This window comes from Salinispora pacifica CNR114 (assembly GCF_000514775.1).
Classification (GTDB): domain Bacteria; phylum Actinomycetota; class Actinomycetes; order Mycobacteriales; family Micromonosporaceae; genus Micromonospora; species Micromonospora pacifica.
In genome coordinates, this window is sequence record NZ_AZWO01000040.1 from 1 (window position 1) to 45712 (window position 45712).

The window sequence follows — 45712 nt, forward strand, 5'->3', positions numbered from 1 at the left end:
GCAGGGCCTGTTCCAGCAGCGTCCGTCGTCTGGTTGGGGCACGGTGGAGCAGATCACCGACCCCGCCTACTCCACCACCGCCTTCCTCAACGGCCTCAAGCAGGTCGAGGGCTGGCAGGACATGCCCCTGACCGAAGCCGCCCAGAAGGTGCAGGTGTCGGCGTACCCGTTCCACTACGCCCAGTGGGAGACCCAGGCCGCCGACCTGGTGGCCGAGCACTGGGCCAGCTGACCCCACCCGCACCACCCACAAACAAACCCCCGCAGACCTGACCCACACAAGGGGGAAAGAAACTGTTGGCCGGCACCCGAACCGGGTGCCGGCCAACAGCGCCTTCGGCGGTTTCTGACCTGATTCTGCCTCTGCGGCGCCGGTCGGCATCGGTTAGCGTTCCGGCATGCCCGTCGCGGTCGTCACCGACTCCACCGCCTACCTTCCCCCTGGGCTGCTGGCCAGTCACCAGCTAACGGTGGTGCCTCTGACCGTCGTGCTCAACGGCATGGAAGGGCGCGAGGGGGTGGAGACCTCTCCCGCTGACGCTTCCCGGGCCCTGAGCGGGCGGCGGGTGTCAGTCAGTACCTCCCGGCCGGCCCCAGCGCAGTTTGTGCGCACGTACCGCCGGATCCTCGATGGCGGCGCCGACGGCATCGTCTCGGTGCACCTGTCCGCAGGGCTCTCCGGCACGGTCGAGTCCGCGCGACTGGCCGCCGCGGAGTTCGGTGACCGGGTGGCGGTGGTGGACAGCCGCTCCTGCGGCATGGGCATCGGATTCCCCGCGGTTGCCGCAGCCGAAGCTGCGGCAACCGGTGCCGACCTGGTCGCGGCTCACGCTGCCGCCCAGCGGGCCACAGCGCGGAGCACCATCTACTTCTACGTCGACACGCTGGAGTTCCTCCGTCGGGGCGGGCGGATCAACGCCGCCTCGGCGCTGCTCGGGACTGCTCTCTCGGTGAAGCCGATCATGCACATGCGGGATGGCGTGATCGTCCTCCGAGACCGGGTGCGTACCGCCAGCCGGGGCATCGCCCGGCTGGTGGACCTCGCTGTCGAGGCCGCCGGGGATGCCGACGTTGACCTGGCTCTGCATCACCTCGCCGCGCCGCAGCGCGTCGAGGCACTCCAGATGGCGCTGGCGGCGCGGTTCGGGGATCGCCTGCGGAGCACGTACGTCTCTGAGGCCGGTGCGGTGGTCGCCGCGCATGCGGGGCCCGGTCTGATCGGCGTGGTCGTGCACCGCCGTCCGCCTGCCGAGGGCTGAGCCAGCACGCTGCCCGTTCCGGCGGAACGGCTGTCGGAGGCGCGATCGATAGCACACCGGGACCATGGTCAGGGGGCTGTCCACAGGCGCGCTCTCATCCACAGCGGAGCCTCGCGCGGAGGGCGTTCGTTCCACCCGTCGGCCTAGCGTCGCGCCGTGTCATACGACGAGGAGAGGGCGGTCCGGGAGCGCCTGCATCGAGTGCTGCCGGCAGGCGAGCTGTCCGGCGCCGGCCCGCCGATGGCCATGGCCCCGGCGGTGGTGCCGCGGCCGGCGGTGCCGGACGGTCCGTGGCGCACCCCGCAGGACGGGTCGGAGGGGGAGGCGGTGTCGTCCGCCGAACCGGATGGAGACCCATCGAGCCGAGTCCTGTCGGGGCCGGGCGCTTTCGATCCGGGGCGGCGTGGGGTGCGGGCATTGGCTCTCGTCGCTGTGCTGGTGGTGCTCGGGGCGGGCTTCTGGGCGTGGCAGTCCCGGCCTCAGGTCGAGCCGGTCGCAGCGGTGACGCCGGTCGTTCCGTCCGCGTCCATTGACCCGACGGAGGCGGTCGGTGAGCTGGTCGTGGCGGTCGCCGGCAAGGTCCGCCGACCGGGACTTGTCCGGGTGCCGGCCGGTGCCCGGGTCGCGGACGCGGTGCAGGCGGCCGGTGGGGCGCTGCCCGGCGTCGATGTCGCCCTGTTCAATCCGGCCCGGAAGTTAGTCGATGGGGAACTCATCCTGATCGGTGTCACCGCGCCACCGGGGGTGGCCTCCGCCGGTGGGGCGGCGGGAGCGGCGCCCGGCGGCAAGGTCAACCTCAACACCGCCACCCTGGCGCAGCTCGACACCTTGCCCGGAGTCGGCCCGGTGCTCGCGCAGCGCATCCTTGACCACCGTGAAAAGCATGGCGGCTTCCGGTCGGTCAGCGACCTACGCCAGGTTGGCGGCATCGGCGACACCCGGTACGAACAGCTCAAGGACCTGGTGACGGTGTGAGAAGCCACCGGGACGGGCAGCGCCCTGGGCCCGCTCGGCGGGCAGCTGCACCGACCGCATCCGGCGCCGTCCCTGCCCACCCGGGACGTTCCGCCCCTGGTACGCCCGCCGACCCGCCGGACCTGCGGCTGGCTGGGCTGGCCGTCGCCGCGTGGCTGGCCGCGTTGGCCGGCCTGTACCTGCCCGCCAGGGCGTCGCTGCTGGTCGCCACGATCGCCGCGGTGATGGCTGCCGCCGGCGGGGTTTACCGGTCTGGACTTCTCGGCCGGCCGCCGGCATCCGTCCGCCGGTACGGCTGGACGGCCATCGCCGTCCTACTCGGCGTGGTGTGCGGAGCGAGCGTCACCGCCGCGCGGGTAGCCGCGCGGGACGCCACCCCGGTGCGTGCCCTCGTCGAGGAGCGGGCCGTCGTTACCGTCGACCTGGTCGTCCGGGATGACCCCCGGCTGGTCCGCTCCGGGTCTGGGCGGCCGGCCACGTTCTTGGTGGCAGCGGAGTCGAGCCGCATCACCACTCTCGGCGGGCACCGGGTCGAGGCGCGGGTCCGGATGCTGGTCCTCGCTGCCGACCCGGCCTGGCGAGCGCTGCTGCCGGGGCAGCGGCTGACCGCCGAAGGTCGACTCGCTGCTCCACGAGGCGGCGATCTGACCGCTGCGGTCCTGGAGTCAAGCCGGGCCCCGGTCCCACACGGGTCGCCACCGGGCTTGCAGCGTGCCGCCGGAGTGCTCCGCGCCGGCCTCCAGAAAGCCTGCGAGCCGCTACCGGACGAGCGGGGTGGCCTGCTGCCCGGCCTGGTGGTGGGCGACACGAGCCGGCTGCCCGACTCAGTGCGGGAGGACTTTCTCGACACCGGGATGACCCACCTGACAGCGGTATCTGGTTCCAACGTCGCGATCGTCGTTGGTGCGGTGTTGCTGCTCGCTCGTTGGGGGCGGGCTGGTCCCTGGCTCGCCGCCGGACTCTGTGTGGTTGCGTTGGTGGGTTTCGTGATCTTGGTCCGTCCGTCGCCGAGTGTGGTGCGGGCGGCGGCGATGGGCGCGATCGGGTTGGCCGCGCTCGCCGTGGGTCGGCCGCGCGCAGCGTTGCCGGCATTGGCTGCGGCGGTCACCGTGCTGGTGCTTGTCGATCCTGAGCTGGCGGGGGACTTCGGTTTCGCGCTCTCGGTGCTCGCCACGGGTGGGTTGTTGCTGTTGGCGCCGCGGTGGCGGGATGCGTTACGTCGTCGTCGGGTGCCGCCGGGGGTTGCTGAGGCGCTGGCGGTGCCGGCTGCTGCGCAGGTGGCCTGCGCGCCGGTGGTCGCGGGGATTTCGGGCACGGTCAGCCTGGTCGCGGTGCCGGCGAATCTGCTGGTGGCGCCCGCGATCGCGCCGGCCACGGTGCTCGGTGTTGTGGCGGCGGCGCTGTCGCCGCTGTGGTCGGCGGGTGCCGAGTTTCTGGCCTGGCTGGCCAGTTGGCCGGCGTGGTGGCTGGTCACTGTGGCGCACTACGGGGCGCGGGCGCCGGCGGGGGCGCTTCCCTGGCCGGCGGGGGTCGGGGGTGCGTTGCTACTGGCGGGGTTGACGCTGGCGTTGCTGGTGGCGGTCCGTCGCCGGGTGGTGCGGCGGCTGGTGGCGGTGACCGCGGTTGCGGCCGTGCTCGGTGCCTTGCCGGTGCGGCTGGTGGCTGCTGGTTGGCCGCCGGCCGGTTGGGTGGTTGTGGCGTGTGCGGTCGGCCAGGGTGATGCGCTGGTCCTGTCGGTTGGTCCGGGGCGGGGGGTGGTGGTGGACGCGGGGGCGGAGCCGGGGTTGGTGGATCGCTGCCTACGGCGGATCGGTGTGCGGGAGGTGCCACTGCTGGTGATCAGTCACTTCCACCACGACCATGTGGGTGGGGTGGCCGGTGTCTTCCGGGGGCGGCGGGTCGCGGCCGTGCTCGCTCCGTCGTGGTCGGAGCCGGCGTTCGGCCGGGACCTGGTTCAGGTCGCGGCGGCGGCGGGCTCCGTCGAGATGATCTCCGCGCCGGCCGGTTGGGGCTATCGGGCTGGCACGGTGGAGATGACCGTGATCGGTCCACCGGTTCCACTGCGGGGCACCCGTTCAGATCCGAACAACAACTCGCTGGTCTTACTGGCCACCGTCAACGGGGTGCGGATCCTGCTGACCGGAGATGCCGAGATCGAGGAACAGCAGGCCCTCCTCGATCATGCGCCGCCTGGTGGGCTCCGCGCGCACGTGTTGAAGGTCGCCCATCACGGTTCGGCGTATCAGGACCCGGCCTTTCTCGACGCGGTCCGTCCGCTGGTCGCGGTGGTCCCGGTCGGCCGGGAGAACACCTATGGGCATCCGGACGCGTCGGTGCTGGGCCGTCTTGCCCGCGGCGGAGCCCGGATCCTGCGTACCGACCTTGACGGCGACGTTGCCGTGGTGACCCGACCGTCCGGGTTGGCCGTCGTCACCCGGGGCGCCGAGGACCCGATCAGACGCTAGTTACGCCAGTTCTCACGGTGCTCATGTTTGTGGCGGCGTTGGCGGGTTGTGGCTGGTCATGGGCAGTGTGGTGTTGGCGCCGCTGTGTTGGATGGTCTGGGCGGCGATGTGGGTGGCGGTGGTGATGGCGTCGGGTAGTGGGGTCTGTCGGGTGAGGTCGAGGGCGAGGGCGCCGAGGAAGGCGTCGCCAGCGCCGGTGGTGTCGATGACGGGCACGGCGGGGGCGGGGATGGTTCCGGATCCGCGGGGGTAGATGTAGGCGGCGCCGTCGGGGCCGGCGGTGACGACGACGGCGCGGGGGCCGAGTTGCTGTAGGGCGGTGGCCGCGTGGAGGGGGTTGGTGGTGTTGGTGCGCAGGATGGTGGTGGCTTCGTGGTGGTTGACCACGAGGAGATCGAGGTGGCGTAGCAGATTGGGGTGGAGGTTGGTGTGGGGGACGAGGTTGCCGATGACGATTGGCGCGGGACGCTGATGTAGCAGGGTGGTGACGGGTTCGGCGGGTAGGTCGAGTTGGACGACTATGGCCCGTGTGTCGAGGATGGTGGTGGCCTGGCGGATGTCGTGCGTGGTGAGTTCGGTGGCGGGGGAGAGGGCCAGGGTGATGTAGCTTTCGCCGTCGGGGGTGACTTCGATGACGGCAGCGCTGGTGGCGGTATTGGGGATGTGTGTGAGGTAGCGGGTGTCAACGCTTGCCTGGGTGAGGGCGGTGTGGATTTGGTGGCCCCAGGAGTCGGACCCGATGTTGGCGATGAGGCAGGCGCGTCCGCCCCGTTGGGCGGTGGTGATGGCCTGGTTGAGGCTCTTCCCGCCGGGACGGGTGGTCAGTGGTGATCCAAAGGTGGTGCGTCCTGGACTGGCACGGTGGGGGACGTGAGTGGTGAGGTCGATGTTGGCCCGACCGACGAAGGTGACGTCGAAGGGGCAAGCGGTAGGGGTCATGCCGGTGTTGCTGCGGCGGTGAGGGCGGCATGGAGTTGCGCTACTGCGGGTGCGGTGGTGTGTGCCGTGAGTTGACTGCTGATGGTGGTGACGTGGTGGTGTACGCGGGTGGAGCGGGTTAGGCGGGCAAGTTCGAGGGCGGCGAGGGCGGTGTTGGCGGCCTGTTCGGGCTCGTCGGCAGCGAGGTGGGCGGCGGCGGTTCGTGCGAGGTAGAGGCCCCGGTCGCGTTGGTAGGACTCTGGCCATGTACCGAGGGCTTGGTGGAAGCATTCGATGGCGGCGTGGGGACGGCCCAGCCGTAACCAGCAGTCCCCTTCGTGCGCCCGTACGTAGCTGGTGGTGCAGAAGGCGCCGAGGCCCTGGTCGGGTGCGATGTCGGCGATGAGGTGGTGGGCGTCGTTGATCGCGGCCTGGAATCGGGAGGTGTTTCCGTCGATGGCGTGCGCGTGAGCGGTGTGGACTGTTGCGAAAGCCTGCACCTGGGCACGCTTGCTGCCGCTGCGTGCGGCTGCTCGGGCGAGTCCGTGTACTCGGTCCTGGTCGAGAGCTTCGGCTGCGCGTTGGGCCATACGGGCGAACACGTAGCCGGTGAACTCGGTGTCACCGGCTTCCTGGGCCATGGTCAATGCCTGCGCGATCCACCAGTCACCGGCGGCGCGTTCGCCCAGATCGTCGCTGAGCCAGCCGGTGAACTCAGCCCATCGCGCTTCGGTAGCCAGCAGCGCGTCGTGTAGGGGACCCTGGGTGGCTCTGCGGTACTCGGCGATGAGCCCGAGTTGCCCTCGCACGGTCGGCAGGATCGTGGCGGCACCGATTCGGTTGTCGGATTCCACGAGCACGCAGCGCATTCGCGTGAAGTGGTCCACGATAGCCGGATCGACCCGGACGGTCTTTGTCTTGTGGGTCGGGCTGGTCTCAGGCAGTGCTGCCATCAGGCTTCCAGGCACCGCTTGCAGGAGCGCACGGCGACTAAGGTGGGCTTGGTGTATCCGCTCCTGCGCGGCCATTGCCGTCACGATATCCGGGTTGTCTGCTGAGTTGCGGGCGCTGGCCTCGTGTTGAACAGGGGCACGGTATGGGGGCTGGTTCTGATTGGTGGGTGGTGGGCAGGCAGCCTCTGCCCGCGCGATCATCGTGTGCAGCGCCGCGGTACTGCTGTCGCGCCGATACTGCTGTTGGAGGACCAGGACCCGGTCGTAGGCGGCGGTGAGGACTCCGCCGGTGTCCAGGAGCGCATCGCAGCGTCCCCAGAACGCGCAATCTGGGCGCTGCCGTCCGACTTCAGTGTTGGCGATGGTGCTGCGGGCAGACAGTGCCTTGGGCGCCAGCGAGTGTTGGGTATAGCCGGCAGCTTTACGGAACTGGGCCAACTGCTGCCCGAGCGCCCGCCACGCCTCGCTCACATGGTGAGGATCCACGCCCGTTACCTCCCTCGGAATGCGTGACTTATCGACGGAGCTAGACGACTGCACGTTAACCCGAACGGTCGGCCCGCCAACAGCCCCCGCGCTGGGGCCTCGGTAGGTGGATGCTTTCGATGGGCGAAGGGATGGTGCGGCCCTTCGTGGTGTGGCGGTGCCCTGCGCGTGCTGGTGGTTTTATAGGCTCTCTCAGTGCAAGAGGTTGAGGTCAAATACCTGGTATCAGATGAAACGGCGCTGCTGGTGGCTCTCGATGGCCGCGGTGTTCGGTTGTCGGGGCCAGTGCGTCAGGATGACCAGGCATATGCCCCCGTTACCTGGCAGTACGGGATGCCTAAGAAAGATGTTCCTTTCGCCCGACTTCGCACGCAGTCGGGCCGGCACCTTTTTACGGTCAAGCGGCCGATCAACAACGAGCTTGCCTGCCTGGAACACGAGACCACGGTCGCTGACCGAGGGCAGATGCATGCGGCGTTGCTGAGCATGGGTTTCACCCCCACCGTGCAGATCGTCAAGACCCGCAGAATCGGGCGTTGGGGCGAGGTCACCGTCTGTGTGGATGCCGTTGATGGGCTCGGCACGTTCCTGGAGTTGGAGACCATGGCCGATGATCAGGAATCCGGAGCAGACGCCCAGGAGCGGTTGCACGTCCAGGCTACGTCCCTGGGGATAGCGATGGAAAGGGTGGGGCAGACTTACGACTCGCTGCTGCGGGCCGCCGCGCGACCGCAACCCGTTGCCTGATCGGGGCGCGGGCCTGGCACGCCGTTGAAGTCCTGGTGAAGCGCGGTTGAGCTATCGGCAGGGGGCGGTGCCGCGTAGCCGGAGTTGCGACTCCCGGCGAGCTGGAGGTCGATGGTGAGGCTGTGCGCGGCGTGGTCGGTGAGGCGCTCTAGTCGAGGTTGATGGAGGTATGCGGTGGCGGTCAGATGAGGTAGTAGGGCCGCGCCAGAATGCAGGTAGTCGAATCGGTATCCGTTGCCTGCTCGACCGATCCAGCTGTGGGCTTGGACGCCGGGGTGTAACCTCTCATGGACATCGGTTAACCCAAGGGTGTTGAGGGCATCGAGGAATTTGTACTCGAATGCGAGGAATCCCGGATAGCGGGGTTGGTGGCTGCGGCTAATGACGTTGTAGTCTCCGCCGATTATCAGATGGGCCCGCTCGGCGTCGGGTAGTCGGGCCAGGGCGTTGTGCACGGTGGTGAGGAAGGCCCGTTTCTTGGCGACCTTGTCGGGTGCGCGGTCGCTGGATGGCACGTAAAGGCCGAGCGCGGTGATGGCCGGGTTGGTGTCGATGGTGATGGCGGGGGCCCGGCCAGGCCGGCTAACAGCGTTGGTGAGGTGGGGTGTGGCTCGGCTGGGGACGCGGGTGGCGATAGCGCAGCCCCGATCGCCATCGGGTGAGCGCTGGTGGGTAATGGTCAGGCCGGCTGTGGCCAGTTCAGTGAGTAGGTGTTGGGTGCCGGGCCCGTTGCTGGTTTCGGTCAGGATGATGATGTCGTCGTTGCGATCCAGCAGCCAGGTGAGTAGGTGACGCGCGCGGGGGAGCGCGGCGGCCTGCACGTTGATCGTCAGGATTGACAGCACGGGTGGTGGGCCTCGCTGCTCATGGCGCGTCGGTGTGGAGGAGACCGAGGATAGCGGTGACGACCTGGTCGGGGGTGAGCCGGTTGCAGGCGACGGTGTGTTGGCGCCATTGCTGTCGGTGTAGGTGTTGGGCCGCGTCACGGTAGAGGGCGAGTTCCGCCTCGGGTGATCCGGTGTGCTCCAGGCGGCTCAAGTGTTCGCGGGCGGAAAGCCGGCAGCGGATGAGGTCGGGGTCGTCTTCGAGGTAGATGACGGTGGCGGGCAGGACGTACTGGTTGTAGGACCAGATCTCGGCGAGGTCAAGGCCGTCGATGCGTTGCAGGACCAATGAGGAAGCAACGTATCGGTCCGTGACGACGTGGAAGCCGTCATCGAGTCGGGGGATGATCTCGTTGTCGATATGCGCGGCGCGGTCGGCGGCGAGCGCGAGGGCGAGTGCCCTGCTGTGGAGGAAATCCTCCGAGCGTCGAAGAAGCCGGCCTAGGGGTGTGCGGGTGGGCTCGGCGGTCAGGTGCACGCCGGTGGGGCCGTCGTCAGCGAGACGGTCAGCCAGCCGGCCGGCGATGGTGCTCTTCCCGACGCCGTTGGGACCTTCGATCGCGATGAACAGCTCGATCACTCCCCGGCCGCGAGGGGTAGTAGCCGCCGGTCATCCGGGCCGGTGATCGGGCATTGCTCGGTGTCCAGATCACCGATGTGACCTCCAGCCGCGACGACTGCGGCAGGACAGCCCTTGCCGCATTGTTCGTTGAGGGTGCAGCTGCTGCAGGTGGTGTTCGCACCCGCCGCATAGCGGGTGTGGAAGGGGTGCTCATCTAGGTGGGCTGTGATGGCCGAGCGCAGGACGTTGCCCGCGAGGAACTCCGTGTCGCGGTGCCGGGATGCGGGGGTGCGGGCGGCGAAGACGAGGTACGGGCAGATCGCAACCTGCCCGTCAACGAACACGTAGATCAGCTTGCCGGCGTCGCAGTCCCCCAAGGGCAACTCGTCGTTGGGGAATCGGATGCGTACGAGGTCGAGTTGGTCGGCGAATCGGTCAGTCACCGCGCGGAGGGCGTTCATGGCTGCTGTGGTGGCCGCGAGCCGACCGCGACTCTTCACCCCTCGCCCGAACGACGACAGCGGGTTCATCAGGACGTACTCGGCACCGACCTCGACACCGAAGGCGCAGAGGTCCGCGAATTCCTCGGGAACGGTCAACGCGTTCGGCGTCGACAGGAGCCCTTTGAGCAGGCCAGCGTCAGCGAACTTGCGGGTGGTGGCAAGGGCCGCAGCAAACGATGATCGGTCGCCGCGGAACTTGCCGTGACTGTCGGGCCGGAAACCGTCGAACGACACATTGATGTGGACGCTACCCAGTTCAGCCAAGGCAGCGACATCTGCGTCGCTGGTCTGGGTGGCGTTGGTGCAGATCCCAACCGGCATCCCTCGATCGGCTACCGCCTGGCATATCGCCAGCAGGTCCGGATGGACGAAGGGCTCACCGCCGGTGAGCGTGATGCGTTCGACCCGAGCATCAAGTAGCCGGGGTAGGACGTAGGCGGTGAAGTCCTTCAGCGGCAGGTCAGCGCCGACCGCGGTGGAAGAGACGAAGCAGTGGGCGCAGTGTAGGTTGCAGCGTTCGGTGATCTGTATTAGCGCCTTGCGGCCATCTCCGCCTACTGATGTGCGGAAAAAGCAAGACGAGGCGTGCGTATCGACGATAAGACGCTTCAAGGTGATCATCCCACTTTCGGCGGTGGACCGGACTGCCTTACAGGCCGTGCCGGAGGTTGACACGAACATCAAAAGAGGTCGCTGCCGCTACCGTCTAGGGTTGTCATCGGTTTTCGACAATGCTGCGACATCATTCCTGACCGGTTCGCCATCACCGCCGTCTGCCTGAGGACTGTCGGCAGATTGTCAAAAGCAAGGCTCGGAGCTAGCCGACATTTCCTGACGTTGCCTTGAGTGGTGCATATGCATGCCAGGTGCCTCACGACACGCCTGTAAAGGAGCAGGGCATACGTGCTGAGGCAGGTAGGCGCAACCAGAGAGGCGAGCGGCATGACTGAGATAGGCGGTGGACCAGTCCCCGGCACGGGATTCCCCGTATCGGATGCCCGGCGAGACGCGAACCCATCGAGGGCGTGCCCTCAATATTTGGCCCGGTCGCTGCATCCTGGCCCTCGGCCCACCGCCGCTGCCAACTGGCCGGCTGTGGGTCGGGCGCGGGTGTACTACACCTCCCATCCTGACCTGGACGTTCTTCAGTCCGTGCTGGACGGGCTGAGGAGGCTGTGATGGCCGACGACAACAGGCCCCCGCTACATGGCAACCGTGATCCACACGGATCGCCTCCGCTGCCGGATGGTGATGGGGTTCCAGTGGTGCCGAGGGAGCCGGATCCGCCGACAACCAGGCAGAAGCTGGTCGCGGCGCTCGTTGTGATGATCGTTGTTGTTGGGGTTGTGATCGGGACGTTGCGATGACGGGCCAGGCTGCCGGGGGCCGTGGAATGAGGGCCGGAGAGTCCGTCCGCCTGGATCGAAGTTCTTCCCCGCAGTTCGTCTGCCCCGTCGTGGTTCGGGTGATTCGGGTTCTTGATCGGCCTACCTATCCCGGGTGGGTGTGGGTGGAGGGCTACGAGCTTGACGCAACGGGTGATGCGTTGCGGCGGCGACAACTGTTCATCCGGCACGACGGTGCTCGGCCGCTATCGGAGAGTCGCCGCCGAGGACCGCGAGCGAGCCCCACTGACGAGAGATCGACGCCGCGTTCCATCGCGGCTAACACGACCATGTCGAGGGCCGCGGGACATTGAGCCCATTGGGTCCGCGCGCCCGGACGGCGGGGCCGGCCGGGACGTGGTGTTCAAGGCGCTGTCGTCGTCATCCGGATGCCGGGAGCCCCACCCGGCGCTCGGTATGTCAGTTTTCAAGGTGAAACAGACGTAAAAGTCGGGATTTGCGCTGAGTGCGGGCTCTGACATCGGAGGGCGGACGACCGGGCTGGCGTGCTCGGCCGACCATGCGAATATGGGCGGCGTGACCGCCGCCAGCCTCGCTCCGATTCTGCTCGTCCTCGGTGACGAGGAACTCCTCGCTACTCGTGCGGTCACCGAGGCGGTCGCCCAGAGTCGGAGTGTGGATCCGGAGGTGGACGTCCGCGAGTATCAAGCCGGCTCCCTCACCGTCGGTGAGATCGCGGAGATGCTCAGTCCGTCGCTCTTCGGCGGACGGCGGTTGTTGATTCTGCGGTCTGGCCAGGACGCGCGTAAGGATCTGGCGACGGCCCTCCTCGCTTACGCGAAGCACCCCGACCCCGAGGTGCAGCTGGTCGTGCTCCACCTCGGTGCGGCCAAGGGCAAGGCGTTCGCGGACGGGCTGAAGGCGGCCGGCGCGACCGTGGTGCCGGCTGCCCGGCTGCGGGGGCACCGGGAGCGGGTGGCGTTCGTCCGGGACGAGTTTCGGCGGGCCGGTGGCCGGTGTACCGACTCCGCTGCCGAGGCGCTCATCGCGGCGGTCGGTAATGACCTGCGCGAACTCGCCGCCGCCTGCTCGCAGTTGTTGGCCGACACCGAGGGGAAGATCAGCCCGGAGACGGTGGCCCGGTACTACCGGGGGCGGGTCGAGGTGTCCGGCTTCACCGTCGCCGACGCGACGATGGTGGGCGACGTGCCGGCTGCGTTGGAGGCGCTGCGTTGGGCGCTGCACGTCGGCGTTGACCCGGTGCCGATTGCTGATGCGCTCGCCGACGGCGTGCGTACCGTGGCCCGGGTCGCCTCCGCCGGGCGGGGAAGCCCCTACCAACTGGCCAGCACCCTCGGCATGCCGGCCTGGAAGATTGAGCGGGCGCAGCGGCAGAGCCGCGGTTGGACGCCGGAGGGGCTGGTCCAGGCCATGCGGGCTGCGGCCGAGTGCAATGCGGCCGTGAAGGGGGGCTCGGACGACCGGGCGTACGCGCTGGAGCGGGCCGTCTTTTCGGTGGCGGCGGCGCGGCAGGGTGGCGGCCGGTGACCGGACCGAGGTCGTGGGCCATCCTGACGGCGGAGGAGGAGCGCTACCGGCCGTTGTACGCGCGACTGCTGGGGCTGCGGTTCGTCAACCCCGGTGGGGTGCTCTGCTTCGTTTTCTTCGAGGGGGCCGTCGCGCTGGCGGCGCTACTGGCGCTCGCCGAACTGGTCAGCTGGTGGTCGGTGCTGGTGCTGCCGACGATGGTCGCGGTGATGGTGAAGATCAACGACGTGGTGGCGGCGCGGGTCGTCCGCTCCGCGGCGCTCGTGCCCGACCAGGAGCGGGACCGCTTCCGTCACCAGATGGAGCCGGTGGTCGGCACCGCGCGGGTCGGCTGGAACTGGCACAGCGTGCCCGGCGTCGTCGTCTCGTCCGCACCGGAGCGTCCCGGGGAGCTGGCCTCGGCCGGAGCACGGGAGCTGTCCTCGGCCGCAGCGGGGAGCTCTCCTCGGCCGGAGCGGCCCCGACCGACCGCTGACCTCGGCGACACGACGGCTGCCCCGGGTCACCGCAGGAGTGTGCGGCGGGCAGCACAAAACCCCGGACCGGATCGGACCCGGGGTCTTGTCCTGAACTGGTATGGCTGGGTCAGGCGGAGAACGACGCCACGCGCTTGGCGATAGCCGACTTACGGTTCGCAGCCTGGTTGGCGTGGATAACGCCCTTGCTGGCGGCCTTGTCCAGCTTGCGGGCGGCATCGCGCATGAGGACCGTCGCCTTCTCCACGTCGCCGGTCTCGGCGGCCTCGTGGAACTTGCGGATGGCGGTCTTCAGCGACGACTTGACCGACTTGTTACGCAGCCGGCGCTTCTCGTTCTGCCGGTTGCGCTTGATCTGGGACTTGATGTTCGCCACGCGACAGCCTCGTCTGATAGCTCGGGTTGGTCTGCATCCACGCGGCGAGCATGCGTCATCGTCGCGCGAGGTGCCAGGCTACCAGGTCGCTTGGGTAGCGCCAAAGTTGCCTCCCGGGCCACCCGCCGGGGGCGGTGGAGCTCTGCACCCACCGCGGCTCAACTCCAGCCCTGCCGGCGGGCGAGCCAGTCGAGCGCGTACTCGCCGCTGCGGCGTTGGTGGGCCGCGAGCTGCTCGGTCGCGGTCTCCGGAACCGTGGCTGCGGTGGTGAGGAAGTAGCCGGCCAGCGCCGCCAGCGTGACATCCAGGGCATCCGGCGGGGCCTCGGCGGTAGCTGGGTGGGCCGCGAAGGCGGTTTCCAGCCAGTCGGTGGTCAGGGCGGGCGTTGGTCCGACGGTGATCTTCGGGAAGGGGGAGCTCGCGGCTTCGTTCGGGGAGCTTGCGCCGCCGGTCCCGGCCAACGCTGCGACGGTGATCTCCTGCTGCTCCACGGCAAGCCCCCCGAGGAGGAGCGTGACCAGGTCGAACCAGGCCGGACCTCGGCAGAGCCAGGTCCAGTCACAGAACCACACCTGCCCATGCGAGGTGAGTAGCACGTTGTCCGGACGCAGGTCACCGTGGACGAAACCGGACGCCGGGGCAAGGTACCCCGGCAGCCGGGACTCGAGCCCGACCAGTTCGGGCAGCCGCTGCTCGAGCCCGGCCGGCAGCGGCGGCGGGGCCTCCCGGCCCGCTGCCACGTCACCCCAGCAGAGGATGTCGGCTCGGGCCAGGTCGGCCAGGTGCGGCGGGTTGAGCGCGGCGAGGTCGCTGGGCGGTGGGTCCAGGGCGACGGCGACCTCCGCGTACGCGGTCAGGGTCGTGGTCAGCTCCGATGGCTCCCACGGGCGTCTGGGCGGATAGCCGTCAACCGCGTCGAGAGCGACGGCGAACCAGCCGGACTCGGTCAGGGTCCACCGGGTTCGGGGTGCCGGCAGCCCGGGCGGGAGCCGGTCGAGGACCGTCGCCTCTCGCCAGTACCAGTTGGCCAGGTGGGAGTCGCGGGGCGCGGCCTTGACGAAGACCCGGCCGCCGTCGGCGGCGGACAGCACCCCAGCGAAGCCACGGGTGAAGCCGGTGGTCGCGGTACGGGTCGCGACCACGGGGGCGCCGAGGCGGTCGGCGAGGGCTGCCCGCACACCCACTGGCAGGTCGGACCAGCCGGGCCGGCGGGTGGTCCCGGGATGCGGGGGTGAACTCGGCATCTCTCCAGTGTCGTATGGATTTGCGAGTCCACCAGGTAAAGCGGGCAGTGTGTCGACGAACGAACGGCGGGTGTCACCGGCCAGCCATGATCGGGTGGCTTCCCGAAGGCTGTCGCATCCTCCTGGCCGGCGGGTTCGGGGAGTCGTCGCACGCTCCTGGTCGGCGGGGCTGGAAGACTGGCGGGTCATGCGGACCGACGACTTCTGGCAGCTGGTTGACCAGGCCCGGGCAGGGGGTGGGGGTGAGCCGGACGCGGTCGCCGCTCGGGCCGTGGCCCTGCTCGCGGCGCGGGAACCGGAGGAGATCCTCGGATACACGCGCCATCAGGCCCGGGTGCTGGCCGCCTCGCACCGAGTGGACCTCTGGGGTGCGGCATACCTGATCAACGGGGGGATCTCCGACGACGGCTTCCACGACTTCCGTGGCTGGCTGATGACCCAGGGACGCGAGGTGTTCGCGCGTGCCGTCGCCGAGCCGGACTCGCTGGCCGACCTGCCGCCGGTACGGACCGCGTCGTTGTCGGGTGAGGAGTTCGCCTGCGCCCGAATGCTGGCGGTGCCGTGGGAGGCGTACCGGAAGGCGACCGCGGCCGAACTGCCGGCGGACCGGGACCCGGTTCCGGTGCCGGACCTGAACGACTTCTGGGATTTTGACGACGCGGATGAGGCTCGCCGCCGGCTCCCGAAGCTCGCCGCCCTCTTCGTCGAGCCACCGGGCGAATAGTTCAGTAGCCAATGATGCGTCGGGCTGCCGGGCGAAACCGGCCGGCCTGCCGCGGAACGAGCCCGGTTCATCAGCACGGCGCGTTCGGGTTTGCCCGCGCAGCGGACCCATGAGCGTGGCGTGGGAGCATAGAGGGGGCCGGTGCCGCGCCGGCTCGCTCCACGTCAGTCGACCAGAACGGACCGCTGTGCCACCGACGCTCGATTCCGGCGCGAACACTCCTGGTGCCACCGAACCGGCGCGTATCCGGAACTTCTGCATCATCGCCCACATCGATCATGGGAAGTCGACCCTGGCCGACCGGATGTTGCAGCTCACCGGTGTGGTCGATCCCCGACAGATGCGGGCGCAATACCTCGATCGGATGGACATCGAGCGGGAGCGCGGGATCACCATCAAGAGTCAGGCTGTCCGGATGCCGTGGGCGATTCGGGAGGGGGAGCGGGCCGGCGAGAGCGCCGTGCTCAACATGATCGACACCCCCGGGCACGTCGACTTCAGCTACGAGGTCTCCCGCTCCCTGGCGGCCTGCGAGGGCGCGATCCTGCTGGTGGACGCCGCCCAGGGCATCGAGGCGCAGACCCTGGCCAACCTCTACCTGGCGCTCGAGAACGATCTGCACATCATCCCGGTACTCAACAAGATCGACCTGCCGGCGGCGCAGCCGGAGAAGTACGCCGAGGAACTGGCCCACCTGATCGGCGGCGATCCGGCGGACTGCATCCGGGTCTCCGGCAAGACCGGCGACGGTGTGCCGCACCTGCTCGACGAGATCGTCCGGCAGTTCACCCCGCCGGTCGGTGTGGCGGAGTCGTCGGCCCGGGCAATGATCTTCGACTCCGTGTACGACGTGTACCGGGGCGTCGTCACCTACGTCCGGGTGGTTGACGGGCAGATCAGCGCCCGGGACCGGATCAAGATGATGTCCACCGGTGCGGTCCACGAGCTGCTGGAGATCGGGGTGATCTCCCCGGAGATGGTCAAGGCGGACGCCCTCGGGGTCGGCGAGGTCGGATATCTGATCACCGGCGTGAAGGATGTCCGGCAGTCCCGGGTCGGTGACACCGTCACCATCAACGCGCGGCCGGCGGCGGAGCCGCTCGGTGGGTACAAGGACCCGAAGCCGATGGTCTACTCCGGCCTCTACCCGATTGACGGGTCGGACTACCCGAACCTGCGGGACGCGTTGGACAAGCTCAAGCTCAATGACGCGGCACTGACCTACGAGCCGGAGACCTCTGGTGCGCTCGGGTTCGGCTTTCGCTGCGGCTTCCTCGGCCTGTTACACCTGGAGATCATCCGGGAGCGACTGGAGCGGGAGTTCAACCTCGACCTGATCTCCACCGCGCCGAACGTGGTCTACCGGGCCATCAACGAGGACGGCGAGGAGGTCGTGGTCACCAACCCGAGCGAGTACCCGACCGGCAAGATCGCCGAGGTGTACGAGCCGGTGGTGCGCGCCACGGTGTTGACCCCGAACGACTTCGTCGGCGCGGTCATGGAGCTCTGCCAGGGCCGCCGGGGCACGCTGCTTGGCATGGACTACCTCTCCGCCGACCGGGTGGAGCTGCGCTACACGCTGCCGCTGGCAGAGATTATTTTCGACTTCTTCGACCAGCTCAAGAGCCGCACCAAGGGGTACGCGTCGTTGGACTACGAGCCCTCCGGCGAGCAGGCCTCCGAACTGGTCAAGGTGGACATCCTGCTGCACGGCGAGCCGGTTGACGCGTTCAGCGCGATCGTGCACAAGGACAAGGCGTACGCCTACGGCACCACCATCGCCGCGAAGCTGCGCTCCCTGATCCCCCGTCAGCAGTTCGAGGTGCCCATCCAGGCGGCGATCGGCAGTCGGGTGATCGCCCGGGAGACCATCCGCGCGATCCGCAAGGACGTCCTGGCGAAGTGCTACGGCGGTGACATCAGCCGCAAGCGCAAGCTGCTGGAGAAGCAGAAGGAAGGCAAGAAGCGGATGAAGATGGTGGGCCGGGTCGAGGTGCCGCAGGAGGCATTCATCGCCGCGCTCTCCGCGGACTCCGGGGGCGGCGGCAAGACGTCCGGTAAGAAATAGCCGACGCTCGGGCTGACTCGGGGCAGCCGCCCTGGTCAGCCCGATCCGGTCGACCTCAGGAGGCGTCGAGGACCTCGGCGACCACCCGGGTGGGGCTCTGTTTGCCGGTTGTCGGGGCCCAGACGCCCTCCTCCGCGGTCCACCGTAGCCCTCGGAAGTGGACCAGTTGGACGCCGTTGTCCTGGGCGTGGGACACCAGCCAGTGCGCGTACCGCCAGCCGCCCTGCTCGTCGTCCACGGTCACGGTCAGCCGGGTCGGGCCGGCCGCCGCGGCCTCGGGGGCGAGCCCCCAGTCCAGGGTGAGCCCCTGGGCCAGCGCCGCGGTCGCCGCGGCGCCGCGGTGCTCCGGATCGTCGTTGACGGCGCAGGCCACCGCTCCGCTGGCCTGACCGAGCAGGGCCCGGCTCAGCACCTCCGACTCGTCGGCCCACTTCTGGTATGCCTCCGGGAAGGCCGAGCGCTGCACCGTCTGGGCGGCGTCGGTCACCCGCATCTCTTCCCAGTCGCGCACCTTCGCCAGCGCGGCGTAGAAGGTGTTCGTCGCGTACCGCGGGTCCCGGATCTCGGCTGGCGAGCCCCAGCCCTGGCTGGGCCGTTGCTGGAACAGGCCCACCGAATCCCGGTCGCCGCCGGCCAGGTTGCGCAGCCCCGACTCCTGGTACGCGGTCGCCAGCGCCACCACGACCGCCCGTTCCGGCATGCCGCGCTGCGCCCCGATAGCCGCGATTGTCGCCGCGTTGGCCATCTGGCCGGCATCGAGCTCCACCTGGCCGCCTGCCTGCACCGTGCAACTCCGCCCGGCGAACGGGAGCCGAATCCCGTCCGCGATGTGCCGGAAGGTGACGAAGAGCCCGACCATGGCGACGAGCGCCAGAACGACGCCAGCCGCTACGACTGCCCGAGTCCGCACCTGCACCCCCTGTTTCGACGAGTCCGACAAGAGTAAGCCCCGGGTGCCCGTGAGCCGCCGGCCAGCCGGGGCGGCGCTGCCCGGGCGTTCGTCGGTTCGGCTGCCGGTCGGTCGAGGCGGCGGTGGGCGTCAGCCTTCCCGTGCTGCGCCGGCCAGAAACCCGGGGCTACCGCCCGTGCCGGGCCCGCCAAGAATCGGGCTACTGGCCCGGCACCCAGCTCGCTGGCCGCTTCTCCCGGAACGCCGACACGCCCTCCAGCCCCTCCGCGGAGAGGAAGTAGCCGGTGGAGAGGGCGGCCAGGTCGGTGAGCTCGCCCCGCAGATCGGTCGCGGTGGGGCGGCGGAGCAGTTGTTTGGCCCCGGCCAGTGCGCCGGGTGCGCCCCGGACCAGTGAATCGCAGTAGCGGGCGACGACGGCGTCCAACTCCGCCAGCGGTACCGCCGCGGTGACCAAACCGACCTCGGCGGCCCGCTGCCCGTCGAATGTGTCCCCGGTCAGGTAGAGCTCGGCCGCGGCACGGGGCCGCAGTCGGGGCAGTACCGTTGCCGAGATCACCGCCGGGATCACCCCGATTCGGACCTCGGTGAAGGCGAACGTCGCCTCCTGGGCACAGATCGCCAGATCGGCCGCGGCGATCAGGCCCAGCCCGCCGGCCCGTGCCGGCCCGGCCACCCGCGCCACCACCGGCTTTGGGCATTCCGACACGGCCGCGAGCACGTCACCGAGCATCCCGGCCGGCACCGTGCCGCTGGCGTACGCGGCAGCGGTCTCCTTCAGGTCGGCGCCGGAGCAGAAGACCGGCCCGGCATGGTCCAGCACGACCGCGCGCACGGCGTCGTCGGCGACCGCCGCGGCGAGTCCGTCGAGCAGCTGGGTCATCAGCGGGGTGGAGAGCGCGTTGCGGTTGTGCGGGCTGCTCAGGGTGAGGGTGATCACCCCGCCGGCCGTGGCGGCCCGCACCAGCGCGTCGGGAGAGGTCATGCGGGCACACTAGTGGCCATGCCCGGTGTCCTACCAGAAGGCGAGCGCATCCCGGTGGATGGATCGCTGCCCACAACCGCCCTGACCTCGGTGGGAACGCGGGGGTTCGGCGTGTACGTACACGTCCCCTTCTGTGCCAGCCGGTGCGGGTACTGCGACTTCAACACCTACACCGCCGCCGAGTTGGGGGGTGGCGCCAGCCGGGAGGAGTACGCCGACACGGTCCTCGCCGAACTCGCGCTGGCCGCCCGTGTGCTGCGCGGGAACCCTCCGCCCCGGGTCGACACGGTCTTCGTCGGCGGTGGCACCCCCACCCTGCTGCCCGCGGCGGACCTCGCCCGGATCCTCGACGGCATCGATCGCACCTGGGGGTTGGCCACCGACGCGGAGATCACCACGGAGGCCAACCCGGAGTCGGTCACCCCGCGATCTCTCGCCGCGCTGCGGACTGCCGGCTACACGAGGATTTCCCTGGGTATGCAGTCCGCGTCGCCCGGAGTGCTCGCGATCCTGGATCGGCGGCACAGCGCCGGCCGGGCCGTCGCCGCCGCCCGGGAGGCTCGGGAGGCCGGGTTCGACCACGTCAACCTGGACCTGATCTACGGGACGCCGGGGGAGAGCGCGGCCGACTTCGCCGCCTCGCTCGACGAGGTGGTCGCCGCGGGGGTGGACCACGTCAGCGCGTACTCCCTGATCGTGGAGGAGGGGACCCGGCTCGCGGCCCAGGTGCGGCGGGGCGAGTTGGCGCAGCCCTCCGACGACGTCGCCGCGGACCGCTACCTGGCCGCGGAGGCGGCCCTCGACGCCGCCGGGTTCTCCTGGTACGAGGTCTCCAACTGGGCGCGGACCCCGGCTGCCCGGTGCCGGCACAACCTTTTGTACTGGACCGGCGGCAACTGGTGGGGCCTCGGCCCGGGGGCACACAGCCACATTGGGGGGGTGCGCTGGTGGAACGTCAAACACCCCACGGCGTACGCGCAACGGCTCGCGGCGGGTGCGTCGCCGGGCCTGGCCCGGGAGGTGCTGACCGTCGACGAGGCGCACCTGGAGGATGTCATGCTGCGGCTCCGGCTCGCCACGGGCCTACCGCTGGACGTGTTGGACCCCGTCGGTCGTGCCGGCGCCGATCGGGCCCGGGCAGCCGGTCTGCTGGCCGCGGCGGCGTATGGCGGTGGTCGGGCGGTGTTGACCCTGCGCGGTCGGTTGCTCGCGGACGCGGTGGTGCGGGACCTGCTCGGCTGATCGGCGCCTTCCGGTCCTCGTCGGCCCAGCGCTCACGAACCACTCGTATCCCGTCATCCAGTCGGGATGGGCAAATCGGATGATTGGTCGGTGCCGGTGTGGACCGCGACGGCGATGGGACCGGGCAACAGCGGAGCCGGCCCGGCCGGAACCCGTTCGGTCGGGATCCGGCCAGTCGGGCTTCACTTGATGAGCTTGGCCGACATCGGGTAGCGGTATTGCCGGCCCTCATTCGCCCGGAGGGCGGCGATGATGCCGAACACGACCTGCATCACCACGACGGTGATGTTCGGCAGGAACAGCAGGCACCCGCCCACGAAGAGCAGGACAAAGGCGATTAGCGACCAGGTGATCTGGAAGTTGAGCGCCGCTTGGGCGTGCGCGCGGACGGCTGGTGACTGGTTGCCGCGGGCCAGGTAGGCGATCAGTGGGGCGACGAACCCGAGCAGACCAACGCTGATCAGTGCGCCGACGGCGCCGCCGAGGTGCGCGCCGAGGACCCACATCCGGTCCTCGCTGTTTCCGTAACCGCCGGGTGGGCCGTACCCTCCGCCGGGTGGGCCGTACCCTCCGCCGGGTGGGCCGTACCCTCCGCCGGGTGGGCCGTACCCTCCGCCGGGTGGGCCGTACCCTCCGCCGGGTGGGCCGTACCCTCCGCCGGGTGGGAAGCCGGCATCGCTGGGTGGATAGCCGCCGGGCGGTGGCATGGCGCCGGGGGGTGGGTAGCTGCCCGGTGGCGGCCAGCTACCCGGGTCAGATGTCCCGGGCATCGGGGTGGTGGGGTCGTCAGGACCCGGGCCGGGTAGCCCAGGCTCTCCGCCGGTAGGAGGGCGAGGTGGTTCCGTCATGGGGTCACCGTAGGCGCAGGGGACAACCAGCCCCAGTGCGGCGCCATCCCGGCTGTCCAGATGATCACCTTAGGCGGACCGTCGGGTTGGGCGGCGGGCCCAGCCGCATCATTCGATGACGGTACTCGATCTTTGTTGATCATCGCGTTGGCGGGCGTGCCGACGTAGACTGGCACTCGCTAGAGTCGAGTGCCAGGAAGCGCCTCGACCGCCGACGCGTCGCAGGAGGAGGGGGGAAGGATGGGTCTCGACGACCGCAAACTCGCGGTGCTGCGCGCGATCGTCGAAGACTACGTCGCCACGCAGGAGCCCGTCGGCAGCAAGATGCTGGTCGAGCGCCACCAACTCGGAGTCTCCCCGGCGACCGTCCGCAACGACATGGCGGTCCTGGAGGAGGAGGGCTACATCCGGCAGCCGCACACCAGCGCCGGCCGGGTGCCCACCGACCGCGGCTATCGGCTCTTCGTGGACCGGCTGTCCCGGGTGAAGCCGCTCACCCCGGCCGAGCGCCGGGCGATCGAGCGTTTCCTGGTCGGCGCGGTTGACCTCGACGACGTGGTGCACCGCACGGTCCGGCTGCTGGCCCAGCTGACCCGGCAGGTCGCCGTCGTGCAGTACCCATCCTTGGCTCGCTCCTCGGTCCGGCACCTGGAGCTGGTGCCGATCTCCACGACCCGGCTGATGCTGGTCATGATCGCCGATACCGGTCGGGTCGAGCAGCGGCTCGTCGAGCTACCGGGGCCGATCCCCCCGGACGACGTGATCGATCTGCGGCAGCTGGTCAATGAGAAGCTGGTCGGTACCCGGCTCGCCGACACACCGCCGCTGGTGCAGGCGTTGGTTGACGAGGTGAGCGGTGAGCTGCGCCCGGCCATGATCACCCTCTCCACCGTCCTGCTGGAGACGCTGGTCGAACGGCACGAGGAGCGCATCGCCCTCGCCGGCACCGCCAATCTCACCCGCGGTGGTCTGCTCGACTTCCAGGGATCGTTGCGCCCCATCCTGGAGGCGTTGGAGGAGGAGGTGGTCCTCCTCAAACTCATTGGGGAGGTCGAGCCGAGCGCGATGCGCGTCCGGATCGGCGACGAGAACGAGATCGACAACCTCCGGGCCACCTCGGTGGTGAGCACCGGCTACGGGCCAGGGGTGACCATCCTGGGGGGTCTCGGAGTGGTCGGGCCGACCCGGATGGACTATCCCAGCACCATCGCCACGGTTCGGGCCGTGGCGCGCTACGTGGGCGACCTGCTAGCCCAGAACTAGGCATTACCGTCCGGCCGGACCGGGCCGGCGGTCGGCGCAAGCGAGACGAACATGAGGACACCGAACGCAGTGGCCAAGGACTACTACGGCATCCTCGGCGTGAGCCGGGAAGCCTCCGACGACGAGATCAAGCGCGCCTACCGCAAGCTCGCGCGCCAGTACCACCCGGACGTGAATCCGGACGCGGCGGCGCAAGAGAAGTTCAAGGACATCAACGCCGCGTACGAGGTCCTCTCCGACGACCGGAAGCGGCAGATCGTGGACCTCGGTGGCGACCCGCTCGCCCCGGGCGGCGGGGGCGGCGGCCCGGGTGGACCCGGCGAGGCCGGTCCGTTCGTCGGCTTCCAGGACATCATGGACGCCTTCTTCGGGGGGGCCGCCGGCGGCGGCGGACGGGGGCCGCGTCCCCGCACCCGACCGGGCTCCGACGCGATCCTGCGCCTCGAACTGGACCTGCCCGAGACCGCGTTCGGCGTGGAGGCGCCGATCACGGTCGACACCGCCGTCCTCTGCACCACCTGTTCCGGTGCGGGCACCGCCGCCGGCACCCATCCGGAGACCTGCGAGGCGTGTGGCGGGCGGGGCGAGGTGCAGTCGGTGCAGCGCACCTTCCTCGGGCAGGTGGTCTCGGCCCGGCCGTGTACCGCCTGTCAGGGCCATGGCACCACGATTCCGAACCCCTGCCCCACCTGCGCCGGGGACGGCCGGGTGCGGACCCGGCGTTCGCTGACCGTCAAGATTCCCGCCGGGGTCGAGGACGGGATGCGGATCCGACTGGCCCAACAGGGCGAGGTGGGCCCCGGCGGTGGCACCGCCGGCGACCTCTATGTGGAGATCCACGAGCGCCCGCACGATGTCTTTTCCCGCAAGGGCGACGACCTGCACTGCCGGGTGGCTGTCCCGATGACGACGGCGGCGCTTGGCACCCGCCTGACCATCAAGACGCTGGACAGCGAGGAGCCGGTTGACGTCAAGGCCGGCACCCAGCCCGGCAGCATGCTGCGGCTTCGCGCCCGCGGCGTGCCGCACCTGCGGGGGACCGGCCGGGGTGACCTGTTCGTCCACCTGGATGTGCGGACGCCCACCAAGCTGGACGCCGACCAGGAACAGATGCTGCGCGAGTTCGCCCAGACCCGGGGCGAGGAGGTCGCCGAGCTGACCAAGCAGGGGGGCTTCTTCTCCCGGATGCGCGACGCTTTCAACGGCCACGCCTGACTCGACCGGTCCCGGTGTCCCAGGCCAGCGGCCCGGGGCACCGGGCCGGTCGCTAGCCTGGCACCGTGTCCGCGCCGCTGTTCCTGGTTGATTCGTTGCCCACCGCCGAGACGGCGACCCTGGACGGGCCGGAGGGGCATCACGCCGCGACGGTGCAGCGGTTGCGGGTCGGCGAGGAGTTGCTGCTCGCTGACGGTTGCGGCGGCACGGCCGTCGCCGTGGTCACGGCGGTGGGAAAGGGTGTCCTTGACTTTCGGATCACCTCCCGGGATCACCTCGCCGCCCCCGCCCACCGGCTCGTCGTCGTTCAGGGGCTGGCCAAGGGGGAGCGGGGTGAGCTGGCCGTGCAGGCGATGACCGAGGTCGGCGTGGACGCGATCGTGCCCTGGACAGCCGGGCGTTCGGTCACCCAGTGGCGGGGTGATCGGGGGGCACGTGCCCGGGGCAAGTGGGTCGCCACCGCGCGGGAGGCCGCGAAGCAGGCCCGCCGGGCCTGGCTGCCGGTGGTGACCGGCGCCCCGGCCGAGTCCACCTCCGAGGTGGCCCGTCGGATCGTCGGCGCTGCGGCGGCGTTCGTGCTACACGAGCAGGCGGAGGAACGTCTGGTCACCGCGGAGCTACCCGACCGCGGCGAGATCGTGCTGGTGGTCGGTCCCGAGGGCGGCGTAGCCCCGGCCGAGCTGGCCGCCTTCGCCGGGGCCGGAGCCCGGACGGTGCGGCTGGGCCCGTCGGTGCTGCGTACCTCCACCGCCGGGGTGGCGGCGCTTTCGGTGCTCGCCGCCCGCCTTGGCCGCTGGTAGCGCCGGTTCTTCCGCTCTGGGCGGCGGTGTCCGGAGCGTTTCCTTACACTGCCTCGGTGAATACAACTGACTGTCTGTTCTGCCGGATCGTCGCCGGTGAGATTCCCGCCACTGTTGTTCGGGAGACCCAGACAACCCTCGCGTTCCGTGACATCGGTCCGAAGGCTCCGGTGCACGTGCTGGTGATTCCGAAGGAGCACTACGCCGACGTGGCCACCCTGGCGGAGGGGGACCCGGGGCTCGCCGGTGAGGTGCTCGCCACCGCCGCCGCGGTCGCCGAGGAGGAAGGCCTGCTCGGTGATGGCTTCCGGCTGCTCTTCAACACCGGAGCGTACGGCGGTCAGGAGGTCTTTCATGTCCACGCACACCTGCTCGGTGGCGCGCCGCTCGGGCCGATGCTGGCCGGGAACCTCAGCTGACGGCGGCGGGGGTCGGCCGGTCGGTGCCGGGCAGGGGAATTGGGCGAGGTGCCCCGGCGGTTGAACCGATACCATGGGGGCAACGACCAGCACGCCGCGGCGACCAGCCCGGCGCCGAGATCGAGAGCAGGTGGGGCAGGGCCACTCGGCCCAACCTATGACCAGCACTCCACCTCCCGGCCCGCCCCGGGCACAGACCAGGATCACCGTCCCGGAACCGAGGATCATGGTCAATCTCCTCGGTGCGGGCGACGAGATCCTGCGACTGGTCGAGCGCTCCGTAAACAGCGACGTGCACGTTCGGGGTAACGAGATCACGATCACCGGCGCACCCGCGGACAACGCTCTCGCCGAGCGGCTCTTTGGCGAATTGATAGAACTCATCGAGAAAGGTGAGACGCTGACCACCGATGCTGTCCGGCGCACCGTTGGCATGCTCGAGCAGGGCAGTGCCGAACGGCCCGCCGAGGTTCTGACGCTCAACATCCTCTCCCGACGTGGTCGTACCATTCGCCCCAAGACGCTCGGGCAGAAGCGCTACGTCGACGCTATCGACGCGCACACCATCGTCTTCGGTATCGGTCCAGCCGGCACCGGCAAGACCTACCTGGCGATGGCGAAGGCGGTCCAGGCGCTGCAGGCCAAGCAGGTCAACCGGATCATCCTCACCCGGCCGGCGGTCGAGGCGGGCGAGCGGCTGGGCTTCCTGCCCGGCACGCTGAACGAGAAGATCGACCCGTACCTGCGACCGCTGTACGACGCGCTGCACGACATGCTCGACCCGGAGTCGATCCCGAAGCTGATGGCGGCGGGCACGATCGAGGTGGCGCCGCTGGCGTACATGCGGGGTCGTACGCTCAATGACGCGTTCATCATCCTGGACGAGGCGCAGAACACCACGCCGGAGCAGATGAAGATGTTCCTCACCCGGCTCGGCTTCGGTTCCAGGATCGTGGTGACCGGCGACGTTACCCAGGTGGACCTTCCCGGCGGGACGACCAGTGGCCTGCGGGTCGTCCGGGAGATCCTCACCGATCTGGCGGACGTGCACTTCGCCCAGCTCTCCAGCTCGGACGTGGTTCGACACCGGCTGGTTGGGGAGATCGTTGACGCGTACGCCCGCTGGGACGTGGAGCGGGAAAGCCAGCAGGCGAAGAGCGTGCAGGCGGTGCCCGGGCGGCCCGCCCAGGGTGGCCGCGCCGGTCGGCGCCGCTAACGAAGCGAAGGAAGACAGTGTCCATCGAGATTGCCAATGAGTCCGGGGTTGACGTCGACACCGACGCGATACTCGCCGTCGCCCGGCACGCCCTCGACGAAATGGGGGTCAACCAGCTCGCCGAGCTCTCCGTGTTGCTTGTCGATATCGACTACATGGCCGAGTTGAACCATCGCTGGATGGGCGGGGACGGCCCCACCGATGTCCTTGCCTTCCCGATGGACGAGGGCAGCGTCGACCACGGGCCGGGGGAGAACGCCACCGTCGGCGCCGAGCCGGCGTTGCTCGGTGACATCGTGCTCTGCCCCGAGGTGGCCGCGAAGCAGGCGGCGACCGCGGGTCACTCCACCGCCGACGAGCTGCACCTACTCACCGTGCACGGGGTGCTGCACCTGCTCGGATACGACCACGCCGAGCCGGAGGAGGAGCGGGAGATGTTCGCCCTCCAGGCCCGGCTGCTGGTGAGTTGGCGGTCGACCCGGTCACGATGATGGCCTCTCTTGCCGCAACAACGGCCGGCGCGTCCGGCCTGCCCGACGTGCAACTGGTCTTCCTCGCGGCTGGCCTGGTGGTCCTCGCCGGCCTGATCGCAATGACCGAGGCGGCGCTGGCCGCGGTCTCGCCGGCCCGCGCGGCCGAGTTGGTCCGCGACGGAGCCCGGGGCGCCCGAGCGTTACAGTCTGTCGCCGGGGACGTGGTCCGGCACCTCAACCTGTTGCTGCTGTTGCGGCTGCTCGCTGAGCTGAGCGCGACCACCCTGGTGGCCCTGGTCGCGGTCGACTCGCTCGGCGCCGGCTGGCTGGCCGCGGTGGTGACGGCCGGGGCGATGACCGTGGTCAGCTTCGTGGTGGTCGGTGTCGGGCCGCGCACCATCGGCCGACAGCACGCCTACGCGGTGGGTCGCGGGGTGGCGCCGCTGGTGCGTTGGCTGGGTCGGGCACTCAACCCCCTCGCCTCTCTGTTGATCCTGATCGGTAACGCGGTCACCCCCGGGCGCGGCTTCCGGGAGGGTCCCTTCGCCACCCAGGTGGAGCTGCGTGAACTGGTCGATCTGGCCGAGCAGCGCGGCGTGGTGGAGCACGGCGAGCGGCAGATGATCCACTCGGTCTTTGCGCTCGGTGACACCATCGTCCGGGAGGTGATGGTGCCGCGTACCGAAATGGTCTGGATTGAGCGGCACAAGATGCTCTCCCAGGCCCTGGCGCTCTTTCTGCGGTCCGGCTTCTCCCGGATCCCGGTCATCGGCGACAGCGTTGACGATGTGCTCGGCGTGCTCTACCTGAAAGACCTGATCCGGCGTACGCAGGGCGGCGCACCGGAGGATCGGCGCCTCCCGGTGGCCGAGTTGATGCGCCCGGCCACCTTCGTGCCGGAGTCCAAGCCGGTTGACGATCTCCTATCGGAGATGCAGGCTGCCCGGAACCACCTCGTGATCGTCGTCGACGAGTACGGCGGGACCGGCGGGCTGGTGACTATCGAGGACATCCTGGAGGAGATCGTCGGCGAGATTACCGACGAGTACGATGTTGAGCGTCCGCCGGTCGAGCACCTCGACGACGATGCGGTGCGGGTAACCGCGCGGCTACCTGTGGAGGACCTCGGCGAGTTGTTCGACACCGAGCTGCCCAACGACGAGGTGGAGACGGTGGGCGGCCTGCTCGCACAGTCCCTGGGCCGGGTCCCGATCCCCGGTGCCCAGGTGGAGGTGGCCGGTCTGCGGCTGCTCGCTGAGGGCACCACCGGGCGGCGTAACCGGATCGACACGGTCCTGGTGCGTCGGGTGGAGCCGGCCGACCAACAGCACGATCCGAAGCGTGGCGAATCCGCCGACGCCCCGGACGACACCGACCAAGCCGAGGAGAGGCAACCCGCCGATGCCTGATTCACCCGCCGTACCGTCCACCGGGTCTACCCCGGTGGAGCTGACCGCCGAGGACGCCAAACTGGTCGTCCTGGCCCGGGGGGCGCGCGGCCGGATCGGTGCCGTCGAAGGTGCCGCGGTCCGGGACCAGGACGGCCGGACCTACGCCGCGGCGAGCGTCTCGCTGCCGTCGCTGGCGTTGACCGCGCTTCAGCTCGCCGTGGGCTCGGCGGCGGCGGCTGGCTGCACCCGGCTGGAGGCCGCGGCGGTGGTGACCGAGGCGTCGACGCTGGACGCCGCCGGCCATGCGGCGGTCCGTGACCTCGCCGCCGACGCGCCGATCCACGTGGCGGCGCCGGACGGCACGGTTCTCGGGACGGTGACCGAGTGACTTCCGCGCACCTTCGGCAGCCGTACCGGGCGGGCTTCGGCTGCTTTGTTGGACGGCCGAACGCCGGTAAGTCAACGCTGACCAACGCGATCGTCGGGCAGAAGATCGCCATCACGTCGAGTAAGCCGCAGACAACCCGGCACGTCATCCGGGCGGTGCTGCACCGGCCCGATTCGCAGCTCGTGCTGGTCGACACGCCGGGCCTGCACCGGCCCCGGACGCTGCTCGGCGAGCGCCTCAACGATCTGGTGCGGCAGACGTGGAGCGAGGTTGATGTGATCGGCCTCTGCATCCCGGCGGACGAGCCGATCGGCCGGGGCGACCGCTTCATCACCGGCGAGTTGGCCGAGCTGAAGGCGACCGTGCTCGCCGTGGTCACGAAGACCGACCTGGTCGACCGGGAGCAGCTGGCCAAGCAGCTGGTCGCGGTGAGTGAACTGGCCGACTTCGCGGAGATCGTGCCGGTCAGCGCGGTCTCCGGGCACCAGGTCGACACGCTGGTGGACGTGATGACCCGCTACCTGCCGGAGTCACCGCAGCTCTATCCGGACGACATGCTCACCGAGGAACCGGAGCAGGTGCTGGTCGCCGAGCTGATCCGGGAGGCGGCGCTGGAGGGGGTGCGGGACGAGCTGCCGCACTCCATCGCGGTGGTGGTGGAGGAGATGATCTCCGCGGAACGGGTCATCAAGATCTACGCCGATGTGTACGTCGAGCGGCCGAGCCAGAAGGCGATCGTGATCGGGCACCGGGCCAGCCGGCTCCGGGACGTCGGCATCCGGGCGCGGCGGCAGATCGAGGAGCTGCTCGGTACCCGGGTCTACCTTGACCTGCACGTCCGAGTGGCGAAGGACTGGCAGCGGGACCCGAAACAGCTCCGTAAGCTCGGTTTCTAGCGCAACGTCCGGCTGGTTCGCCGGCCGTTCCAGGTGACTTGTCGGCTTCGACGAGTTGATGAGGAAGTTCACTTTCCTCCCGACAGGCTCGCGCTTTTCCGGTCGCCAGCGGAAGGTAGGGGGTTGTGTTGCCCGCCCCTTACTGGAAATAGTTGCGAGCTGATGCGAAATCGTTACCTGGACCTGTTGCGCGCCCTCGCCGTCGTACGGGTCGTGGTCTACCACGTAACGGGGTGGGCCACCATGACGTTGGTCTTTCCCGCGATGTCGGTGATGTTCGCGCTGGCCGGGTCGTTGATGGCAGCGTCCCTGCATCGGTTCGGGACGGCGGCGGTCGGTCGTCGGCTGCGGCGGCTGCTGCCGTCGCTCTGGATGGTCGCCGCGATCTTCGTGCCGGCCATGCTGCTCACCGGGCTGCCGTTCACCTCCGAGGTCCTGCTCTGGCTCTTCCCGGTGGCCAACCCACCGTCAACCCACTGGGGCGCCCTGGCGCTGAGCCCGATCTGGTACCTGCGCAACTACCTCTGGTTTGTGCTCGTCTCGCCGTTGGCATTGTGGTTGTTCCGCCGGTTCCCGCTGCCCACCCTGCTCGTCCCGTACGTCCTGACCGCGGCGATCGAACTGGGGCTGTACCCGGATCCGCCGATGGTGGTGCAGCAGTTCGGCCTGTACCTCGGGGCGTGGATGTTGGGCTTCGCGCACCAGGAGGGGATGCTGCGCCGGCTCGCCAACCGCATCTTGTGGCCGACCGCGATCGCCCTCGTCGCCGTCGGCGGCTGGTGGAACCTGACCCAGCCCGGGACCAAGGGGCTCGACCTCAACGGCAATCCGCTCGCCAACGCCCTCTGGTCGGCTGGTGTCATCCTGGTCGTGCTTGGGCGGGAACCGGCGAGAACGGCGTGGATCGACCGCAACGCGATTGTCAGTCGGTTGATCACTCTGATCAATCGGCGCGCCCTCACCGTGTACCTGTGGCACATGGCCTTCGTGGTCGCGCTCACCCCGCTGGTGGACGTGGTTGGTTGGTCGCACCAGAACCTACTCGGCCTGGCCATCCGGGTCGTGCTGGTGTTCGCCCTGCTCGGGGTCGTCATCATGCTCGTCGGGTGGGTTGAGGACATCGCGGCCCGGCGCCGGCCGGAGTTGTTTCCCGGTTTCGGACGGCGAGCGGCAGCTACACCGCCGGGAGCGGCAGCCACGTCTGCGGGGGCGGCAGCTACACCCCCGGAGGCGGCGGCCACGTCTGCGGAGGTGGCAGCCATACCCGAGGCGGCGCAGCCCGCGGTCGGCCCGGCGGACCAGGCCGGGACGGCGCGGAGATCGCCGGTGGTGCCGACGCCCCGGTCGCCGGAGAACGAGCACGTACAGAACGAGAGCATGGACAGCAACGCGCGATGACCACCCAGGGGCGCCGCGGCCGCCCCGAGTCGACCCGGAGCTGGCAACCTGAGGGAGAATGATCGGATGGCCGGGTACCGCCGACAGCTCTACCGCGACGATGCGGTGGTGCTGCGCGTGCAGAAGCTCGGCGAGTCGGATCGCATCATCACCCTGCTCAGCCGTCGGCACGGGCGGCTGCGCGCGGTGGCCCGCGGGGTGCGCCGGACCACCAGCAAGTTCGGAGCCCGGCTGGAGCCCTTCGGCCACGTCGACCTGCAACTCGCCGGCGACCCGAAGGGCCAGCAGGGCAGCTCGCTGCACACGGTCAGCCAGGTAGAGGGCATTGCCCTGTACGGCAAACGCCTTCTTGGCGACTACCCCCGCTACACGGCGGCGAGTGCGGTCTGCGAGACCGCGGAGCGGCTCACCCCGGTCGAGCGGGAGCCGTCGCTGCGGTTGTTCCAGCTCACCCTGGGGGCGCTGCGCGCGCTGGCCGACGGGGAGCACGCCGCGACCCTGGTGCTGGACGCGTACCTGCTGCGTGGCATGGCCCTGGCCGGATGGGCGCCGGCGCTGGCCGGCTGCGCGGTCTGCGGCACGCCGGGGCGGCACCGGGCCTTCTCCGTTCCGGCCGGTGGTGCCGTCTGTCTCGACTGTCGGCCGCCCGGCGCGGCCCACCCCGCACCGGCCACCATTGACCTGATGACCGCGCTCACCAGCGGCGACTGGCGGGTTGCCGACGCCGCGGGGAGTGGTGTTCGCCGGGAGTGCAGCGGGTTGGTCGCGGCGCACCTGCAGTGGCATCTGGAGCGCGCGCTACGCTCGCTGCCGCTGGTGGACCGGGGCGTTCCGGTCGCCGGCGCGGTCGGGACGCCGACCGGCGGAGGCGGGTCGGCCGTGGCCGGCGTGGACAGGGAGTAGACCGAGTGATCCGATCGAGCAGGCGACCCGGCCGTGCACCGGTGCCGCCCACCCCCCACCCGTCCGGCGCCCGGCCACCGGCGCTGCCCGCCGAGGCGTTGCCGCGGCACGTCGCGGTGGTGATGGACGGTAACGGCCGGTGGGCCAAGGAGCGCGGGCTTCCACGGACAAAAGGGCATGAAGCGGGAGAGTTCTCCCTTTTCGACGCCGTCGAGGGCGCGATCGAGCTGGGCATCCCGTACCTGTCGGCGTACGCGTTCTCGACGGAGAACTGGCGGCGCTCACCGGACGAGGTGCGCTTCCTGATGGGCTTCAACCGGGACGTGATCCGCCGCCGCCGCGACCAACTTGTCGACCTGGGCGTACGGGTCGTCTGGTCGGGCCGGTCCGGGCGGCTGTGGAAGAGCGTCATCTCGGAGTTGCAGGCGGCCGAGGAGATGTCCCGCGGCAACTCGACGCTCACCCTGCAGTTCTGCGTCAACTATGGCGGACAGGCCGAGATCGCCGACGCCGCCGCCGCGATCGCCCGGGAGGTGGCGGCCGGCCGGCTCGACCCGGCCAAGGTCACCGAGAAGACCCTGGCCCGCCACCTCTACCACCCGGAGGTCCCCGACGTGGATCTCTTCCTGCGCCCCTCCGGAGAGCAACGCACCTCAAACTTCCTGCTCTGGCAGAGCGCCTACGCCGAGTTGGTCTTCCTGGACACGCTCTGGCCGGACTTCGACCGCCGGCACCTCTGGTACGCCTGTGAGCTCTATGCCCAGCGGGACCGCCGGTTCGGCGGAGCGCTGCCGAACCCGGTGGCGCCTACCACCTGACCCCGGTCGCCCGGGTCAGGCCTCGACCTCACTGCGGTCGCCGGCCCAGAGGGTGTGGAAGGAGCCATCGCGGTCAACCCGGCGGTAGGTGTGGGCACCGAAGTTGTCCCGCAGGCCCTGGAGCAGGGCCGCCGGTAGCCGGTCCGCGCGCAGAGCGTCAAAGTAGGACAGGGACGAGGCGAACGCGGGGGTGGGCACGCCGGCGTGGGCGGCCTCGGCGACCACGCGCCGCCACCCCGCCAACCCGGCGTGTACGGCGTCGGCGAACCACGGCGCCACCAGCAGCGTGGGTAGGTCGGGCTGGTCGTCGTAGGCCTGCCGGATCCGGTCGAGGAAGCGGGCCCGGATGATGCATCCGCCGCGCCAGATCGTGGCGGTGCCGCCCAGGTCGATGTCCCAGTCGTACTCCTGGCTGCCGGCCCGAATCTGGTCGAAGCCCTGGGCATACGCGATGATCTTCGTGGCCAGCAGCGCGCGCCGGACGTCCTCGACAAAGGCGTCCCGGTCCTGGATCTGCCAGGTCGGGCCCAGGTCGGCGAAGGCGTGGCGGACGGCCGCGCGCTGGTCGGCGTGCCCGGAGAGGGAACGCGCGAACGTCGCCTCGGCGATGCCGGTGATCGGGATGCCCAGGTCCAGGGCGTTCTGCACGGTCCAGCGTCCGGTGCCCTTCTGCTCCGCCTGGTCGAGCACGATGTCCACGAAGGCCCGCCCGGTGCTGGCGTCGGTGTGCCCAAGCACGTCAGCGGTGATCTCGATGAGGTACGACTCCAGTTCGCTGGAGTTCCACTCCCGGAAGATCTCCGCCAATTCGGCCGGGGTCGCGTCCAGACCAACCCGCAGCAGGTCGTACGCCTCAGCGATGAGCTGCATGTCGGCGTACTCGATGCCGTTGTGGACCATCTTGACGAAGTGGCCGGCGCCGTCCGGCCCGATGTGTCGACAGCAGGGCTCGCCATCCACCTGCGCCGCGATCCGTTCGAAGATCGGCCCCAGCTTCTGGTAGGACTCGGCGGAGCCGCCCGGCATAATGCTCGGCCCCCACAACGCGCCCTCCTCACCACCGGAGACGCCGGTGCCGACGAAGTGCAGCCCCTGCTTGCGCAGTGCCTCCTCGCGCCGCCGGGTGTCGGCGAAGTGGGCGTTGCCGCAGTCGACGATGATGTCGCCGGCATCGAGCAGCGGCACCAAATCGTCAATGACGGCGTCGGTCGGCGCGCCGGCCTTGACCATCGTGATGATCGCCCGGGGGCGCTCCAACGCGGCGACGAAGTCGGCCAGCGAGTCGGTGGGGACGAACCGTCCCTCCTCGCCGTGCTCGTCGATCAGCCGGCGGGTCCGTTCTGGAGAGCGGTTGTGCACCGCCACGACGAAGCCGTTGCGGGCCAGGTTCCGGGCGACATTGCGACCCATCACCGCCAGCCCGGTAACGCCGATCTGTGCCTGGCCGTCCATCCCTGCCACCTCCGCCTCGCTCCGTCTGTGACCGTATCGCGCTTTGCGTTCCGCTGGTCCACAGCCACCCCACCCGGCGGTGCTCTGGGCTCGGCGGTCAGCCGATCAGGGGGCGGAACGTGCCGACGGCGACGCTGACCGTGAGCGCGACACCGGCCAGGAGGGTCGCACCGGCGATCAGGAGACCGTCGGCGCGGCCGAAGTGTTGGCGGCGGGCCATCGATCGGGGGGTCGTGGTGTCGAAGCCCCGCGCGTCCATCGCCACCGCGAGTCGGGTTCCGCGCCGGATCGCGCCGACCAGCAGCGTGAACGCGGTCGACCCGAAGAGCCGCAGCCGGGCCAGGGGGTTACGGCCGGCGTCAACGCCCCGGGCCCGCCGCGCCATGCTGATCATTTGCCACTCCTGGGTGAGCAGCGGCACCATCCGGAACGCCGCCAGCGCCCCGTAGGCGAAGCGGGCGGGCAGCCTGGCGTTCTGCACCAGCGCGTCGGCCAGATCGGTCGGGTCGGTGGTCGCGACCACGATCACTCCCGGCAGGGCCACCGCGAACATGCGCAACACCAGACCGAGCGCGGTGATCAGCACACCGGAGGTGACCAGGAACGGGCCGGCCTCGACCAGGATGCGCCCGGAGCGTTCGGCGGCGAAGAGCACCAGCGTGCCGAGGACGCCCACCGAGCTGACCAGCAGCGGCATGGCCCGGCGGGCGAGCACCCGGAGCCGTACGCCGAACAGCGGTAGCAGCGCCAGCTCGAAGGCGATGGCGATGGCTGGTGCCACCGGGTCGAGGGTGGCGATCAGGATGACCGAGCAGAGTAGCGCCGCCGCCAGCTTCGCCACCGGGTTGCGCCGGGCCAGCGGGGCGTCTGGTCGGGTCACCGGTTCGAGGTTGATCACGGCACGCTCCGCGGATGGTCGAGCCGTACCTGGCGGTCGGCGAGCGTGGCGATGAACTCCGGGTCGTGGGTCACCGTGACCAGCCCGTGCCCGTTGTCGCGCAGCTCGGCGAAGAGCTCCACCAGCTCCCGCCAGGTCCGCCGGTCCTGGCCGAAGGTGGGCTCGTCGCAGACGAGCAGGCGGGGCGCGGTGGCCAGGGCCGTCGCCACGCTCAGCCGCCGTGCCTCGCCGCCGGAGAGGGTGTACGGGTTGGCCTCGGCGAGCGCCGTCAGGCGGAGCCGGTCGAGCAGCGCGTCCACGGTGGCGCGGACCTGCGCCTCGGTCCGGCCGGTGCGGCGCGGACCCAGCGCCAGTTCGTCGGCGACGGCGGCGGTGACGAACTGGTGTTCCGGATCCTGGAAGACCGAGCCGATCCGATGCACCAGCGCCGGCGCCCGCCACCGGTGCGGCGGGGTGCGGGCGTCCCCACCGGCCAGCTCCGCGGTCGCGGTGACCCGGCCCGCCGCCGGTGCGAGCAGCCCACCCAGCAGGAGGGCCAGGGTGGACTTCCCGGCCCCGTTGGGTCCGTGGACGGCGAGCGCCTCGCCGGCCCGTACGGAGAGGGAGACGCTGGCCAGCCGGGGCGGCAGGGCGAGCTCGTCGGCGGTGAGTAGCGTCTCCCCGGCGCTGGTGGTGGCCGGCCGCGGTGGCAGCGGATGCCCCGGCACCCAGACCCCCTCGGCGGCGAGCGCCTCGCCGTGTGCGGCGAAGACCGCCTGCGGGGTGCCGTCGGCGTGGACGCCGCCGCCCGGCGCCAGCACGACCACCCGGTCGACCAGCGGCAGCGCCTCGGTGAGCCGGTGCTCGACGAGGAGCAGGGTGGTGTCGGCATCGAGCGCCGCGGCGACCGCGTCGCGGATCAGCGCCGCACCGGCCGGGTCCAGGTTGGCGGTCGGCTCGTCGAGCAGCAGCAGACGCGGGCGGAGCGCGAGTACCCCGGCGAGGGCGAGGCGCTGCTGTTCGCCGCCGGAGAGCGCAGCGGTCGGCCGGTCCCGGCCGTAGCGGAAACCAACCCGGCGCAGGGCCTCGTCCACCCGGGGCCAGATCTGCTCGGCGGGTAGCCCACGGTTCTCGGGGCCGAAGGCGACGTCGTCGCCGCAGCGCGCCATCACCAGCTGGGTCTCCGGGTCCTGGAAGAGCAGGCCGACCTCTTCGCGAGCCGTGCGTGGGTCCCGGCCGTCGACCTCGACCGTGCCTTCCCGCTCGCCGGAGTCCTCCGGAAGTAGCCCGGCCAGCGCGGCGAGCAGGGTGCTCTTACCCGCCCCGGAGGCCCCCAACAGCAGGACCCGTTCGCCGTGCTCGATCCGCAGGTCGAGCCCGCGGACGGCCCACCGTTTCCGCCCCGCGTGCCGCCACCCGAAGCCCCGCAACCGAACCGCGCTCACCGGCGCCGCCCCGGAGCTGGATGCTGACCCGCGGACTGCGGCCCCAACCTCCCGATCGACACGGTGCTCAGATGGTGGTGCGTTCGCGGCCGGCGGGGAACAGGTCCAGCACGCCCGTCCGAGCCAGGGCTCGGGTCAGGTTCTCGGCGCCGAACCCGGCGATGGCGGTGGCGCTGGCGATCGTCAGCAGCGCGTACGGGATCCGGTAGCTGCCCAGCGCGTACTCGCTGTTCCAGACGAAGAAGTCGAAGAGGGCCGCGCTGAGGCCGGTCAGCGCCCCCGCGAGTAGTGCCGTGGGTAGCCGGAAGGAGCGGTAGCGGAAGGCGGCGAAGGCCAACTCGGCGCCGATCCCCTGGGCCAGACCCTGGAGGATGGTGATGCTGCCCCACTCGGAGCCGAGCAGGGTGGACACGATCGCGGCCACCATTTCGCAGAAGAGCGCCGCACCGGGGCGGCGGATCACCAGGCCGCCCAGCACCGCCGGGATCAGCCAGACGCCGTACATGATGGCCTGGGCCGGCGGGAAGAAGGCGAACACCGGGGTGGCGACGCTCCAGAGTAGCCCCCAGGCCCAGAAGATGACGCCGAAGGTGACGGCGATGACGGCGGCGACGACCACATCGACGGTGCGCCAGCGCTTGGTCGTTGTTGTGACTTTACTCATCGTTCTTCCCTGTCTGCTCCGGGAGAGCAGGGGAGGGCACGTCCATTCCGGCTAGGCCGGACGATGGCACGCCTGGAGGCCGACCGAACTCCCTGCGCTGGCATTACCCAGATCAGGTTCGAGGGTCTGTGGGGCGTTGCCCACACTCTCAGCGCTGTGCGCTCCCCTGTCGGAGGTGAAAATGTGCGACCGACGCTAGCACCTCCGAAGATCTTTCAACAAAGTGACATCGGTGCAGCTTGACCGGGGTTACTTCGGTCGGGCCGGGGTAGGCTGCCGATCATGGGTGTCGATGTCCGCGGTTTTACCTTCGATGTCCGCGTCGGTGGCCCGGCGGCCGGCCCGCCGGTGCTTCTGCTGCACGGCTTCCCCCAACACAGCGGGGAGTGGGCCGACGTGGTGCCGCTCCTGCACGCCGCCGGGTTGCGCACGTACGCACTCGATCAGCGCGGCTACTCGCCCGGTGCCCGTCCGGCGGCGGTCTCCGCGTACCGCCTCGGTGAGCTGGTCGGCGACGCGGTGGCGGTGCTGGACCACCTCGGCGTCGCCGCCGCGCACGTGGTCGGGCATGACTGGGGCGCGGTGGTCAGCTGGGCCCTCGCTGCCGGGCATCCGGCCCGGGTGCGCTCGCTGACCGCGGTCTCCGTGCCGCACCCGGGAGCCATGGCCCACGCCCTCAGCACCGATCGGTCCCAGCGGGCCCGCTCGGCGTACATGCGGCTGTTTCGGCGGAAAGGGACGGCGGAGGCGGTGTTGCTGGCCCGACGGGCGACCGGGCTGCGCCGGATGCTGGCCGGAGCCGGCGACGCCGACCGGGTGGCCGCGTACGTCGAACCGATGCTCGCTCCGGGCGCGTTGAGTGCCGCCCTGAACTGGTACCGGGCGATGTCCCGGAGGGACCTGGCGGCCGTCGGGCCGGTGTCGGTGCCGACGACGTACGTCTGGAGCGACCGGGACATCGCGATCGGCCGCACCGCCGCCGCGGCCTGCGCCGCCCACGTGACCGGGGACTACCGCTTCGTCGAGCTGACCGGGGTGAGCCACTGGATTCCGGACCGGGCACCAGCGCCGCTCGCGGACGCGATCGTGGCCCGGGTCCGGGATCCGAGGTGAGCCTCAGGCGGGGGTGGTGTGCTCGCCGGCGTGGCTGACCGCGTCCGCCACGATGTGCGCGACGTGTTCGTCAACCAACGTGTAGGCGATTTCCCGTCCGCGCCGGGAACCCCGCACCACCCCGGCACCGCGGAGCACCCGCAGGTGCTGGGAGACCAACGGCTGTGCGGCACCGAGCTGGTCAACCAATTCGTGTACGCACCGTTCACCCTCGGCGAGTTGGCTGACGATGGCCAGCCGGATCGGGGCGGAGAGGGCGCGCAGCAGCTCGCTCGCCCCCTCGTAGGCGTCGTAGCCGGACTCGCTGCTCACAGGGGTAACGGTAACCAACCCCAGGGGTGCGCTGTTGGTCAGGACCGGCTCAGCACCACCTCGTGCGGCTCTACCGCCGACGGCTCCGCCGCGGCGACCCGCCGTCGTCGTAGCGTCCGCCAGCCCACGCCGCCGAGCGCCACCACCGCGAACGAGGCGATCGCCATCAGCACCACCGACGCGCCGGGGGCGGTGTCGGCGTTGGCCGCCACGTACACCCCCGATCCGGCGGCGAAGAGCCCGAGCGCCATGGCGGCCGTCATCGTGCTACGGAAACCGCGGGTGACCTGCTGGGCGGCGGCGACCGGCACCACCATCAGCGCGCTGATCAGCAGGACACCGACGGCGCGCATCGCGATGGTGACGGTGACCGCCGTGGCGACCGCGAGGAGCAGGTTGAGGGCGCGGACGGGCAGCCCGGAGACGCGGGCGTACTCCTCGTCGTGACAGATCGCGAAGAGCGCCGGGCGCAACGCCAGCATGGTGACCAGGATCGCGGCGCCGAGCACCACGATCGTGGTCAGGTCGGTGGGGCTGATCGTGGAGAGCGAGCCGAAGAGGTACGCGTTGAGGCTCGCGCTGGTGCTGTCGGAGAGCCCGACGAGCATCACGCCACCGGCGATGCCCCCGTAGAAGAGCAGGGCGAGCGCCAGGTCACCGGAGGTGCGACCGCGGGCCCGAACCAATTCGACGGTGATCGCGCCGAGGCTGGCCACGATCACCGCAGCCAGGACCGGGGAGCGGTTGAGCAGCAGGCCGGCACCGACGCCGGTGAGCGCCATGTGCCCGACGCCGTCGCCGATCAGGGCCAGCCGCCGCTGTACCAGGTAGATGCCGAGCGCCGGGGCGGCCAGGCCGATGACCAACGCGCCGACCAGCGCACGTTGCATGTATGGGTACTGGAAGAGTTCCATCTCACGCGCTCCAGAGACCGGCGGGCTCGTTGGGACCGTGCGGGTGCACGTGGTCGTGGTCCGGTTCGGCATGGTGGCCGGCCGGCTCGGGCACCGGGCCGTCGTGCGCGATCCCCCCGGCGTGCACGACGACGGCTCGGGAGATCAACGGCCGCAGCGGCCCCAGCTCGTGTGCGACCAGCAGGACGGTGCCACCGCCGGCGACGAATTCCTGGAGCGCTTCGGCGAACGCCTCCTGACTCGTCGCGTCCACGCCGGCGGTCGGCTCGTCGAGGATCAGCAGCTCCGGCTCGCCGGCCAGGGCCCGGGCGATGAGGACGCGCTGCTGCTGGCCGCCGGAGAGGGTCGAGACCGGGTCCCCGGTCCGGTCGGCGAGACCGACCGCCGCCAGGGCGGTCTCCACCGCCCTCCGGTCCGCGCGGCCGGGGGGCCGCAGGATGCCGCGGCGGGCCAGCCGCCCCGCCGCGACCACCTCGCGGACGGTGGCGGGTACACCGCCGCCAGCACCGAGGCGTTGCGGGACGTACCCGATGCGGTGCCACTGACGGAATCGCCGCGCCGGCTGGTCGAAGAGCGCCACCGAGCCGGAGCTGAGCGGGACGAGCCCGAGTACGGCTCGGGTCAGGGTGGACTTGCCGGAGCCGTTGGCACCGAGCACGGCTACCACCTCACCGGCGGTCACGGTCAGCGAGACGTCTCGCAGCACGGCCCGGCCCTCGTAGCCGATCGCCGCCCGCGTGACGGTGATGACGGGTGCGCTCATGCGCAGTCCAGCGCCGTTTGTAGCGTCGCGAGGTTGGCCTGCATCACCGAGAAGTAGTCCCCATTGTTGTCGGCGGCGAGCCCCTCGAGCGGGTCGAGCACCGCGGTCTCGGCCCCGACCTGGGCCGCGATGGTCTCGGCGACCTTCGGGCTGACCAGCGTCTCGAAGAAGATCGTGGTGGCCTGGTGCTCCTTCGCCTCCTCGATCACCTCGGCCAGCCGCTGCGGCGACGGCTCGTGCTCCGGGCTCAGTCCGGTGATGCCGATCTGCTCCAGCTGGTAACGCGTGGTCAGGTAGCCGAAGGCGGTGTGGCTGACCACGATCTCCCGCCGCTGGCAGGTCTCCAAGCCGGTGGTGAACTCTGCGTCGAGCTGCTCCAGCTTGCCCCGGAGTTCGGTCGCGCGGGCGGTGTAGTCGTCGGCGTGCTCGGGGTCGGCCTGGGCGAGTCGGTCGGCGAGCTGGTCACCGACGGTGGCGAGCCGGGTGGGGTCCAGCCACAGGTGCGGGTCCTTACTGCCTGCCTCCACCGCGTGGTCCGGGTCCTCCGGCGTCTTGCCGCCGCCCTCGTCCTCGTGTCCGTGGTCGTCCTCGTGTCCTGCTTCGCCTTCGCCTTCGCCTTCGTGTCCGTGGTCGTGATCGTGGCTGTCGGCGGTGGCGTCGAGCAGCGGCTCGACGGTGGTGACGTCGAACGCCCGGTCGGCGGCGTTCTGCTGCACGGCCTCGTCCACCTGAGGCTGGAAGCCCTCGAGGTAGACGATCAGCTCGGCCCCGGCCACGTCCCCGACCTGACTCGGGCTCAACTCGACATCGTGGGGCTCGGCGCCGGGCTTGACCAGGTTACTGACGGTTACTGCGTCTCCGCCGATCTGCTCGGCCAGGAACTGGAGTGGGTAGAACGCGGCGACCACCTCAACCCGCTCCGGGTCGGCATCGGTCGGCTTGTCGGAGCAGGCGGCGGCGCCGAGGGCGAGCAGGGCGGCGGAGGCGGCGGCCAGGGCGCGTGGAGCACGGCGGTTGTTCATGTGGGCAACTGTCCGCAACAATGATAATGATTGTCAAAAACGCATGAGTGCATGTCAGAAGAGCTTGACCAGCCCGGCGGTGATCAGCAGCGTCAGCACCAGGAGCCGGACCGCCCGCAGCCGTGCCGGCTGGCTCGCCCCCGCGGTGACCACCAGCGTGGCGACGACCGCCGCGAGGGCGAGGGTGAGTAGCCCGCCGACCACCCCCGGAGTGAAGAGTGCGACCAGCACCACCACCAGGGTGACCAGGAAGACTGCCGTCGGGTTTGCCCGGGCTAACCGGCTCGCTAACCGGTGCTGCGTACGCTGCATCCCACAGACTCTACGAGGAGGTAGCCGGTGTTGGTCACCAACCGGTTCGTGGTCGAGCCCGATGTCGTCGCCGACTTCACCGCGCGGGCGCACGCCGCGCTCGCCGCGCTCGCGGCCCGCCCCGGATACCTGCGCGGGCAACTCGTCCGCGCGCTGGACGACCCGCGCCACTGGTGCCTGCTCACCGAGTGGGAATCGGTCGGCACCTACCGGCGAGCGCTCGGCGGTTTCGATGTCAAGGTCACCGCGGTTCCGCTGCTCGCCGAGTCGGTCGACGAACCGTCGGCCTACGAGGCCCTCGCCACCGCCGCGCCCGGCGCCGACGTGGTCGTGACGGCGAGCGATCGGGCGGCCGATCCGTACCGGTGAGCTATACGCACTACATTGAGCCCATGACCGCTCCCGGACCGGCCGCTCCCTCCCCACACCCGTCGGTGCCCGGCCCGCAAGACGGCGCCGCACCCCCTGCCGCGCCCGGACCGGCAGCCGGCGCCGCGCCCCCCGCCGTGCCCGGACCGCCCCCCGGGCCGGGAGTGCCGAATCCGCCGGCCGGCCCCGGCGTCGCGCCGCCGTTCGCGGCACCGCCGGTCGAGGGCCGTCGCACCCGACTCTGGCTGGGACTCGGTGCCGGGGCGCTCGCCCTGGTGCTCTGCTGCGGCGGCGGGGGCGCGGCGGTGATCGGGCTTCTGGTGACCGGTGTGCAGGCGATCGATGAGCAGGGGCGAGCGGCCTCCACCGACTACTACCAGGCGTTGGTGGAACGGGAGTACGGCGCCGCCTACGACCAACTCTGTCCACAGGCACGACAGCAGATGTCGCGGCGGGAGTTCGAACGGCGGGCCGCCAGCGCGCCGCAGGTGACCTCGTTCCAGGTCGGCGAGGTCGACCAGAACGACCTGACCGTGTCGGTGGACGTCACCCTCAGCGGCGGCGACCGCGACCACCAACGGGTGAACCTTGAGCAGAACCAGCAGACCGGTCAACTGGAGGTGTGCGGGGTGAGCTGAACCGCTCCCGGTATTCTCCTGGGCTCAGGACGTCGCCGGTCATACCGTTGTCCCGAACCTCACTCCATCCCGTACTGTCCCCGCCGACCGCCAGCCGGCGTAGGAGGAAAAATGCCTGCAGACCGTATCGACGCCGTTGTCAGCCTCGCCAAGCGTCGGGGTTTCGTCTTCCCGTCCAGCGAGATCTACGGGGGTACCCGTTCGGCGTGGGACTACGGCCCGCTCGGGGTGGAGTTGAAGGAGAACGTCCGCCGGCAGTGGTGGCGGAGCATGGTCCAGCAGCGCGACGACGTGGTGGGTCTCGACTCCGCGGTGATTCTGGCCCGTGATGTCTGGGCCGCCTCCGGCCACCTGGACGCCTTCGTGGACCCGCTGACCGAGTGCCAGTCCTGCCACAAGCGGTTCCGGGCCGACCACCTGGAGGAGGCGTACGAGGCCAAGCACGGTCGTCCGCCGGCCTCGTTGACCGAGCTGAACTGCCCGAACTGCGGAAACAAGGGCACCTTCACCGAGCCGCGGATGTTCAACGGCCTGATGAAGACCCATCTGGGCCCGGTGGAGAGCGACGAGGGTCTGCACTACCTGCGACCGGAGACCGCGCAGGGCATCTTCGTCAACTACAAGAACGTCGAGACGGTGGCGCGGAAGAAGCCGCCGTTCGGCATCGCCCAGACCGGCAAGTCCTTCCGCAACGAGATCACCCCGGGAAACTTCATCTTCCGGACCCGCGAGTTCGAGCAGATGGAGATGGAGTTCTTCGTCGAACCGGGCACCGACGAGGGCTGGCACGAGTACTGGCTCGCCGAGCGCTGGAACTGGTACCTCGACCTCGGTCTCAGCGAGCGTAACCTGCGTCGCTACGAGCACCCGCAGGAGAAGCTCTCCCACTACTCGAAGCGGACCGTCGACATCGAGTACCGGTTCCAGTTCGGTGGCACCGAGTTCGCGGAGCTGGAGGGCATCGCCAACCGCACCGACTTCGACCTCGCCACACACAGTAAGCACTCCGGGGTCGACCTGTCCTACTTCGACCAGGCCAAGGGCGAGCGCTGGATCCCGTACGTGATCGAGCCGGCGGCCGGCCTCACCCGTGCGGTGCTGGCGTTCCTGCTCGAGGCGTACGACGAGGACGAGGCGCCGAACACCAAGGGCGGCGTGGACAAGCGCACGGTGATGCGCTTCGACCCGCGGCTGGCCCCGGTGAAGGTGGCGGTGCTGCCACTGTCCCGCAACGAGGCGCTCTCGCCGAAGGCCCGAAAACTCGCCGCCGACCTGCGTAAGCGCTGGGTGGTGGAGTTCGACGACTCGCAGGCCATCGGTCGCCGTTACCGCCGGCAGGACGAGATCGGCACCCCGTTCTGCGTGACGGTCGACTTCGACACCCTCGACGACGACGCGGTGACCGTGCGCAACCGGGACACGATGGCCCAGGAGCGGATTGCCCTGGACCAGGTCGAGCGGTACCTGATCGAGCGCCTCCCCGGCTGCTGAGCCGCGGGGCGGCTCCTCCCTCCGCTAGTAGGCCAGCGGAGGGAGGACCAGGGCCTCCTTACACTGGAGTGGTGACCACGACGAAGGCCGTCCCGCCCCGCCCGCTGACCATCGGGCGGCACCAGGTGTGGCCGCCGGTGGTCCTGGCACCGATGGCGGGCATCACCAACGTCGGCTTCCGTCAGCTCTGCCGGGAGCAGGGCGGTGGCATCTACGTCTGCGAGATGATCACGACGGTCGCGCTGGTCGAGCGGAACCCCAAGACCCTGCGCATGATCGCCTTCGGCCCCGGGGAGTCGCCGCGCAGCCTCCAGCTCTACGGCACCGACCCCGACACCACCGCCGCCGCGGTGCGCATCGTCGTCGAGCGGGACCTCGCCGACCATATCGACCTGAACTTCGGTTGCCCGGTCCCGAAGGTGACCCGCCGGGGCGGTGGTGCCGCCCTGCCGTGGCGGCGTCGGCTCTTCGCCCGGCTGGTGCGGGCCGCGGTGGACGCCGCCGCACCCGCCGGGGTGCCGGTCACCGTGAAGATGCGCAAGGGCATCGATGACGACCACCTGACGTACGTGGAGGCGGGCCTCGCCGCCCAGGATGCTGGGGTCGCGGCGGTGGCGCTGCACGGGCGTACGGCTGCCCAGCGGTATTCGGGGACCGCCGACTGGGACGCCATCGCGACGCTGAAGGCGGCGCTGGACGTGCCGGTACTGGGTAATGGCGACATCTGGGAGGCGGACGACGCGCTGCGGATGGTGGCGCACACCGGCGTCGACGGGGTCGTGGTGGGGCGGGGCTGCCTGGGCCGGCCGTGGCTCTTCGCCGACCTGGAGGCGGCCTTCACCGGTGCGCCGCACCGGCGGCTGCCCACGTTGGGGGAGGTGGCCACGACCATGCGCCGGCACGCGGAGCTGCTGGTCGAGCAGTTCACCGTCGGCGCCCGGGACGCGGCGCGCGGTGAACGAGACGGCTGCACCGACTTCCGGAAGCACGTCGCCTGGTATTTGAAGGGTTTTCCGGTCGGCAGCGAGCTACGTCGGTCGCTCGCGATGATTGACAGCCTGGCGCAGCTCGACGATCTGCTCGGCAAGCTCGACCCGGCGGCGCCGTTCCCGGTGGAGACGCTGGGTCAGCCCCGTGGCCGGACCAACTCCCCGGGCAAGGTGTTCCTGCCGAACGGGTGGCTGGACAGCCGGGACGACGACACGGTTCCGCAGGGCGCGGAGCTGGCCGACTCGGGCGGCTGAACCGGGCCCGGCGGACGACGACAAGGGCCGGCCCCTGGTGGGGCCGGCCCTTGTCGGTTGGTTGGTGGTCAGCTGGTGGAGTAGCCGCGGGTGGCGATCCAGTCGGCGAGGGCTTCGGTGGTGATCCAGTACTCGGCGGTGTTCGGGTTCGCCGAGTCGGCGATCTTCACCTGGTCGCCGGCGTCGCGGTAGCCGTTGACGGTGATGTAGTGGCCGCCGGCGAAGGAGTGGCTCTCGCCGTTGGTGTCGGTGGCGGTGCCGGCGATGTTGGCCACGACGGCGCGGCCGTCGTCGACGGTGCGGATGATGTCTTCGCGCAGGGTGTCGGTCTGTGTGGTGTCGGCCTCGGGGGTGGAGATCTCGACGCTGCGGTACACGTCGCTGCCGGTTTCGGTGTTCA

Annotated in this window: 47 protein-coding genes, 1 pseudogene and 1 riboswitch; of the genes and pseudogenes, 28 read left to right on the plus strand and 20 right to left on the minus strand. The window is 70.3% G+C overall.

From position 1 onward, the window contains the following. From B118_RS32205 to B118_RS0120745, 4 genes and pseudogenes are all read left to right on the plus strand, one after another. A pseudogene (locus B118_RS32205) lies at nt 1–232 on the plus strand (hypothetical protein); the annotation flags it as partial. Between the two features lie 166 nt (nt 233–398). Further along, nucleotides 399–1259 (plus strand): DegV family protein, encoded by an 861-nt coding sequence (locus B118_RS0120735; RefSeq protein ID WP_028193350.1) that lies wholly within the window; start codon nt 399–401, stop codon nt 1257–1259. A gap of 156 nt (nt 1260–1415) precedes the next feature. After that, complete coding sequence (locus B118_RS0120740; protein ID WP_028193351.1) at nt 1416–2234, plus strand: ComEA family DNA-binding protein; 819 nt, start codon at nt 1416–1418, stop codon at nt 2232–2234. Beyond that, the gene (locus tag B118_RS0120745; protein WP_028193352.1) at nt 2231–4699 is read left to right on the plus strand and encodes a ComEC/Rec2 family competence protein; all 2469 of its coding nucleotides are present in this window, start codon (nt 2231–2233) and stop codon (nt 4697–4699) included. The genes B118_RS0120740 and B118_RS0120745 overlap by 4 nt, the downstream gene beginning before the upstream one ends. Nucleotides 4700–4720: 21 nt before the next feature. Here the strand turns inward: B118_RS0120745 and B118_RS0120750 are convergent, their stop codons facing one another. After that, a complete protein-coding gene (locus B118_RS0120750; protein WP_028193353.1) occupies nt 4721–5638 on the minus strand; it encodes a PfkB family carbohydrate kinase in 918 nt (305 codons plus the stop codon). Continuing rightward, nucleotides 5635–7041: a helix-turn-helix domain-containing protein gene (locus B118_RS0120755; protein WP_238324064.1), complete on the minus strand. Its 1407-nt coding sequence runs from the start codon at nt 7039–7041 to the stop codon at nt 5635–5637. Before B118_RS0120755 ends, B118_RS0120750 begins: the two co-directional genes overlap by 4 nt. Nucleotides 7042–7251: 210 nt before the next feature. Here B118_RS0120755 and cyaB point away from each other — a divergent pair, with 210 nt between their 5' ends. Further along, on the plus strand, nt 7252–7803 hold the full coding sequence (gene cyaB, locus B118_RS0120760; RefSeq protein WP_028193355.1) for a class IV adenylate cyclase: 552 nt from the start codon (nt 7252–7254) through the stop codon (nt 7801–7803). Here cyaB and B118_RS28780 read toward each other — a convergent pair. The 3 genes from B118_RS28780 to B118_RS33115 are packed head-to-tail and all read right to left on the minus strand — an operon-like array spanning nt 7755 to nt 10364. Then, nucleotides 7755–8648 (minus strand): endonuclease/exonuclease/phosphatase family protein, encoded by an 894-nt coding sequence (locus tag B118_RS28780; RefSeq protein WP_050592845.1) that lies wholly within the window; start codon nt 8646–8648, stop codon nt 7755–7757. The genes cyaB and B118_RS28780 overlap by 49 nt on opposite strands. A gap of 19 nt (nt 8649–8667) precedes the next feature. Then, on the minus strand, nt 8668–9267 hold the full coding sequence (gene tmk / locus B118_RS28785; RefSeq protein ID WP_050592313.1) for a dTMP kinase: 600 nt from the start codon (nt 9265–9267) through the stop codon (nt 8668–8670). Further along, entirely contained in the window at nt 9264–10364 is a 1101-nt protein-coding gene (locus B118_RS33115) for a radical SAM protein (protein WP_238324065.1), read from the minus strand. The genes tmk and B118_RS33115 overlap by 4 nt, the downstream gene beginning before the upstream one ends. A gap of 566 nt (nt 10365–10930) precedes the next feature. On the opposite strand from B118_RS33115, the gene B118_RS30865 reads away from it, so the two are divergent. The 3 genes from B118_RS30865 to B118_RS0120785 all read left to right on the plus strand — a co-directional run bounded on the left by B118_RS30865 (nt 10931) and on the right by B118_RS0120785 (nt 13266). After that, complete coding sequence (locus B118_RS30865; RefSeq protein ID WP_027650258.1) at nt 10931–11119, plus strand: hypothetical protein; 189 nt, start codon at nt 10931–10933, stop codon at nt 11117–11119. Nucleotides 11120–11665: 546 nt separating this feature from the next. After that, nucleotides 11666–12646 (plus strand): DNA polymerase III subunit delta, encoded by a 981-nt coding sequence (gene holA / locus B118_RS0120780; protein ID WP_018223019.1) that lies wholly within the window; start codon nt 11666–11668, stop codon nt 12644–12646. Beyond that, nucleotides 12643–13266 (plus strand): hypothetical protein, encoded by a 624-nt coding sequence (locus B118_RS0120785; protein ID WP_027658441.1) that lies wholly within the window; start codon nt 12643–12645, stop codon nt 13264–13266. Before holA ends, B118_RS0120785 begins: the two co-directional genes overlap by 4 nt. On the opposite strand, the gene rpsT is transcribed toward B118_RS0120785, so the two are convergent. Then, nucleotides 13232–13498 (minus strand): 30S ribosomal protein S20, encoded by a 267-nt coding sequence (gene rpsT / locus B118_RS0120790; RefSeq protein WP_012014671.1) that lies wholly within the window; start codon nt 13496–13498, stop codon nt 13232–13234. The genes B118_RS0120785 and rpsT overlap by 35 nt on opposite strands. Nucleotides 13499–13656: 158 nt before the next feature. Continuing rightward, nucleotides 13657–14742, minus strand: a complete 1086-nt coding sequence (locus B118_RS0120795; protein WP_033668193.1) for a phosphotransferase family protein — start codon at nt 14740–14742, stop codon at nt 13657–13659. A 187-nt stretch (nt 14743–14929) separates the two neighbouring features. Here B118_RS0120795 and B118_RS0120800 point away from each other — a divergent pair, with 187 nt between their 5' ends. Together B118_RS0120800 and lepA are read left to right on the plus strand one after the other, a co-directional pair. Continuing rightward, on the plus strand, nt 14930–15466 hold the full coding sequence (locus B118_RS0120800) for a DUF4240 domain-containing protein (protein WP_018223022.1): 537 nt from the start codon (nt 14930–14932) through the stop codon (nt 15464–15466). A 187-nt stretch (nt 15467–15653) separates the two neighbouring features. After that, entirely contained in the window at nt 15654–17534 is a 1881-nt protein-coding gene (lepA, locus tag B118_RS0120805) for a translation elongation factor 4 (protein WP_028189039.1), read from the plus strand. 55 nt (nt 17535–17589) lie between these two features. On the opposite strand, the gene B118_RS0120810 is transcribed toward lepA, so the two are convergent. Together B118_RS0120810 and B118_RS0120815 are read right to left on the minus strand one after the other, a co-directional pair. Further along, nucleotides 17590–18450 carry a hypothetical protein gene (locus tag B118_RS0120810; RefSeq protein ID WP_026270945.1) on the minus strand — a complete coding sequence of 287 codons (861 nt, stop codon included), beginning with the start codon at nt 18448–18450 and terminating at the stop codon, nt 17590–17592. Between the two features lie 193 nt (nt 18451–18643). Further along, nucleotides 18644–19426: an enoyl-CoA hydratase-related protein gene (locus B118_RS0120815; RefSeq protein ID WP_018823829.1), complete on the minus strand. Its 783-nt coding sequence runs from the start codon at nt 19424–19426 to the stop codon at nt 18644–18646. Between the two features lie 18 nt (nt 19427–19444). On the opposite strand from B118_RS0120815, the gene hemW reads away from it, so the two are divergent. Continuing rightward, nucleotides 19445–20668: a radical SAM family heme chaperone HemW gene (gene hemW, locus B118_RS0120820; protein WP_018223026.1), complete on the plus strand. Its 1224-nt coding sequence runs from the start codon at nt 19445–19447 to the stop codon at nt 20666–20668. Nucleotides 20669–20850: 182 nt separating this feature from the next. Here hemW and B118_RS33120 read toward each other — a convergent pair whose 3' ends face one another. After that, complete coding sequence (locus tag B118_RS33120) at nt 20851–21516, minus strand: DUF4870 domain-containing protein (RefSeq protein WP_238324066.1); 666 nt, start codon at nt 21514–21516, stop codon at nt 20851–20853. 240 nt (nt 21517–21756) lie between these two features. Here B118_RS33120 and hrcA point away from each other — a divergent pair, with 240 nt between their 5' ends. The 12 genes from hrcA to B118_RS0120885 all read left to right on the plus strand — a co-directional run bounded on the left by hrcA (nt 21757) and on the right by B118_RS0120885 (nt 32696). Continuing rightward, on the plus strand, nt 21757–22779 hold the full coding sequence (gene hrcA, locus B118_RS0120830; RefSeq protein ID WP_018223028.1) for a heat-inducible transcriptional repressor HrcA: 1023 nt from the start codon (nt 21757–21759) through the stop codon (nt 22777–22779). Between the two features lie 69 nt (nt 22780–22848). Beyond that, complete coding sequence (gene dnaJ, locus B118_RS0120835; protein WP_018223029.1) at nt 22849–23994, plus strand: molecular chaperone DnaJ; 1146 nt, start codon at nt 22849–22851, stop codon at nt 23992–23994. 65 nt (nt 23995–24059) lie between these two features. Beyond that, entirely contained in the window at nt 24060–24794 is a 735-nt protein-coding gene (locus B118_RS0120840; RefSeq protein WP_028193357.1) for a 16S rRNA (uracil(1498)-N(3))-methyltransferase, read from the plus strand. Between the two features lie 56 nt (nt 24795–24850). Beyond that, the gene (locus tag B118_RS0120845) at nt 24851–25213 is read left to right on the plus strand and encodes a histidine triad nucleotide-binding protein (RefSeq protein WP_028193358.1); all 363 of its coding nucleotides are present in this window, start codon (nt 24851–24853) and stop codon (nt 25211–25213) included. A gap of 157 nt (nt 25214–25370) precedes the next feature. After that, on the plus strand, nt 25371–26429 hold the full coding sequence (locus B118_RS0120850) for a PhoH family protein (protein WP_026185760.1): 1059 nt from the start codon (nt 25371–25373) through the stop codon (nt 26427–26429). A 17-nt stretch (nt 26430–26446) separates the two neighbouring features. Further along, entirely contained in the window at nt 26447–26920 is a 474-nt protein-coding gene (gene ybeY / locus B118_RS0120855) for an rRNA maturation RNase YbeY (RefSeq protein ID WP_018223033.1), read from the plus strand. Beyond that, complete coding sequence (locus B118_RS0120860; protein WP_018223034.1) at nt 26896–28311, plus strand: hemolysin family protein; 1416 nt, start codon at nt 26896–26898, stop codon at nt 28309–28311. The genes ybeY and B118_RS0120860 overlap by 25 nt, the downstream gene beginning before the upstream one ends. Next, nucleotides 28304–28681 (plus strand): cytidine/deoxycytidylate deaminase family protein, encoded by a 378-nt coding sequence (locus B118_RS0120865; RefSeq protein WP_026185761.1) that lies wholly within the window; start codon nt 28304–28306, stop codon nt 28679–28681. Before B118_RS0120860 ends, B118_RS0120865 begins: the two co-directional genes overlap by 8 nt. Next, on the plus strand, nt 28678–29577 hold the full coding sequence (gene era / locus B118_RS0120870; protein ID WP_018223036.1) for a GTPase Era: 900 nt from the start codon (nt 28678–28680) through the stop codon (nt 29575–29577). Before B118_RS0120865 ends, era begins: the two co-directional genes overlap by 4 nt. A 162-nt stretch (nt 29578–29739) precedes the next feature. Beyond that, on the plus strand, nt 29740–30975 hold the full coding sequence (locus B118_RS0120875; protein WP_018812658.1) for an acyltransferase family protein: 1236 nt from the start codon (nt 29740–29742) through the stop codon (nt 30973–30975). A 66-nt stretch (nt 30976–31041) separates the two neighbouring features. Beyond that, the gene (gene recO, locus B118_RS0120880; protein ID WP_018812657.1) at nt 31042–31878 is read left to right on the plus strand and encodes a DNA repair protein RecO; all 837 of its coding nucleotides are present in this window, start codon (nt 31042–31044) and stop codon (nt 31876–31878) included. Nucleotides 31879–31919: 41 nt separating this feature from the next. Continuing rightward, complete coding sequence (locus B118_RS0120885; RefSeq protein WP_018223039.1) at nt 31920–32696, plus strand: isoprenyl transferase; 777 nt, start codon at nt 31920–31922, stop codon at nt 32694–32696. A gap of 15 nt (nt 32697–32711) precedes the next feature. Here B118_RS0120885 and gndA read toward each other — a convergent pair whose 3' ends face one another. The 4 genes from gndA to B118_RS0120905 form a co-directional block, all read right to left on the minus strand. Continuing rightward, nucleotides 32712–34148: an NADP-dependent phosphogluconate dehydrogenase gene (gene gndA / locus B118_RS0120890; RefSeq protein WP_028193359.1), complete on the minus strand. Its 1437-nt coding sequence runs from the start codon at nt 34146–34148 to the stop codon at nt 32712–32714. 97 nt (nt 34149–34245) lie between these two features. Then, complete coding sequence (locus B118_RS0120895; protein ID WP_028193360.1) at nt 34246–35046, minus strand: energy-coupling factor transporter transmembrane component T family protein; 801 nt, start codon at nt 35044–35046, stop codon at nt 34246–34248. Next, entirely contained in the window at nt 35043–36470 is a 1428-nt protein-coding gene (locus B118_RS0120900) for an ABC transporter ATP-binding protein (protein ID WP_018812654.1), read from the minus strand. Before B118_RS0120900 ends, B118_RS0120895 begins: the two co-directional genes overlap by 4 nt. Nucleotides 36471–36537: 67 nt before the next feature. Next, on the minus strand, nt 36538–37134 hold the full coding sequence (locus B118_RS0120905) for an ECF transporter S component (RefSeq protein WP_026185762.1): 597 nt from the start codon (nt 37132–37134) through the stop codon (nt 36538–36540). Nucleotides 37135–37206: 72 nt separating this feature from the next. After that, nucleotides 37207–37312, minus strand: a riboswitch (TPP riboswitch). A gap of 104 nt (nt 37313–37416) precedes the next feature. Between B118_RS0120905 and B118_RS0120910 the strand changes: the two genes are divergently transcribed. Beyond that, the gene (locus B118_RS0120910) at nt 37417–38247 is read left to right on the plus strand and encodes an alpha/beta fold hydrolase (RefSeq protein ID WP_018223044.1); all 831 of its coding nucleotides are present in this window, start codon (nt 37417–37419) and stop codon (nt 38245–38247) included. A 3-nt stretch (nt 38248–38250) separates the two neighbouring features. Here B118_RS0120910 and B118_RS0120915 read toward each other — a convergent pair whose 3' ends face one another. From B118_RS0120915 to B118_RS0120935, 5 genes are read right to left on the minus strand one after another with little or no spacing between them, the layout of a single operon-like run. Next, entirely contained in the window at nt 38251–38559 is a 309-nt protein-coding gene (locus tag B118_RS0120915) for an ArsR/SmtB family transcription factor (RefSeq protein ID WP_018223045.1), read from the minus strand. A 38-nt stretch (nt 38560–38597) separates the two neighbouring features. Continuing rightward, nucleotides 38598–39473, minus strand: coding sequence for a metal ABC transporter permease (locus B118_RS0120920; protein ID WP_018812653.1), 876 nt, complete (start codon nt 39471–39473; stop codon nt 38598–38600). 1 nt (nt 39474) lies between these two features. After that, nucleotides 39475–40236 (minus strand): metal ABC transporter ATP-binding protein, encoded by a 762-nt coding sequence (locus B118_RS0120925; protein ID WP_018812652.1) that lies wholly within the window; start codon nt 40234–40236, stop codon nt 39475–39477. Then, nucleotides 40233–41258, minus strand: a complete 1026-nt coding sequence (locus B118_RS0120930; protein WP_028193361.1) for a metal ABC transporter substrate-binding protein — start codon at nt 41256–41258, stop codon at nt 40233–40235. The genes B118_RS0120925 and B118_RS0120930 overlap by 4 nt, the downstream gene beginning before the upstream one ends. A 54-nt stretch (nt 41259–41312) precedes the next feature. Beyond that, nucleotides 41313–41570: a hypothetical protein gene (locus B118_RS0120935; protein ID WP_028193362.1), complete on the minus strand. Its 258-nt coding sequence runs from the start codon at nt 41568–41570 to the stop codon at nt 41313–41315. A 27-nt stretch (nt 41571–41597) separates the two neighbouring features. Between B118_RS0120935 and B118_RS0120940 the strand changes: the two genes are divergently transcribed. The 4 genes from B118_RS0120940 (at nt 41598) to dusB (ending at nt 45312) form a co-directional block, all read left to right on the plus strand. Then, nucleotides 41598–41939 (plus strand): antibiotic biosynthesis monooxygenase family protein, encoded by a 342-nt coding sequence (locus B118_RS0120940; protein ID WP_018828806.1) that lies wholly within the window; start codon nt 41598–41600, stop codon nt 41937–41939. Nucleotides 41940–42103: 164 nt separating this feature from the next. Continuing rightward, nucleotides 42104–42577, plus strand: coding sequence for an Rv0361 family membrane protein (locus B118_RS0120945; RefSeq protein WP_018223051.1), 474 nt, complete (start codon nt 42104–42106; stop codon nt 42575–42577). A 111-nt stretch (nt 42578–42688) separates the two neighbouring features. Further along, on the plus strand, nt 42689–44068 hold the full coding sequence (locus tag B118_RS0120950; RefSeq protein WP_018223052.1) for a glycine--tRNA ligase: 1380 nt from the start codon (nt 42689–42691) through the stop codon (nt 44066–44068). 68 nt (nt 44069–44136) lie between these two features. Then, nucleotides 44137–45312 (plus strand): tRNA dihydrouridine synthase DusB, encoded by a 1176-nt coding sequence (dusB, locus tag B118_RS0120955; protein ID WP_018223053.1) that lies wholly within the window; start codon nt 44137–44139, stop codon nt 45310–45312. A 68-nt stretch (nt 45313–45380) separates the two neighbouring features. On the opposite strand, the gene B118_RS0120960 is transcribed toward dusB, so the two are convergent. Continuing rightward, nucleotides 45381–45712: C39 family peptidase (locus B118_RS0120960; protein WP_028193363.1), on the minus strand; the 332-nt coding region annotated here is incomplete at its 5' end.

What these genes read in the sequence shown, in the direction of transcription:
- B118_RS0120735 (WP_028193350.1), top strand. Translation starts at nt 399, where the DNA reads ATGCCCGTCGCGGTCGTCACCGACTCCACCGCCTACCTTCCCCCTGGG.
- B118_RS0120750 (WP_028193353.1), bottom strand. Translation starts at nt 5,638, where the DNA reads ATGACCCCTACCGCTTGCCCCTTCGACGTCACCTTCGTCGGTCGGGCC.
- B118_RS30865 (WP_027650258.1), top strand. Translation starts at nt 10,931, where the DNA reads ATGGCCGACGACAACAGGCCCCCGCTACATGGCAACCGTGATCCACAC.
- holA (WP_018223019.1), top strand. Translation starts at nt 11,666, where the DNA reads ATGGGCGGCGTGACCGCCGCCAGCCTCGCTCCGATTCTGCTCGTCCTC.
- B118_RS0120795 (WP_033668193.1), bottom strand. Translation starts at nt 14,742, where the DNA reads ATGCCGAGTTCACCCCCGCATCCCGGGACCACCCGCCGGCCCGGCTGG.
- B118_RS0120800 (WP_018223022.1), top strand. Translation starts at nt 14,930, where the DNA reads ATGCGGACCGACGACTTCTGGCAGCTGGTTGACCAGGCCCGGGCAGGG.
- B118_RS0120815 (WP_018823829.1), bottom strand. Translation starts at nt 19,426, where the DNA reads ATGACCTCTCCCGACGCGCTGGTGCGGGCCGCCACGGCCGGCGGGGTG.
- hemW (WP_018223026.1), top strand. Translation starts at nt 19,445, where the DNA reads ATGCCCGGTGTCCTACCAGAAGGCGAGCGCATCCCGGTGGATGGATCG.
- B118_RS33120 (WP_238324066.1), bottom strand. Translation starts at nt 21,516, where the DNA reads ATGACGGAACCACCTCGCCCTCCTACCGGCGGAGAGCCTGGGCTACCC.
- hrcA (WP_018223028.1), top strand. Translation starts at nt 21,757, where the DNA reads ATGGGTCTCGACGACCGCAAACTCGCGGTGCTGCGCGCGATCGTCGAA.
- B118_RS0120850 (WP_026185760.1), top strand. Translation starts at nt 25,371, where the DNA reads ATGACCAGCACTCCACCTCCCGGCCCGCCCCGGGCACAGACCAGGATC.
- B118_RS0120865 (WP_026185761.1), top strand. Translation starts at nt 28,304, where the DNA reads ATGCCTGATTCACCCGCCGTACCGTCCACCGGGTCTACCCCGGTGGAG.
- B118_RS0120875 (WP_018812658.1), top strand. Translation starts at nt 29,740, where the DNA reads ATGCGAAATCGTTACCTGGACCTGTTGCGCGCCCTCGCCGTCGTACGG.
- recO (WP_018812657.1), top strand. Translation starts at nt 31,042, where the DNA reads ATGGCCGGGTACCGCCGACAGCTCTACCGCGACGATGCGGTGGTGCTG.
- gndA (WP_028193359.1), bottom strand. Translation starts at nt 34,148, where the DNA reads ATGGACGGCCAGGCACAGATCGGCGTTACCGGGCTGGCGGTGATGGGT.
- B118_RS0120905 (WP_026185762.1), bottom strand. Translation starts at nt 37,134, where the DNA reads ATGAGTAAAGTCACAACAACGACCAAGCGCTGGCGCACCGTCGATGTG.
- B118_RS0120910 (WP_018223044.1), top strand. Translation starts at nt 37,417, where the DNA reads ATGGGTGTCGATGTCCGCGGTTTTACCTTCGATGTCCGCGTCGGTGGC.
- B118_RS0120920 (WP_018812653.1), bottom strand. Translation starts at nt 39,473, where the DNA reads ATGGAACTCTTCCAGTACCCATACATGCAACGTGCGCTGGTCGGCGCG.
- B118_RS0120925 (WP_018812652.1), bottom strand. Translation starts at nt 40,236, where the DNA reads ATGAGCGCACCCGTCATCACCGTCACGCGGGCGGCGATCGGCTACGAG.
- B118_RS0120930 (WP_028193361.1), bottom strand. Translation starts at nt 41,258, where the DNA reads ATGAACAACCGCCGTGCTCCACGCGCCCTGGCCGCCGCCTCCGCCGCC.
- B118_RS0120935 (WP_028193362.1), bottom strand. Translation starts at nt 41,570, where the DNA reads ATGCAGCGTACGCAGCACCGGTTAGCGAGCCGGTTAGCCCGGGCAAAC.
- B118_RS0120950 (WP_018223052.1), top strand. Translation starts at nt 42,689, where the DNA reads ATGCCTGCAGACCGTATCGACGCCGTTGTCAGCCTCGCCAAGCGTCGG.